Consider the following 53,191-nt stretch of genomic DNA (forward strand, 5'->3'; position numbering starts at 1 on the left):
CCGTAGCGCCGATGGTAGTGTGGGGTCTCCCCATGCGAGAGTAGGACACTGCCAGGCATCAAATAAACGTTATCAGCGTGACGACTGGTAATGCGCAAATCGCAGAGCGCGATATTGCCGGCATCGAAAGATGCAACGTAAAAGAATCGGTGGAGCGGTAGTTCAGTTGGTTAGAATACCTGCCTGTCACGCAGGGGGTCGCGGGTTCGAGCCCCGTCCGTTCCGCCACTTAATTGATAAGCCCTGAGTCTCTGACTCAGGGCTTTTTCATATGCAAAATTCATAAAGCCTCGTCGAATTTGTCGCCCTTCCTGCCGCTTTTTCTCAATATTGTTGCCTGTTGGTCAAAAGTCTTATGCCGAACCTGGCGTTTTTGCTCACTAAAAATATTGCCATACTCTCTCGCATCGTTATTTATCCACTAATGAGAGAGTAAATATTGTGAGCATCCCTGCATTTGGTTTAGGTACTTTCCGCCTTCAGGATCAGGTCGTTATCGACTCTGTGAGCACGGCACTGGAATTGGGCTATCGGGCTATCGATACCGCACAGATCTATGAAAACGAAGCGGCCGTCGGCCAGGCTATCGCCGCTAGCGGTGTGCCGCGTGACGAGTTGTTCATCACAACCAAGATCTGGATCGCGAATCTGGCTAAGGGCGCCTTAATTCCCAGTCTGCGAGACAGCTTGGCCAAGCTGCAGACCCCGTATGTCGATCTGACGCTGATTCACTGGCCATCGCCAAATGATGAGGTGCCTGTCGCAGAGTTTATGGCTGAACTGCTGGAAGCCAAGCGATTGGGGCTGACCCGTCAGATTGGTGTATCTAACTTCACCATCGATCTGATGCAGCAGGCGATTGATGCGGTTGGCGCCGATCAGATTGCGACTAATCAGATCGAACTGTCACCGTTCTTGCAGAATGAAAAAGTGGTGGCGTTCGCACGGCAACATGGTATCGCCATCACCTCTTATATGACGCTGGCGTATGGCAAAGCGTTGCAGGATGAGACGATCAAAAGCATTGCCGCCCGTCACAATACGACGCCGGCACAGGTGGTTCTGGCCTGGGCGTTGAAGCTGGGCTACGCGGTGATCCCTTCTTCGACCAAGCGCGAAAACCTGGAAAGCAACCTGTTAGCGCAGCAACTGACGCTGAGTGACGAAGATATGGCGCAGATTGCGGCGCTTGAAAGCAACGGCCGATTGGTCAGCCCGGAAGGCCTGGCACCCAACTGGGACTAATCTTCAGATATGAAGACCTCAGGCGCCCCAAGAGGGCGCCTTTTTATCGCTTTAGCCGCTCGCTGATAAAATCGATAAAGCTGCGCAGGCGATTACTGACAGCGCTATCGCTGTAGTACACCGCGTTGATCGGCATTTCGAGTGGCAGCGTGTCTCCTACCAGAAGGGGAACCAGGTTCCCGCGTTTGACGTCTTCATCACTCATAAAGTCCGACAGGCAGGCGATGCCGTTGCCGTGCAGGCACAGGTGGCGCTGGGTTTCACCGCTGTTGGTGGTCAGCCCCGGAACGATCTCCAGTTGTCGACCATCGGCACAGGTCAGCGGCCAGCGGTTCAGATTGGGCAGATCGTTAAAGCCGATGCAGCAATGGTGCTCCAGGTCGGCTACCGTCTTTGGCGCGCCATATTGCGCCAGGTAGGCGGGGGAGGCCAGGATGCGTCGATAGCTGGCCATCAGCTTGCGCGCTTTCAGCGTAGAGTCCGTCAGCTCGCCGACGCGGATTGCGATATCCACTTTTCGTTCGATCAAATTGATGAAGTTTTCCGAAGAGACCAGCGACAGGGACATTTCCGGATAGCGTTCACGAAACTCGGCGACCAGCGGCGTCAACAGATGCAAGACGACCGGCGTTGCGGCATCGACGCGCAGCAGCCCCTGCGGGCGTTGACGGCTTTCCATCAACGCATTTTCCGCTGCGGCCATATCGCTCAACACTTTCTGCACCTGCCGAAAGTAGTTTTCGCCTTCTTGGGTCAGACTGATTTGGCGTGTCGTGCGGTTGAGCAGGGTTACCCCCAGCTTGCTCTCCAGCTTTTTTACCGTTCGACTGACCACGGAGTTGGCCTGCTGCAGGCGCTCCGCCGCTCGGCTGAAGCTGCCGCTTTCCACTACGGTGACGAAGGTGATGAGCTCGTCCGAATTCGCTTTCATTTTTGCTCCAAAGGCAAACTCTGTTCTAAATTTTTAGCGATTTCGTCATTTAAACACGTCGGAGCATCGTCGTCACCCACAGGAATCTGATTGCGCATATTCCTGTTTCCCCGTCTGCATTTTGCTGGCCCTTTCGCATTTTTCACCTCTGCTGCATCACCTTTACACTGCTATACCCTCAGAAGATTGAAATCGCCGCAGGCGGCCCCTATAACTGAAAAGGTTATGCCTGTAAAAGCCATGCCGTCTGTGCGGGGCAGGCGTATAATCAATTCACCGTTGGCGAAGTCTTCATCGCCAGTTTCATGCTAATGGGTTATAGGCGAATCGCGTGCCGAAACGAACTTATGCAATGAGGTATGTTGCAGGCCAGCCAGTTGAGCGAATCTTTCCTGGCGCCGTTAATCAGCCGTTGCCGCCAGGGGCGGCGCTGCCGACGACCGGCGCCTTGCGCGTTATGGTGTGGAATATTTTCAAACAGCAGCGAGCCGACTGGCTTTCGGTGCTGAAAAACCATGGCAAAGATGCGCAGCTGGTGCTGTTGCAAGAAGCGCAAACTACGCCGGAGCTGGTGAGCTACGCTACCGCCAACTATCTGGCGGCCGATCAGGTACCGGCCTTTGTGTTGCCGCAGCACCCTTCCGGCGTGATGACGCTGGCGGCCGCTCATCCGGTTTACTGCTGCCCGCTGCGCGAGCGAGAGCCGCTGCTGCGGCTGTCCAAGTCGGCCCTGATCACCGTTTATCCGCTGTACAACGGTGAGCTGTTGATGGTGGTGAACATCCATGCGGTGAACTTTAGTCTGGGAGTCGACGTCTACAGCAAGCAGCTGGGGCCGATCGGCGAGCAGATCGCCAGCCACCGGGGGCCGGTGATCATGGCCGGGGACTTCAACGCCTGGAGCCGCAAACGTATCAATGCCTTGTATGACTTTGCCGGTGAGATGGCGCTGCGCGAAGTGAGCTTCGCCGACGATCACCGCCGTAAGGCTTTTGGCCGCCCGCTGGACTTTGTGTTTTATCGCAATCTTGGGGTCGTAGAGGCGTCGGTACTGGTGACCAGCGCGTCGGATCACAATCCGCTGTTGGTGGAGTTCCACCCGGAAAAAGATTCTCCCGTCTGGTGAATCGCAGGCAATAAAAAAGCACCCCGAAGGGTGCTTTTTTTGTGCCGGAAACTTAGGTGTCCGGCGTCAGCTTGTTGCCGACAAACAGGGTTAACTTCAGACCGGGTTGAAGGCTGTTGCCTTTACCGAGCGTTGAATTCCAACGCATCACGTCGTTAATATCGACGCCGTGACGACGTGCGATACTGGCAAGCGAATCACCTTTACGAACCTGATAGGTAATACTGCTGTTACCGCCAGTATTGCTGGCCACTTGCAGGGTTTGCCCAACTTTTATGGCGCTCTTGGCGCGTAAGTTGTTCCAACTCTGCAAATCGCTGGTCTTAACGTTCAGCCGCTTGGCAATGCCCGATAAGGTGTCGCCGGAGCGCACTTTATATGAACTGCCACCGGTCAAACCGCTGTTCTTCGCCAACTGCGTCGTTGGCTGAGTCACGGCGATCTGGCCATCGGCCAGCGAGTCTTTCAGTTGCTCGGCATGCCCTTTGGGAACCATGATGTAATGGGGCCCGTTGGGTGCCGTAACGCCTTTTTTGTAGCCTGGGTTATACGCTTTCATCTTGGTGACTGAAAGCCCCGCCATCTCAGCCGCCTGAGTCAGCTGGATCTGCTGCCCGACATCGATACGCGCCAGCGCACGGGTTTCATCCGTTTTCGGGAGCTTCACGCCGTACTTCTTGCTGTTCTTGATGATGTCGCTCAGCGCCAGCATTTTCGGGACATAGATTGACGTTTCACGCGGAAGCGACAATGCCCAGAAATTGGTTGGCTTACCTTGGCGTTTGTTTGCCTTCACCGCTTGCATCACGCGGCCTTCACCACTGTTATAGGCGGCTACGGTCAGTAACCAGTCGCCATTAAACATACGGTTCAAGCGCTGCATCATGTTAAGCGCAGCGGTTGTCGAGGCGACGACATCGCGTCGACCGTCATACCACTGATTGTTTTTCAAACCATAATTGCGACCCGTTTGCGGCACGATTTGCCATAGCCCTGCAGCGTTGGCACTTGACGTGGCGTGGGGGTCAAAAGCGCTCTCCACTATGGGTAGCAGTACCAGTTCCATCGGCATATTACGTTTCTTAATCTGCCCGACTATCCAGTACATGTACGGCTCTGCCCGTAATGTTACATCGTGGAGATAGCTCTTACTTTTTAAGTACTTTCTTTTCTGATCACGGATCCGGGAATTTTCCGGAACCTCCATCTTCAGCTCGTCGCTAATGAAGTTCCACAGGTCCTGTTGCGCGGCGGGACTGTTGTTATCCAACCACCGCGCCGAGCTCGCTCGGCCATTTGCTGTGTACTCTCCTGCTTCACCATCTTGACCAGCTGAAGACAAACTCTGTGCATGCTGTTCTGGCGCCGGTGCGTCCTGCCTGGACGACTGGCAACCCACTAGCAAGACTGAGGCGAGAAATATCGCTTTAGCCTTCATGTGTGTGTCAATGTAGTTGCTTAAAAGACGAGCAATAATACTTTGCTTCGCCAAATAACACAACTAAAAGCTTAGAAGTTATCTTTCCGCAGGCGTAATTCGGAAAAAACTGAATGAAGGCTTTCTGGTGGTGAATTAAAGCCTAATTTCTTTTGTAAATCAGCGTCATGGCAACGTAAAAATAGGTTAATTTTGCGCTCTAATTGCAATGTGGTTGGCACGCTGGCTTGGCCTTTTGCCCTTAACGCTTCAACATGTTGTTGATATGTTTCAATCTCTCGATCTTCTGGCAAAATAGCCCGCGCAAACTTAAGATTTGAAAGAGTATATTCATGCGCGCAGCAAATTAAGGTGTTATCGGGAAGTTGCGCGAGTTGTTGAAATGAGTCGTACATTTGTTTGGCGCTGCCTTCAAACAGCCTGCCGCAGCCGGCGGAGAAAATTGTGTCGCCGCAGAACAGATAAGGGGCACTATAGAATGCCACATGGCCCAACGTATGGCCGGGGACGGCGATAGTCTTGTATTGGCGGCCATCGATGGCAAAGGTGTCGCCGTCGCGGACGATGTGGTTGGCGCCTTTGTCCGCGGTTTCTTGCGGCCCATAGACAGCCAGGCCGGGATATTGCGCCACGATCTGCGCCACGCCGCCGACGTGATCGTGATGATGGTGGGTCAGCAGGATCGCCGCCGGCGTCAGCTGCAGGCGCTGCAGCGCTTCGAGCACCGGCTGCGCCTCACCCGGATCGACGATAATGCAGCGCCCCTGCCGGTCATCCAATAACCAAATGTAATTGTCCTGGAAGGCGGGAATGCTGATAAGATTCATGGTGTACCTCTCGTTGGCAACGGCTTGAAAGAAGATAATAAATCATGAAACCAGCCCATACTCTACAAAAGCTCACCGGCCCGCAGTCCTGGGCGGAGCTGCCGTGGGGGGAATACTATCGTGAAGCCCTCGAGCGGCAGTTGCAACCCTGGTGGCCAAAGCTGTTCGGTTTCCATCTGCTGAAGATGGGCATGCTCAGCGCCGAGCTGGCCACGGACAAATGCGCAATTTCCCATCAGGTCAACGTAGGGTTGGAGGGGGAAGGGCTGCAGGTGATCGCCGATGCTTATCAACTGCCGTTTGCCGCCAAGTCGGTGGATGCCTGCCTGTTGGCGCATACGTTGTCCTACGCGGACGATCCGCACCGCATGCTGCGTGAAGTAGACAGGGTGTTGATCGACGATGGCTGGTTGGTTATCAGCAGCTTCAATCCGTTCAGCCTGCTGGGATTGGGCAAACTGGTGCCCGGATTGCGTCGCCGCCAGCCCTATGTCAGCCGCATGTTTACCCAGATGCGGCTGCTGGATTGGCTCAGCCTGCTGAATTATGAGGTGTTGTACCAGGCGCGTTTTCACGTGCTGCCATGGCACCGCAAGGGCGGCAAGTTTTTATGCACTCATTTGCCGGCGCTGGGCTGCATGAGCGTGATTGTGGCGCGCAAACGCACCTTGCCGCTGACGCCCACGCCGATGAAACTGGGGGCGAGAAAACCTTCTCTCAGCCGCGCGGTGGGCGCGACCAAGAGCTATCGCAAACTGCCTTAGGCTTCCGGTTGGTAACCGACGTCTTCCTGCGTCGGCTTACCGGCCGCTTCGCGCGCCAGCACGTCACAACGTTCGTTCTCCGGGTGGCCGGCGTGGCCCTTGACCCATTCCCATTTCACCTCGTGGCGCTGAATGGCCAGATCCAACCGCTGCCACAGATCGACATTCTTGACCGGCTTTTTGTCGGCGGTTTTCCAGCCGCGCTTCTTCCAGTTATGGATCCAGCTGGTGATGCCCTGGCGCACATACTGGCTGTCGGTGCTGAGCGTCACGGCGCAGGGCACGGTCAGCGCTTCCAGCGCCACGATCGCCGCCATCATTTCCATGCGGTTATTGGTGGTCAGACGAAAACCCTCGCTGAAGGTTTTTTCCGTCTGCTTATAGCGTAATATCGCGCCGTAGCCACCGGGGCCGGGGTTGCCAAGGCAGGAGCCGTCGGTGAAAATTTCTACCTGTTTGAGCATCTCTGGTAGACTCTTCCTATCAGTTTTATAAAAGCCAAGTCTGACATAAACGAGCGCTGTGAGCACTGCAATATGATCTCTACAACCACCAGACAGATTGTCCTCGATACCGAAACCACCGGTATGAACAAGCTTGGGGTGCACTACGAAGGGCACCGCATCATCGAAATCGGTGCGGTGGAGGTGATTAACCGCCGCCTGACCGGGCGCAATTTCCACGTTTACATCAAGCCGGACAGGCTGGTGGATCCGGAAGCCTACGGCGTACACGGCATCAGCGACGACTTCCTGGCCGACAAGCCGACCTTCGATCAGGTTGCCGAGGAATTCCTCGACTTTATTCGCGGCGGCGAACTGGTGATCCATAACGCGGCGTTCGATATCGGCTTTATGGATCACGAATTCCGCATGCTGCAGCAGGGCATCCCGAAGACAGAGACCTTCTGCACCATCACCGACAGCCTGCTGATGGCGCGCCGCCTGTTCCCGGGCAAGCGCAACAACCTCGATGCCTTGTGCAGCCGTTATGAGATAGACAACAGCAAGCGTACGCTGCACGGCGCATTGCTCGATGCCGAGATCCTGGCGGAAGTCTATCTGGCGATGACCGGCGGTCAGACCTCGATAGCCTTCCAGATGGAGGGGGATACCCAGCAAAACGACGCCGCGCAAGAGATTCAGCGCATTGTCCGCCCGGCGACCGCGATGAAAGTGGTCTACGCCAGCGACGAAGAAGTGAAGGCGCACGAGGCGCGTCTGGATCTGGTGGCGAAGAAGGGCGGCAGCTGCCTGTGGCGCGGAGCGCCGGCCGAATAACGGCGTTTTTGCGTGAAAAAACCTCAGCGGATGAACCTTCGTTGAAAAACTGTGCAAACGGTTCATTTGGTGAGAAAAAGGCGTTGACGGAACCGAAAGGCGTCCGTAATATGCGCCTCGTTCCCCCGCAAGAGGGAATGGCGCGGAGCGGTAGTTCAGTTGGTTAGAATACCTGCCTGTCACGCAGGGGGTCGCGGGTTCGAGCCCCGTCCGTTCCGCCACTATTCAGAAGCCCTGAGTTAGCGATAACTCAGGGCTTCGTCGTTTCTGCTCTCTGAAAAACGGTGCGGCTCAATGAACGGGGCCGGCAGACCGGCCCCTTATCCTCAGAATAACACCGAGTAGTTCAAGCCGAAGGTGCGTCCACGGCCTTTATAGCTGTACAGCTCAGGCGAACCGTAGGTTGGGCTGTACAGTATCGGCGCGCGTTGGCCCCAAACGGTGGTGTACTCCTTGTCCAGCAGGTTTTCCACGCTGAAGCTGATTTTCCCCACCGGCAGGGCATAGCTGCCGAGGAAATCGAGGGTGTTGTAGCCATCGATCTTGCGGCCCTGAGTGGAATTGGCCTTGGTGTAATCACCGTCGTCCGACACGTCGAAGGTCTGCTGCGACTGTAAGCGCAGATTCCAGTCGCCCGGCGCCCAGCCGACATAGGCGGTGACTTTCGATGGGCTGGCGGTATCCACCACCAGCTTCTTCCATTCGCCGTTGACCTTGGTTTCGGAACGGATAACGTTGAAGTTGGTGCCGGCGCTCCAGTCGCTGTCTTCAAAGAAATAATCCACCGCGCCTTCTACCCCGTAGATGCGGCGCTTATCCGCATTGACGTTGATGGTCATGTCGGTTTTGTTGATGGCGATGCTCTTGTCGGACAGCGAGTAGTAGGCGGCGATTTGCGTGCGCAGGTTATCGCCGGTATAGCGCCAGCCCAGCTCGTAAGCATTGACCTTGATGCCTTCCAGCCTGGAATCGCCGACGTTAACGCTTTTCAGCAGTTGGTAGTGGCCGCCGTTCAGCGCGTAGGTGCCGTTGCCGTAATACTTGCCCGGATCCGGGATCTCGAAGCCCTGAGAGAAGTTGAACCAGGTTTGCTGGCGCTCGGTCAGGTGAGCCAACAGGCCGGCGTTGAACAGCGCATTGTTGTAGTCAGTTTTCCCTCCCGGAATGGCGTCGGCGGAGGCGGCGGCGCCGGTAGCGATCGCCTGCTGCTGGTTATAGCCGACGAAGTCGTCGATTTTGTTTTCGGTGTACTGGTAACGCACGCCGCCGCTCAGGGTGAAGATCGGGTTGATGTCGTAACTGGCCTGCAGGAACGACGCCAGATTGCTGGTGGTATAGCTCGGGTAGCGGCCGGTGCTGTAGGCGTTCTCCAGCGTCATGCCGCCGGACTGTTGCGCCTTCGCCAGGTTAAAGAACTGTTGGTTGGCGTTGAAGCTCTCATGCTCGGCGTCGATGCCGTAAGTCAGCGTCAGCGCGTCGACAGGTTTGCTGTTTAACGTCAGTTTGCCGCCGTAGAAGTCGGTTTTTTGCTGCGAGGCGCCAATGCTGCTGACGTAATAGTTCGGCGCTTTGCCCGCCAGCGTCGGGAACGGGTAGAAGGTCAGGGTTTCGTCGCGGTAGTAGACCTGCGCCACCAGATCCTGGCCGAGGAAATCGGTGTTGGAATACTGCAGGTTGATCAGATGGCGTTCGGTGCCGGGGATGCGGTCGGAATCTAAGCTACCGCTGTTGTAGGCCTTGGCGTTGCCGGTCACCGCCGCGAAGTTTTCTCCCAGGAACAGGCCGTGGTCGCCGTCGGACTGGCTTTTGTAGTATTGGGTGGTCAGCTGCAACTGTTGATGATCGTCGATGTTGAGGGTGCCGGTGCCCATCACGTCGAGGCGATCGGAATACTGCAGGCCGGTTTGGGTGTTGTCGATCAGCACCTCGTTGCCTTTGCCGTCATACCAGCCGCCGTAGCGCTGGTAAGAAACGGACAGGCGCCCCGAGGCGTTGTCGTTGCCGCCGCTGACCGCCGCCGCCACGTTCTCATCGTGATCGTTATGGCCGCCAAAGCCGGTTTTACCGCCGAGCTGCAACTCGACCTGCTGTTCCGGTTGCCCCTTTTTGGTGACGATGTTGATCAGGCCGCCGGTGCTGCCGCCGCCGTACAGCGAGGTCGCGCCGGAAATCACCTCAATATGATCGATATTGAACGGATCGATAGAATCCAATTGGCGGCTGTCGCTGCGCGATGAGTTCAGGCGTACGCCGTCGATCATCACCATCATCGAACGGCCGCGCATATTCATGCCATAGTTGGTGCGGCCCTGGCCGCTGACGTCCATGCCGGGGATCAGCTGCGCCAACATGTCCTTGATCTCTTTGCCGCCCTGGACCTGCTGTTCGATCTCCTGGCTTTCGATGACCCAAGTGGTCTGCGCCATTTCCGCCACGTTGCGGTGCGAACGGCTGGCGGAGACCACCAACTGCTCTTCGTTGCTGGTTTTCTGATCTTCTGCCCAAGCCGCCGGCGCAAGCATTGCCAGCAGACAAGGGTTCAATACCCAAAGGTGTTTGCGTTTCATCGTTATTTCCCAGGTGATTTTGTTATTACTCTATTTTTGAGAATGCTTCTTTTATCAATAACGTTTCTTGTTATCAATAAAATCATGATATGATTTTTTGCGATACATTAACGTAATTAATTAGTTTTATTAACATTTTACCCACTGCGCGATCGAGCACCCCACGCCGTCAACACGGCAGCCGATCGGCCATATGCGCAAGCGACAGCGTTGCCGGAGAATCGAGAACATGTCCGCCAGCTACAGAATTTTTGATATCACCCTGAAAAGCAAAACGCTGATTTCACCTTCGCTGGTGCGCTGCGTGTTTGAAGGTGCGGATATTCATCGGATGAAGCTTGAAGCGCCGGATCAGCGCATCAAACTGTTGTTCCCGGCGGCGGACGGCCAGAGCCCGCAGTTGGCCAACGGCCCGGACTGGTACGGCGATTACATGGCGATCCCCAAAGAACAACGGCCGGTGATGCGCACCTATACGCTGCGTGCGCTGCGCCGTGAGCAGAATCAGATGGACGTCGAATTCGTGCTGCATGGTGTGAACGGCCCGGCTTCCGCCTGGGCGACCCACGCCGAGCCGGGTGACGCCATTCAGGCGGTCGCGCCCAACGGCGAGTTCGGCGGCGACAGCGGCGGCTACGAATGGGCGCCGCCGGCGCAGTTGCAGCAGGCGCTGTTGATCGCCGATGAGACGGCGGTGCCGGCGGCGATGGGCATTCTGGAGCAGCTGGCGCAGCAGGCCAATCCGCCGCGGGTGCAGGCGTTCTTCGAAGTGCCGGTGGCGGGGGATTGCCTGGATTTGGCCCGTTTCCCGTTCGCCGAGGTTTACTGGCTGCCGCGCGACGTGGGCCGCCAGTTGGCGCACGGTACGCTGCTGGTGGAGGCGGTGCGCCAGCGGGTCGATATCCCCGCGTCGGCGTGTGCGCAGGCGCAGTCCCTGGCGGAAAGCAGCCTGAGCGATGAGGTGCTTTGGGAGCGGGCGGCCGGCGGTAACGCTTTTTATGCCTGGGTGGCGGCCGAGTCTTCCACGGTGAAAACGCTGCGGCGTTATCTGATCGGCGAACGCGATCTGGATCGCGCTACCGTCAACTTCATGGCCTATTGGTGCTGAACGCGCGGCCCTTTTCCGGCATTAACGCTGGAGCAGGGCATGCCGCTGCTATTCCCCCTCAACGAATAATCGCTTGCCAGCGGGTAGTTCGACCGTGTTATGTTCCGCTGAAACGAAGGTTACAGCGAGAACGATAATGCAACGGTTCGACGAACGCCTGCGCCGCGACTACCCACAGCTGACGCCGCAGGAGCAGCGGGTGGCCGACTTCATCTTCGATCACTATGACGATTTGATCGGCTACAACAGCGCCGAGCTGGCGCGTCTGAGCGGCGTTTCCAAAGCCACGGTCAGCCGCTTGTTCAAACGGCTGGGTTACCCCAACTACCGCGCCATGCGCGATGAGCTGCGCACCCTGCGCCAAAGCGGCATGCCGCTGACCGACAGCCGCGATGCGGTGCAGGGCGATACGCTATTGGCGCGGCACTGTAAGCAGGAAATGGCCAACCTCACCCGCTGGGTAAAGCAGATCGATGCGGTGCAGTTCAGCGCGGCGATCGCCGCACTGGCGCAGGCGCGAAGCGTGATGCTGCTGGGGCTGCGCAACAGCTATCCGGTGGCGATGCACCTGCGCCAGCAGCTGATGCAGGTGCGGGAGCAGGTGCTGCTGGCGCCGCAGCCGGGGCAAACGCTGGCGGAAGATCTGGCGGGGCTGACGCCGCAGGACATGGCGGTGGTGGTGGCGTTCCGTCGCCGGCCGCGCCAGATAAAGGCGCTGCTGGCGCTGTTGCAAAGCCGCGGGGTGCCGACGCTGCTGATCTGCGAACCGCAGGCGCAGGCGTTGTTCCCACTGGCCAACTGGCACTTGACCGTGCCGCTCGACAGCGTGTCGGCGTTCGACAGCTATGCCGCCGCCATGAGCCTGGCCAGCCTGCTCAGCAATGCGTTGCTGCATGAGCGGCTGGCGCAGGGGCGGCAGCGTATTCATCACGTCGCCGAACTGTTCCAGGCGCTGGACGAACTGGAGCTGCGTTAAGCGCGGCAGGTCATTTCCCTTCCTGCACCTTCCACCGTTTAAGGCGGATCGGTCACCTCATTGTGTTACTTTGGTTTCATTAATTGATCATAAGAATCTTTTGTTTCAACTGAATCCCTATCGGGAGTAGGCTGTTGGGCAGCAAACAAACGTCATGTCGACGCTGACGGCATAACTCAATAACTTACTAAGCTGACAGGGAATGAACATGTTGGATATCTCGCAATTCGATCAGATTAACCCGCCGGCACGCCTGCTGATGGGGCCGGGGCCGATCAACGCCGATCCGCGCGTGCTGCGCGCCATGTCGAGCCAGCTGATCGGCCAGTACGATCCGGCGATGACCGGTTACATGAATCAGGTCATGGCGCTGTACCGCGCGCTGTTCCGCACCGAAAACCGCTGGACGATGCTGGTGGACGGCACCTCGCGCGCCGGTATCGAAGCGCTGCTGGTTTCCGCTATTCGGCCGGGCGATAAAGTGCTGGTGCCGGTCTTCGGCCGTTTCGGGCATCTGCTGTGCGAGATTGCCCGCCGCTGCCGCGCCGAGGTGCACACGATTGAGGCGCCGTGGGGCGAGGTGTTCAGCACCGATCGCATCGAAGACGCGATTAAGCGAGTGCGCCCGCGCCTGCTGCTGACGGTGCAGGGCGACACTTCCACCACCATGCTGCAGCCGCTGCATGAGCTGGGCGATATCTGCCGCCGCCACGGCGTGTTGTTCTACACCGATGCGACGGCTTCCTTCGGCGGTAACCCGCTGGAGACTGATGCCTGGGGGCTGGATGCGGTCTCCGCCGGGCTACAGAAGTGCCTGGGCGGCCCCTCCGGCAGTTCGCCGGTCACCCTCAGCCCGCAGTTTGAAGAGGCAGTGCGCCGCCGTAAATGCGTGGAGGCGGGGATCCGCACCGCCGAGCATGCCGACGGCGACGACGAGATGATTTACTCCAACTATTTCGACATCGGCATGATCATGGATTATTGGGGACCGGAACGCCTGAATCACCATACCGAAGCCACCAGCATGCTGTTCGCAGCGCGCGAATGTGCGCGGGTGATCCTTGAAGAAGGGCTGGATCAGGCCATCGCCCGCCACCGGCTGCATGGCGCGGCGATGCTGGCGGGCATCCGGGGCATGGGGCTGGCGGTGTTCGGCGATCTCGAACACCGCATGAATAACGTGCTCGGCGTGATGATCCCGCCGCAGGTGCACGGCGAACAGGTGCGGCAGATGATGCTGAACGACTTTGCCATCGAAATCGGCACCTCGTTCGGCCCGCTGCAGGGCAAGATCTGGCGCATCGGCACCATGGGCTACAACGCGCGCAAGGATTGCGTGCTGCAAACGCTGGCGGCACTGGAGGCGGTGTTGAACCGGTTGGGCTTCGCCACGCAACAGGGGGAGGCCCTCCAGGCGGCCTGGGACCTGTACGACGCAGGACGGCTTGAATGACGCCGCTGGAGGCGCAGCAGGCTGCCGCACGGGTGATGGCGCGCTGTGACGAGCTGGCGGCGATCAGCGCAGAGCCCGATCGGCTGACGCGTCTTTATCTCTCCGCCGAACATCGGCGCGCCAACGCTCTGGTGGGTGAATGGATGCGCGAGAGCGGCATGCGGGTGTGGCAGGACAGCGTCGGCAATATCTGCGGCCGTTATGAAGGGCACACGCCCGGTGCCCCCGCGCTGCTGCTCGGTTCGCATCTGGACACGGTGCGCAACGCCGGGCGTTATGACGGCATGCTCGGCGTGCTCACGGCGCTGGAGACGGTGGCGCACTATCACCGCCAGGGGCGCCGTTTGCCGCTGGCGCTGGAGGTGATCGGTTTTGCCGACGAAGAGGGCGCGCGCTTTGGCGTCACGCTGCTCGGCAGCCGCGGGCTGACCGGCCAATGGCCGCAGGAGTGGCTGGCGCAGACGGATGCCGACGGGGTGAGCATCGCGCAGGCCATGCGCGACTTTGGGCTGGATCCGGCGGCGATCGCACAGGCGCGTCGCGCGCCAAACGAAATTCGCGCCTATCTCGAATTGCATATCGAACAGGGGCCGTGCCTGGAGGCAGCCGACCTGGCGCTGGGCGTGGTGACGGCGATCAATGGCGCGCGCCGGCTTACCTGCACTTTCAGCGGTGAAGCGGGCCACGCCGGCACGGTGCCTATGGTGCAGCGCAAAGACGCGTTGGCGGCCGCGGCGGAATGGATAACGGCGGTCGAAACTCTGACCCGCGCCGCCGATCCGCATTTGGTGGCCACCGTGGGGTGTATTGAATGCCTGCCGGGCGCGGTCAACGTGATCCCCGGCGAAGTGCGATTGACGCTCGACGTGCGCGGCCCGCAGGATGCACAACTGGCGGCGCTGTTGACGGCGTTGCTGGCGCAGGCGCAGGCGATCTGCGCGCGCCGCGGCGTGCGCTTCGCCAGCGAGGAGTTTTACCACATTGACGCCACCGCCTGCGATAGCGATCTGCGGCAATGCTGGCAGGCGGCCGTCGAGCAGGTACAGGAGCGGAGCCTGGCGCTGCCGAGCGGCGCCGGGCACGACGCCATCGCCGTGGCGGCGCACTGGCCGGTCGGCATGCTGTTCGTGCGTTGCGCCGGCGGCGTCAGCCATCATCCGGCCGAAGCGGTGCGGCAGGCGGACGTGGCGCTGGCGATCCAGGCCTATTGCCTGGCGATCGCCGGCTGGGAGAAGGGGGAGTCAGTCTAAACGCAGAAAGCTGTCGGCGTCGCGCCAGGCCGGGAAGGCGCTGCGGTAACTCTGCAGGGTTTCCAGCGACAGCTCGGCGTCCAGCCGCGTGGCCGCGCCTGGCTCCGCATCCGCCAGGATCTCGCCCTGAGGGCTGATGATCAGGCTGTCGCCGCTGTAGTTCAGGCCGTTGGGATCGTCGCCCACCCGGTTGCAACCCGCTACATACACCTGGTTTTCTATCGCCCGCGCCGCCAGCAGCGTTTGCCAATGGTGACTGCGTGGCGCCGGCCAGTTGGCGACGTACAACGCCAGATCGTAATCCTGCTGATAGCGCGCCCAAACCGGGAAACGCAGGTCGTAGCAGATCTGCGGCAGGATGCGCCAGCCGCGCCATTCGAAGATTTCACGCCGGTTGCCGGCTTGGTAGTGCAGGTGTTCGCCGGCCATGCGGAACAGGTGGCGTTTGTCATAGGCGTGTACCTGGCCACCCGGCTCCACCAGCAGGAAACGGTTGACCGCGCCCTCGTCGGTTTTCAGCGCCACGCTGCCGCCGATTAACGCGTGGCTTTTCACCGCCCAACCGTGCAGCCAGTCGATCACCTGCTGTTCGGGCAGGGCGCTCTCGCCGGCATCCATGGCGAAGCCGGTGGTGAACATCTCCGGCAAGACGATGAGATCGCGGCCGACGATCGGCGCCAGCAACGCGTCGAAGGCGGCCAGATTGGCGAGGCCGTCGCGCCAGACCAAAGGTTGCTGCAACAGGGTAATTTTTAAAGTCGACATAACCGCTCCGCAGCTGCATCCAGCGTGGCGTCCTGTTTAGCGAAGCACAGCCGGATCAATTTATGGGGGAAAGGATCGGCACAGAAGACCGACAGCGGAATGGCCGCCACGCCCACGTGCTCGGTTAACCAATGGCAGAACGCCACATCGTCCAGATCGGAGATGGCGCCGTAGTCCGCCAGCAAGAAGTATGTACCCGCGCAGGGTAAAATTTCCAGTCGGCTGCTCGCCAGCGCCTGCACAAAGCGGTCGCGTTTGGCGCGATAGAACGCCGGCAGCTGTCGCCAGTGCTCCGGCTCGGCGCGCAGACTATCCGCCAGCGCCAGCTGGGCCGGGGTATTGACCGAAAAGGTCAGGTATTGATGCACTTTGCGCACCTCGGCGCTCAGCGCGGCGGGTGCCACGCAATAGCCCACTTTCCAACCGGTCATGTGGAAGGTTTTACCGAAAGAGGACACCGCGATTGCGCGCTGGCGCAGCTGCGGGTGGGCCAGCACGCTGGCGTGGCCGCCTTTGGCGAAGCAGATGTGTTCGTAAACCTCGTCGCTGAGCACGTAGACTTCGCGTTCGGCGATAGCGTGCCACAGCTGCTGCATGTCTTCCGCCTGCCAAGCGGTGGCGGACGGGTTGTGCGGCGTGTTGACGATCACCAGGCGGGTGCGCGGCGACAGCGCGGCGGCGAACGCTGGCCAATCCACGGCAAACGCAGGCGGCTGCAGGGCGATGCGTTTGAGTATGCCGCCGGCCAACGTCACCGCCGGCGCATAGCTGTCGTAGCTGGGATCGAAACAGACCACCTCGTCGCCGGGGCGCACCAGCGCGCTGATGGCGGCGAACAGCGCTTCGGTGGCGCCGGCGGTGACAGTCACTTCGCTGCCGGCGTCCGGCTGCCAGCCATACAGCTCGGCGGTTTTGTCGGCGATGGCTTCGCGCAGCGGCGCCACGCCGGTCATCGGCGCATATTGGTTGGCGCCCTGGGCGACGTGCCAGGCCAAGCGTTCTTTCAGGTAGTCCGGGCCGTCGAAATCGGGGAAGCCCTGCGACAGGTTGATCGCCTGGTGCTGCTGCGCCAGCGCGCTCATCTGGGTAAAGATGGTGGTGCCCAGCGAGGGTAGTTTGCTTTCGGGAATCAATGCGGAAGTGCTCATAGCGGGTGAATACTCCTGGCGCTTATATTGCCGTCAATATAACACGATGCTAGTATTTGGCAATCAAGACGCTTAGATGGCTAAATGCGAAAAAGTGCTTAGCCCGCCACGCGGCAGGCCAAGCCTCATCTGCCGGCCGCCTTACCGAACGGGAAACGATAATAATGACGGAGAATCCGCAACTTACCGCATTGCTGGCGGCCTGCCACTGGATTGGCAACAAAGGCTGGTGCCCGGCGACCGGCGGCAACATGTCGCTGCGCCTGGACGAACGTCAGTGCCTGGTCACCGAGTCCGGCAAAGACAAGGGCAGCCTGAGCGCCGCCGATTTTCTGCGGGTGGATATTGCCGACAATCATGTGCCGAGCGGCCGCACGCCGTCGGCGGAGACCGGGCTGCATACGCTGCTCTATCGCCTGTCTGCGCATATCGGCGCGGTACTGCATACCCATTCCGTCAACGCTACCGTCCTGTCGCGGGTGGAACGCGGTGATGCGCTGGTGCTGCAGGGGTACGAAATGCAGAAGTCGCTGGCCGGCCAGCGCAGCCACCTGGACCGCGTGGCGATCCCCATTTTCGACAACGATCAGGATATCCCTCGGCTGGCGGCGCGCGTGGCGGCCTATGCCGAGGCCACGCCACTGCAATACGGCTTTCTGGTACGCGGCCACGGCCTGTATTGCTGGGGGAGCCAGGTGGCGGAAGCCCGCCGCCATCTCGAAGGGCTGGAATTCCTGTTCCAGTGTGAACTGCAACGCCGCTTACTGGAGGCGAAATGATCCGCGCTATCGTGACCGATATTGAAGGCACCACCAGCGATATTCGCTTTGTGCATCAGGTACTGTTTCCTTACGCCCGCGAACGGCTGGCGGATTTTGTGCGCCGCCATGCCGCTGAGAGCGAAGTCGCCGCACCGCTGGCGGCGCTGCGCGCTGAAATTGGCCAACCGCAGGCCGATCTCGACGTGCTGATCGCCGCGCTGTACCGCTTTATGGATGAAGACCGCAAATCCACCGCACTCAAAGCGCTGCAGGGCATCATCTGGCGCAGTGGCTACCGCGAGGGTGATTTCCGCGGGCATCTGTATCCGGAAGTCGCCGGGCAGTTGGCCGCCTGGCAGCGGCAAGGGGTGAAGCTCTACGTCTATTCCTCCGGTTCGGTGGAGGCGCAGAAGCTGCTGTTCGGCCACAGCGACGCGGGCGATCTGCAGCCGCTGTTCAGCGGCTATTTCGATACGCACGTCGGCGCCAAGCGTGAAACCGCGTCGTACCGCAACATCGCGCAGGCTATCGGCATCGCGCCCGACGAGCTGCTGTTTTTGTCCGACATCCGCCAGGAGCTGGATGCGGCGCAGGCCGCCGGCTGGCATACCTGCCAGCTGATCCGCGATGAGGCGGACGTGCAGAGCCGACATCCGCAGGTTAACCGTTTTGATCGCATCGATTTAGGGGAGTTCGTCTCATGAGTGGATTGACCATTTTCAGCGATACAGCGCCGCAGCAACCGCTGTGGCAGAGCCGTGATGCGCAGGAGATCCAGCGGCAGTTGGCGCAGATCGGCGTGCGCTTTGAGCGCTGGCAGGCGGATCGCGAGCTGGGCGACAATCCGCAGCCGGAGGCGGTGATCGCGGCCTACCAGCATGAGATCGACCGGCTGGTGGCGGAAAAGGGTTACCAGAGCTGGGACGTGATCAGCATGCGGCCGGACCATGAGCAGCGCCAGGCGCTGCGTGAAAAATTCCTGTCCGAACATACGCACGGCGAAGATGAAGTGCGCTTTTTCGTCGAGGGCGCAGGGCTGTTTTGCCTGCATCTGGACGGCAAGATATTCCAGATCCTGTGTGAAAAGAACGATCTGATCTCGGTGCCGGCCAACACCCGGCACTGGTTCGATATGGGCTCGGCCCCGCACTTTACCGCGATCCGGGTGTTCGACAACCCGGAAGGCTGGGTGGCGCATTTCACCGGCGACAAGATCGCCGATGCTTATCCGCGTTTGGACTGAGTGCCGATGGACGGGCGTTAACCCAACGCCCGCTGGAAAATCCCCGCTTCAACCTGCTGCGGCGTAATCACGCCGCTGTCGAATATCCATCCGCTGATGAGCTTCGCCGGCGTGACGTCGAACGCCGGATTGTAGACCGGCGCATCGTTCGGCGCCCACTGGCAGGCGCCGAAGCTACCTGAAACGCCGGTGACTTCGGCCGCCGCGCGCTGCTCGATCGGGATGGCTGCGCCGTCCGGGCAGTGCGGATCGTGGGTGGTGTGCGGGGCGGCCACGTAGAACGGGATGCCGTGATAGTGCGCCAGCACCGCCAGGCTGTAGGTGCCAATCTTGTTGGCGACGTCGCCGTTGGCGGCGATGCGATCCGCGCCGACCCATACCGCATCGACCTGGCCCTGCGCCATCAGGCTGGCGGCCATCGAATCGCAGATCAGGCGATAGGGAATGCCCAGCTCGCCCAATTCCCAGGCGGTCAGACGGCCGCCCTGCAGCAGCGGCCGGGTTTCATCGACCCATACCTGTTGCACTTTGCCCTGCCGGTGGGCGTGCAGCAGCACGCCGATGGCGGTGCCGACGCCGGCGGTGGCCAATCCGCCGGTATTGCAGTGGGTCAGCAGGCGGCTGCCGGGCTTGACCAGCCCAGCGCCGTGATCGGCGATGCGATCGCACAGCCGGCGATCCTCTTCCACCAGCCGCAGCGCTTCGTTCACCATCGCCGGCGCCCAGTCAGGCTCGGCCAGCGCCAGTTTCATGCGATCCAGGTTGTTCATCAGGTTGACCGCCGTCGGGCGAGCGGCGCGCAGCGTGTGCAGCGCCCGCTCCAGCTCGGCGCGCGGCAGACCGCGTTCCGCCAGCAGCGCCAGCAGCAGGCTGGCGGACAGCCCGATCAGCGGCGCGCCGCGCACCCGCAGGCTGTGAATGTGTCCGACCAGTTCCTCCACGCTGTCGCAGGCGCGCCACCGCTTTTCCTGCGGCAGGGCTTGCTGATCGAGGATCCAAAGGCGGTTGTCCTGCAGGGTCAAACTGGTGGTGTTAAGCGCTTGCATCGGCGGTTAATTCCTTGTTGCGTGGTTATTGCATCTGAAACGCTATTCTGCCAACATGACTTCCAGATGTATAGACGTCCAAATGCTTTTACGTCTAAATAAATAGAATCGCTGGGGTCAGTGAGAGAGAACAGAGGGGTTGGGGAATGTCGCTTTATCGTACGTTTACGGCTGCCGATGCCGTTGAATATGCCCGCCAATACGGGCAGGTGGCCGATCCGCAGGCGCTGGTGAGCGCCGACGAGATCGGTGACGGCAACCTGAACCTGGTGTTCAAGATCCGCGATCGCGAAGGCGTGAGCCGGGTGATCGTCAAACAGGCGCTGCCCTACGTGCGCTGCGTGGGCGAATCCTGGCCGCTGACGCTGGATCGGGCGCGCATCGAAGCGGAAACGCTGCGGGTTCACGGCGGTTTCTGCCCGCGGCATACGGTAAAAGTCTTGCATCACGATCCCGAATTGGCGGTGATGGTGCAGGAAGATCTCTCCGATCATCGCATCTGGCGCAGTGAGCTGGTACAGGGCAACTATCACCCGCTGGCGGCCGGGCAGTTGGCGGAATACCTGGCGCAGACGCTGTTCCACACCTCCGATTTTTATCAGTCGGCGCAGCAGAAGAAGGCGGAGGTCAGACGTTTCACTAACCCCGAACTGTGCCAGATCACCGAAGACCTGTTCTTTACCGATCCCTATATCGACCATGAGCGCAATCAGTTCGAGGTGGCGCTGTTGCCGCAGGTGCAGGCGCTGCGCGAGGATGCGCCGCTGAAGTTGGCGGTCGCCGGCCTGAAACATCGCTTCCTCAGCAAGGCGGAGGCGCTGTTGCACGGCGATATTCACAGCGGTTCGATCTTCGTGGCGGAAGGCCGGTTGAAAGCGATCGACGCCGAATTCGGCTTCTACGGCCCGATCGGTTTCGATATCGGTACTGCGTTAGGCAACCTGCTGCTCAACTATTGCGGGCTGCCGGGGCTATTCGGGCCGCGCGACGCCGCCGCCGGGCGCGAGCAGCGCCTGCAGGATGTGCGCGAGCTGTGGCTGATCTTCGCCGATCGCTTTTTGGCGTTGTGCCATCAGCAAAGCCGGGATGCGGCGCTGGCGACGCCGGGTTACGCCGAGCTGTTCCTGCAACAGGTCTGGACCGATGCGGTCGGGTACTGCGGCACCGAACTGATTCGGCGCACCATCGGCCTGGCGCACGTCGCCGATCTGGACAGCATCGCCGACGCCGATATGCGCCTCGACTGTCAGCGCCATGCGCTGGGATTGGGGCGCACGCTGATCGTCAATGCGCCGCAGATCGAGCATATTGACGCGCTGTTGGCGCGCATTCGTCAGCAGGGCTGAAAAGGCGGGTGCTCGTGGATCTTGCCTGACACCATCAGCCAACGGGCGGGGCGAACCCCGCCGTTGGGTTGCCTTACCGTTCGGATTCGTAAGCCAAAGTGGCCGCAACCTCCGAGTCTCCCAGCCTGATGCGCAGTTCGCACAGCGAACCGCGGGTTAGCCAGATGAACGCGATCAGCGTCATACAGACGATCACCAGCTTAAGTACGACCCGTTTTTGCTGCATTTTTGACCTCCCTATCCTTGCCTTGCGGCGGGTAAGAGGCTAACCTGATGTTGTTGGGCATCAGAGTGGCCTCGGGTTGATAATATCGACTCGGGGCCTTTCTCTTTCTCTCCTTTGCCAAGGCTCCGGACAGAAAGATCCAGAGCACCCGCTGCGCAGTCTACTCGAACTTCCTTCCCGTGAAATCCGCCGCTGCGCCAACCTGCGGCGCGGTGCGCAGTTTGTCATGAAAGCAAAAGAAAAAGGGGCGATGATGATCGCCCCTTGGATGCGTGAAGTTCGAATTGGCGCTAAGCCGCTTCGGTCTGCTGTTGGCGCTTAGACTGCGCCGCCGGCTTTTCCGGCTTGGCGGCCGCCAGCGCATCCGGCGCAAAGTCGTCCACGTTGATGGAGCGCAGGCGGCTCTCTTCGGCTTTCACCAGAATTCTCGCTTCATCGGCGCTGATCTTGCCTTCTTCCAGCGCGCGCTCCGCCAAACGATCCAGGCGGGTGAACGGCAGATTTTTGCCGGCCGCCTTGCACAGACGCTCGTGAATCGGCTCGGCGGCCATCACGTCGGCCAGCGCCGCTTCCAGCAGGCCGATTGGGTTATGCTCGCTCGGCGTCAGGTACTGACCGCGCCCCAGACGGCTGCGGGTGGCGGAAGGCACCTGCAGGATCTTGGCCAACTGGTGATCCAGACGGTCGGACGGTGCGGTATGCACGCGGCCAAACGGGAAGACCACGAAGCGCAGCGCGCCGGCGATAAAGCGGTTCGGGAAGTTGCGCAGCAGGTCATCCAGCGCCTGTTCGGCTTTATGCAGGCTGTCTTGCACGCCCCAATGCACCAGCGGCAGATCTTCTTTCTGACGGCCTTCGTCGTCAAAGCGTTTCAGCACGGCGGAAGCCAAATACATCTGGCTGAGGATGTCCCCCAGGCGAGCGGAGATGCGCTCGCGGCGCTTCAGGCTGCCGCCCAGCACGCCCATGGAAACGTCCGACAGCAACGCCAGGTTGGCGCTCAGGCGGTTCAACTGCTGATAGTAACGACGGGTCGCGTCCTTGGTCGGCGTGGCGCTGGTGCGGCCGTTGGTCAGGCCCAGCCAGAAGCTGCGTACCTTGTTGCTGCCGACGTGGCCCAGATGGCCGAACAGCGATTTATCGAAGGCGTTCAGATCGTTGTTCTGCGCCGCCGCCATTTCATCCAGCACATAAGGATGGCAGCGGATCGCGCCCTGGCCGAAGATCATCATGGTGCGGGTCAGGATGTTCGCGCCTTCCACCGTAATGGCGATCGGTGCGCCCTGATAGGCGCGAGCCAGGAAGTTGGATTCGCCCAGCATGATGCCTTTACCGCCGGCGATATCCATGGCGTCAACGATCGACTGCTGGCCGCGGTGCGTACAGTGGTATTTGACGATGGCCGACAGCACGGCCGGCTTCTCGCCCTGCACCAGCGCATAGGTGATCAGCGAAGCGGCGGCGTCCATCACATAGGTGTTGCCGGCGATGCGCGCCAATGGCTCTTCGATACCTTCCATCTTGCCGATGGAGATCTTGAACTGACGGCGAATGTGCGCGTAAGCGCCGGTCGCCAGGGCGATGGATTTCAGGCTGCCGGTAGAGTTGGACGGCAGGGTGATGCCGCGACCTACCGACAGACACTCAACCAGCATCCGCCAGCCCTGGCCGGCCATTTTCGGGCCGCCGATAATGTAATCGATCGGGACGAACACGTCGGTGCCGCGGGTCGGGCCGTTCTGGAACGGCACGTTCAGCGGGAAGTGGCGGTTGCCGATTTCCACGCCCGGCGTGCTGGTCGGGATTAGCGCGCAGGTGATGCCCGGGGATTCGTTGTCGCTCAGCAGGCGGTTCGGGTCATGCAGTTTGAACGCCAGGCCCAGTACGGTGGCGACCGGCGCCAGCGTGATGTAGCGCTTGTTCCAGGTCAGGCGCATGCCCAGCACCTGCTTGCCTTGCCATTCGCCCATGCACACGGTGCCCACGTCCGGAATGGCGCCGGCATCGGAACCCGCTTCCGGGCTGGTCAGCGCGAAGCAAGGGATCTCGTCGCCGCGCGCCAGGCCCGGCAGATAGTGGTTTTTCTGTTCTTCGGTACCGTAGTGCTGCAGCAGTTCGCCCGGGCCGAGGGAGTTCGGCACGCCGACGGTGATCGCCAGGATGCCGGAAACGCCGGCCAGTTTTTGCAGCACCATCGCCTGAGCATAAGGAGAGAATTCCAGACCGCCGTACTCTTTCTTGATGATCATCGCGAAGAAACGGTGTTCTTTCAGGTATGCCCAGAGTTCAGGCGGCAGATCGGCCAGTTCGTGGGTGATCTGGAAGTCGTTGGCCATGCGGCAGGCTTCTTCCACCGGGCCGTCGATAAACGCCTGCTCTTCTTCCGTCAGGCGCGGTTTCGGGTAGCTGTGCAGCTTGTTCCAGTCCGGCGCGCCGCGGAACAGATCGCCTTCCCACCAGGTGGTACCGGCGTCGATCGCTTCCTTCTCGGTGGTGGACATCGGCGGCATCACCTTGCGGAAGGCGCGCAGCGCCGGCGCGGAGAGCAGGGAACGGCGCACAGAGGAAAGGTTCAGCGGCAGCAGCACGATAGCCAGCGGCAGCAACAGCCAGAAGCTCCACAGGCCGATAGCGCCCATGGCGGCGGTGTACGCCACCAGGATCAGGCTGCTGAGGGTAAGGTTCACTCGGTGGTAGAACACCACGCCGAGGAGAGCCAGGAAAACGACGATACTAAGAACCATCATAAGAAGCTCCGAAGTAGTAAGAGGTCTGACCTGTTGTGTGTATGTAATAGGTTTTAGTACAAGGCAGAATTTTTATCAATGCGTTTACAGTTTAATTACAACTCAGGTCACAAACTGACAGCACCAATCATCAAAAACCTCTCCGCTTCCTTAACCGGCGCGCTGTTTGGCTGAGAATGCTTCTCGCTGTTTCCGCGATCCGGTACACTGCGGAGCGGAAGATTTGACGATAACAAGAGGTTCCTCATGTACCACGACCTTATTCGCAGTGAACTGAACGAAGCGGCTGATACCCTGGCGAAATTTATCAATGACGACGCCAACATCGACGCCATCCAACGCGCCGCGGTGCTGCTGGCGGATTCATTCAAAGCCGGCGGTAAAGTGATTTCCTGCGGCAACGGCGGTTCCCATTGCGACGCGATGCACTTCGCCGAAGAGCTGACCGGCCGCTACCGTGAAAACCGCCCGGGCTACCCGGCGATTGCCATCTCGGACGTGAGCCACCTGTCCTGCGTCAGCAACGACTTCGGCTATGAGTACGTGTTCTCTCGCTATGTGGAAGCGGTAGGCCGCGAAGGCGACGTGCTGCTGGGCATTTCCACCTCCGGCAATTCCGGCAACATCATCAAGGCCATCGACGCGGCGCGCGCCAAGGGGATGAAAGTGATCACCCTGACCGGCAAGGACGGCGGCAAGATGGCGGGTTCCGCCGATGTGGAAATTCGCGTGCCGCACTTCGGCTACGCCGACCGCATTCAGGAAATCCACATTAAAGCGATTCACATCTTGATTCAGCTGATCGAAAAAGAGATGGTTAAGGCTTGATAGCCTGCGGGGAGCTGCGGCTCCCCATGAATAAGACGGCGGGCGCCGCGTGCTGCGCCCGCACAGCCTGTGTCAGTGTGGTTAAGGAGTGCTGGCGATGTGTGAACTGCTCGGGATGAGCGCAAACGTACCGACCGATATCTGCTTCAGCTTTACCGGCCTGGTACAGCGCGGCGGCCGCACCGGGCCGCATAAGGATGGCTGGGGCATTACCTTCTATGAAGGGAACGGCTGCCGCACATTCAAGGATCCGCAGCCGAGCTTCAACTCGCCGATCGCCCGCCTGGTGCAGGACTATCCGATCAAGTCCTGCGCGGTGGTGTCCCATATTCGCCAGGCCAATCGCGGCGAGGTGGCGCTGGAAAACACCCACCCGTTCACCCGCGAACTGTGGGGCCGCAACTGGACCTACGCGCACAACGGCCAATTGAAAGGCTATCGTCAGCTGGATACCGGCACGTTTCGCCCGGTCGGCCAGACCGACAGCGAATACGCGTTCTGCTGGCTGCTGCATCAGCTGGCGCTGAAATACCCGCGCACCCCGAGCCAATGGCCGGCGGTTTTCCGCTATATCGGCCTGTTGGCGAGCCAGCTGCGCAAGAAGGGGGTGTTCAACATGCTGTTGTCGGACGGGCGCTTCGTGATGGCCTATTGTTCCACCAACCTGTATTGGATCACGCGCCGCGCGCCGTTCGGCAAGGCGACGCTGCTCGATCAGGACGTGGAAATCGATTTTCAGCAGCAGACCACACCGAACGATGTGGTCACGGTGATCGCCACCCAACCGCTGACCGCCAACGAAACCTGGCACAAGATTGAGCCAGGCGAGTTCGCGTTATTTCACTTCGGTGAGCGGCTTGTTCTGAGCGAAGGGGTTGGTGTTGGGCGTCGGGCTGGCTGACGCGTACTGCGTCATCATGCCGCCGCTGCTCATCAATGGTTGACCCAAGACGTACTGGCCATTGACCACGCCCATTGTCGGCGGCTGGTGGTTCTTCGCGAAGTAATCGTAGCCCGGCTTCAGCTGGCGCCAGAAGGCGATATAGCTGGATGACGCATGGCGCTTGAGGTTTTGCTCGGTCATGCGGAACGGGTAGATGCTGATGTCGACGCGGCTTTGGCCATAGGCGAAGGCGGCTTCGACATAGCGATAGATCTCATCCATATAGGTGTTGGTCATCGCGTAACAGCCGATCGATTTACATTCACCGTGGATCATCAGATAAGCACCGGAATAGCCCTGCGATTTATCGTAATCATTAGGGAAACCGATATTGATCGCCCGATAATACTTGCTGTCGGGTTTCAGATGGCGCGCGTCAACGCTATAAAAGCCTTCCGGACTTTTAAAGTCGCCTTCACGACGTTTAGGACCCAGCCCACCGGAGAAATTACAGATCGGGAACGTGTTGACCAGGCGGAATTCATTGCCCATTTTGGCATACAATTCCAGCTTGCGTTCCTCTTTGAAGATCTGAATATAGACCGGCGAACCCAATAATTGCTGTTTAACTACCGGCGCTTCGGGTACCTGCTCGCTGGCGCTGCAGGCCGTGATCATCGGCATAGAAACAAGCATCGCAAACAACAGCGCGATTTTGCTCATTATTATTCCTGCTTATATTTATTTGCCGGCGCAATGACGTTGGTCGGCATGCCACTGATATTGTTTTTACTGCTGCAAAACACCGCCAGATTACCAGCGCGTTTATTTTTAGCAATACGTGATATGTATAAAAAAACGACAAAGCTCGATAAAAGTGAAATGACCGGCAGATTTTAACGATAAGTAGTGAAAAACAGGCGAAATTTAATTGCGTTTGCTTGACCCAAGTCACGACGGAACACAGAACAATGTTGCGAACAATGTTAATATTCCCCCTTCAATTTAACGCGCTGTGGCGATTGAAGCGGCAGGAGTTATGGCATATAACCCGGCTATTTTGATGGTTATTTGGCTACAGGCCGTTAACATATCGACCGTCGCGCTAACAACGGAAAGGGGGAATCAAGGGAATGCGCGTTACCCCAGTTTTTCACTGCGAGAAAGTTCATGTTGGGCGTGCCGCCATGCGCACTGCCCGGCAATCCTGGCATCGTCAGCACCCGCCTCTGGGGCCGGGCAGACGTGTAAACCAAACTACATCGTATAAATCCTATGATTAAGATCAGAAAAGGGTTAGATCTGCCGATAGCCGGAGCCCCGGTTCAGGCGATCCAAGACGGCCCGAACATTCAGCATGTTGCCCTGCTTGGGGAAGAGTATGTCGGAATGCGTCCCTCCATGCTGGTGCAGGAAGGCGATACCGTTAAGAAAGGCCAGGCGTTGTTCGAAGATAAGAAAAACCCCGGGGTTTTCTTCACGGCTCCCGCCAGCGGCCGCATCGCCGCGATTAACCGCGGCGAGCGGCGCGTATTGCAATCGGTGGTGATTGCGCTGGAAAACGGCGGCGATGACCAGCTCGAGTTTGCGCATTACCCGCTGGGTGAACTGGCCCAGTTGCCGCGCGAACAGGTCGAGAGCGAACTGATCGCCAGCGGCCTGTGGACCGCGCTGCGCACCCGTCCGTTCAGCAAAACGCCGAGCCCCGGCAGCGAACCGCGCGCCATTTTCGTCACCGCGATGGATACCCGGCCGTTGGCCGCCGATCCGCAGGTGATCATCGCCGAGCAGCAGGCGGCGTTCAACGCCGGGCTGGTGGTGTTGGCGCGCCTGACGGCAGGCAAGGTGCACGTATGCCACGCCGCCGGCGCCTCCGTTGGCCAGCAGAGCGGCCCGCAGATCGCCTACAGCGAATTCACCGGCCCGCATCCCGCCGGGCTGGTGGGCACCCACATTCACTTCCTCGAACCGGTCAGCCTGAAGAAAACCGTTTGGCACATCGGCTATCAGGACGTCATCGCCATCGGCACGCTGTTCACCACCGGTCAGCTCGATACCCGCCGGGTCGTGGCGCTGGCCGGGCCGCAGGTGGCGCAGCCGGCGCTGCTGCGCACCCGCCTGGGGGCCAGCCTCGATGAGCTGACCGCCGGCCGCCTGAAAAACGGCGAGAATCGGGTGATCTCAGGTTCGGTGCTGAACGGCATGCACGCCACCGGGCCGAACGCCTGGCTCGGCCGCTTCCACTCGCAGGTGTCGGTGCTGGAAGAAGGGCGCGACAAAGAGCTGTTCGGTTGGATCGTGCCTTCGCCGAACAAGTTCTCCATTACCCGCACCACGCTGGGCCACTTCCTGAAGAACAAACTGTTCGCCTTCTCGACCACCACTAATGGCGGCGAACGCGCCATGGTGCCGATCGGCAACTACGAGCGGGTGATGCCGCTGGATATTTTGCCGACGCTGCTGCTGCGCGATCTGCTGGCGGGCGACAGCGACAGCGCGCAGGCGCTGGGCTGTCTGGAGCTGGACGAGGAAGATCTGGCGCTGTGCACCTTCGTTTGCCCCGGCAAGTATGAGTACGCGCCGGTGCTGCGCGAGGTGCTGACCAAGATTGAGCAGGAAGGATAACCGATGGGCCTGAAGAATTATTTTGAGAAGATAGAGCATCACTTCACGCCGGGCGGCAAACTGGAAAAGTGGTACCCGCTGTATGAAGCGACTACCACGGTGTTTTACACCCCCGGCACGGTGACGCGCGGCGCTTCGCACGTGCGCGACGCCATCGATTTGAAACGCATGATGATCCTGGTGTGGCTGGCGGTGTTCCCGGCGATGTTCTGGGGCATGTACAACGTCGGCCAACAGGCGATCCCGGCGCTGCACCATCTGTACAGCGGCGACGAGCTGCAACAGGTGCTGGCGGGCGACTGGCATTATCGCCTGGCGCAGTGGCTCGGCGCCTCTCTGGCCGCTGACGCCGGCTGGGTCAGCAAGATGGTGCTGGGCGCCTGTTACTTCCTGCCGATCTACGCCGTGGTGTTTGTCGTCGGCGGCTTCTGGGAAGTGCTGTTCGCCATTATCCGCAAGCATGAGGTCAACGAAGGCTTCTTCGTCACCTCTATCCTGTTCGCGCTGATCGTGCCGCCGACCCTGCCGCTGTGGCAGGCCGCGCTGGGTATCACCTTCGGCGTGGTGGTGGCCAAAGAGATCTTCGGCGGCACCGGGCGCAACTTCCTCAACCCGGCGTTGGCCGGCCGCGCCTTCCTGTTCTTCGCCTACCCGGCGCAGATCTCCGGCGATCTGGTGTGGACCTCTGCGGACGGTTTCTCCGGCGCGACGCCGCTGGCGCAGTGGAGCGCAGGCGGGGCGCACAGCCTGAGCAACGTGGCTACCGGCCAGTCCATCAGCTGGATGGACGCCTTCCTCGGCAACATCCCTGGCTCCGTCGGTGAAGTCTCCACGCTGATGATCCTGATCGGCGGAGCGATTATCCTGTTCGGCCGCGTGGCTTCCTGGCGCATCGTCGCCGGCGTGATGCTCGGCATGGTGGCTTCCGCCCTGTTGTTCAACGCCATCGGTTCCGAAACCAACCCGATGTTCGCCATGCCGTGGTACTGGCATCTGGTGCTGGGCGGTTTCGCCTTTGGCATGATCTTTATGGCGACCGACCCGGTTTCCGCCTCCTTCACCAACAAGGGGAAATGGTGGTACGGCATTCTGATCGGCGTGATGTGCGTGCTGATCCGGGTGGTCAACCCCGCCTATCCGGAAGGCATGATGCTGGCGATCCTGTTCGCCAACCTGTTCGCACCGCTGTTCGATTATCTGGTGGTGCAGGCCAACATCAAGCGGAGAAAAGCCCGTGGCGAATGAAGCGAAAAACGACGGCATCGGTAAAACGCTGCTGGTAGTGCTGCTGCTGTGTCTGGTGTGTTCAGTGGTGGTGGCGGGCTCCGCCGTCGGCCTGAAGTCCAAACAGCAGGAGCAAAAGCTGCTCGACAAGCAGCGCAATATTCTCGACGTAGCCGGCCTGTTGCAGCCGAAAATGGAGAGCGAGCAGGTCAAGCGCCTGTACAGCGAGCGCATCGAACCGCGCCTGGTGGATCTGAACAGCGGCGAGTTTGTCGCCGGCAAGGCGGCGGCGTTCGATCTGGGCGCCGCGCTGCGCGACGACGCCAAAAGCGTGGCGCTGGCGGCGGGCGACGATCCGGCCGGCATCAAGCGCCGCAGCAACCAGGCGGAAATCTACCTGGTGCGCGACGAAAGCGGCCAGGTGAACAAGATTGTGCTGCCGGTATACGGCACCGGTCTGTGGTCGATGATGTACGCCTTCGTGGCGTTGGATAACGACGGCAACACGGTCAAGGGCATCACCTACTACGACCAGGGGGAAACCCCGGGGCTGGGCGGCGAGGTCGAGAACCCGTCCTGGCGCCAGCAGTGGGTCGGCAAACAGCTGTTCGACGACAACGGCCAGCCGGCGATCCGCGTGGTGAAAGGCGGCGCGCGTCAGGGGGATGTGCATGGGGTGGACGGCCTGTCCGGCGCCACGCTGACCTCCAACGGCGTGCAGCATACGTTTGATTTCTGGTTGGGCGAGCACGGCTTCGGCCCGTTCCTGAAAAAAGTTCGTGAAGGAGCGCTGAAAAATGGCTGATTCCAAAGAGATAAAGCGGGTCCTGCTGGGGCCGCTGTTCGACAATAACCCGATCGCCCTGCAGGTGCTGGGCGTCTGTTCTGCGTTGGCGGTGACCACCAAGCTGGAGACGGCGGTAGTGATGACCATTGCGGTGACGCTGGTCACGGCGTTCTCCAGCTTCTTCATCTCGCTGATCCGTCACCATATTCCCAACAGCGTGCGCATCATCGTGCAGATGGCGATCATCGCCTCGCTGGTGATCGTGGTCGATCAGCTGCTGCGCGCCTACGCGTTCGAGATCTCCAAGCAGCTGTCGGTGTTCGTTGGACTCATTATCACCAACTGTATCGTGATGGGGCGCGCCGAGGCTTACGCCATGAAGTCGCCGCCGATCGAGAGCTTTATGGACGGCATCGGCAACGGGCTGGGCTACGGGGTGATCCTGGTGCTGGTCGGTTTCCTGCGCGAGCTGATTGGCTCCGGCAAGCTGTTCGGCGTCCCGGTGCTGGAAACGGTGCAGAACGGCGGCTGGTTCCAGCCGAACGGCCTGTTCCTGCTGGCGCCGAGCGCGTTCTTCATCATCGGCCTGCTGATCTGGGTGCTGCGCACCCTGAAGCCGGCGCAGATCGAAAAGGAGTAAAGGCCGATGGAACACTATATCAGCCTGTTTGTGCGCGCGGTGTTCGTCGAGAACATGGCGCTGGCGTTCTTCCTCGGGATGTGTACCTTCCTGGCGGTCTCGAAGAAGGTCTCGACCGCCTTTGGCCTGGGCATCGCGGTGACCATCGTGCTCGGCATTTCGGTGCCGGTGAACAACCTGGTCTACAACCTGATCCTGCGCGACGGCGCGCTGGTGGAAGGCGTCGATCTGAGCTTCCTCAACTTCATCACCTTCATCGGCGTGATCGCGGCGCTGGTGCAGATTTTGGAGATGATCCTCGATCGCTTCTTCCCGTCGCTGTATAACGCGCTCGGCATCTTCCTGCCGCTCATCACCGTGAACTGCGCCATCTTCGGCGGCGTGTCCTTCATGGTGCAGCGCGACTATAACTTCGCCGAATCGGTGGTGTACGGCTTCGGCTCCGGCACCGGCTGGATGCTGGCGATCGTCGCCATGGCGGGGATCCGCGAGAAACTCAAGTATGCCAACGTGCCGGCGGGGCTGCGCGGCCTGGGCATTACCTTTATCACCACCGGACTGATGGCGCTGGGCTTCATGTCCTTCTCCGGTGTTCAGTTGTAAAGGCGGGAAGAATTTATGGAAATTATTTTAGGCGTAGCAATGTTCACCACCATCGTGATGGTGCTGGTGTTGCTGATCCTGTTCGCCAAATCGAAGCTGGTGAACACCGGCGACATCGCGGTGGAGATCAACGGCGATCTGGATAAGAGCTTCCATGCGCCGGCGGGCGACAAGCTGCTCAACGTGCTCTCCAGCCAGGGGATCTTCGTCTCCTCGGCCTGCGGCGGCGGTGGTTCCTGCGGCCAGTGCCGGGTGGTGATCAAAGAGGGCGGCGGCGATATCCTGCCGACCGAGCTCTCGCACATCAACAAGCGCGAAGCGAAAGAGGGTTGCCGCCTGGCGTGCCAGGTGAACGTGAAGCAGAACCTGAAGATCGAGCTGCCGGAAGAGATCTTCGGCGTGAAGAAATGGGAGTGCGAGGTTATCTCCAACGATAACAAAGCCACCTTTATCAAAGAGCTGAAGCTGAAGATCCCGGATGGCGAAGACGTGCCGTTCCGCGCGGGCGGCTTCATCCAGATCGAAGCGCCGGCGCACGACATCAGCTACACCGACTTCGACGTGCCGCAGGAGTATCGCGGCGACTGGGACAAGTTCAATCTGTTCCGCTACCGCTCGACGGTGAACGACACCACGGTGCGTGCCTACTCGATGGCCAACTACCCGGAAGAGAAGGGCATCATCATGCTCAACGTGCGTATCGCCACGCCGCCGCCGAACAACCCGGACGTGCCGCCGGGCATCATGTCTTCCTATATCTGGTCGCTGAAGGCGGGTGACAAGGTGACCATCTCCGGGCCGTTCGGTGAATTCTTCGCCAAGGAGACCGACGCCGAAATGATCTTCATCGGCGGCGGCGCGGGCATGGCGCCGATGCGTTCGCACATCTTCGATCAGCTCAAACGCCTGAACTCGAAGCGCAAGATCACTTTCTGGTACGGCGCGCGTTCGCTGCGCGAGATGTTCTATGAAGACGACTTCAACCAGCTGCAGGCGGAGAACGACAACTTCACCTGGCACGTGGCGCTGTCGGATCCGCAGCCGGAAGATAACTGGACCGGCTACACCGGCTTTATCCATAATGTTCTGCTGGAGAACTATCTGAGGAATCACCCGGCGCCGGAGGACTGCGAGTTTTACATGTGCGGGCCGCCGATGATGAACGCCGCGGTGATCAAGATGCTCAAAGATCTGGGCGTCGAAGACGAGAACATCATGCTGGATGACTTTGGTGGCTAAATGCGCGCATTGGCGATGAAGAACTGGCTGACGGGCGTGGCGCTGAGCGCCACCCTGCTGCTGACCGGCTGCGGGCCGGAACAGGTGGATCTGACGGGTAAAACCATGGGCACCTCGTATTCGATCCGTTACGTGGCCGGCGACGATACGCCGTCGGCGCGCGAGATGCAGGCGGAGATCGACAAACGGCTGGAACAGGTGAACGACCAGATGTCCACCTACCGGCCGGACTCCGAGCTGAGCCGCTTCAACGCCAGCCGCGATATTGACCGGCCGTTCCCGGTTTCGCCGGCGACCGCCAAGGTGGTGCGTGAAGCGCTGCGCATCAACCGCGTGACCGATGGCGCGCTGGACGTGACCGTCGGGCCGCTGGTCAACCTGTGGGGCTTTGGCCCGGAAGGGCGGCCGGATAAAGTGCCGAGCGAGGCGGAGCTGGCGCATCGCCGCGCCTGGACCGGCGCCGAAAAACTGTCGGTGCAGGGCAGCGCCCTGGTGAAAAGCATCCCCGAGCTGTATGTCGACCTGTCGTCGATCGCCAAAGGGTACGGCGTGGACGTGGTGGCGGAGTATCTGCAATCGCAACACGTGAAAGACTACATGGTGGATATCGGCGGCGAAGTCCGCACCCGCGGGCGCAATGGCGAGCAAAAGCCGTGGCGCATCGCCATCGAGCGCCCGACCGCCGGTACGCAGCAGCAGGCGCAGCTGGTGATCCAGCCGGGGGAGATGTCGATCGCCACCTCGGGTGACTATCGCAACTACTTCGAGCAGGACGGGGTGCGCTATTCGCATACCATCGATCCGATCACCGGCCGGCCGATCAACCACCGTTTGGTGTCGATCACCGTGCTGAGCCCGGCCTGCATGACCGCTGACGGCCTGTCCACCGGCCTGAACGTGATGGGGCCGGAGCGCGGCATGGCGTTGGCCAATCTGCTCGGCATTCCGGTGTTTATGATCGTGAAAACCGCCGACGGGTTTGAGGAGCGCTATTCCGACGCGTTCAAACCCTACCTGAAAAAGCGTTCGTGAGGTTGCTATGTTGACGGTATTCGCCGCCACCTTCGTGTTGTTCCTGCTGATCGTCGGCGGGATGTCGTTGGGTTACGTGTTCAAACGCAAAAGCCTGCAGGGCAGCTGCGGCGGCATCACCGCATTGGGGATGGAGAAAGTCTGCGACTGCCCGGAGCCTTGCGATGCGCGCAAAAAGCGCGAAGCCAAAGCGGCGCAGCGGCGCGAGCAGCTGGACAAGCACCGCATTCTGTAGCTGTAGCGAAAACCCGGCCTTGGCCGGGTTTTTTATTTGGGGGAGGTATTTGATTTTGAATAGGCCAGGTTGCCGAGTATACCACCCACGAAACAGCACAACACTAGGCCAATCGCCAGCAACTCGAAGTTAGCCGACATCTGATCCTCGCCCTCAACGTGGCCAATAATCCAGTCTGAGAGAAAGGGAAAAGCCAGGAGCATAAGGCCGATACCTATTATCGCACCGGCAATAATTGCTGCTATCCGTTTCATATCACCTGCCAGAACCAGACTTCTTTTGATTTAAAGAAATCGCTAAAACGCCCATCCCAAGAAAGCCCCCATTGAATACGAAAATAGCTCGATAGTGTGGTTAAACGAGAACCGTTCCACAGATCTATATGATCTCCCGAGCGATTGCGAAAGTTTTCATTCCCTCGCTGCCAGTAATCTTTAAAAAAGATAATGCCGGTTTTGCCTTTCAGCACCCGTTCAAACTGGTTGGGTGTGACTTTTACCATGCGTCCTAGCCCCGGTATCGGTGTTCGTGCTAAGGCATTTGCCAGTTCTTCAGCACGCAAAATATGGCCCTCACTTTTCTTGTGTAGCCAACAAAAGTTCACGCCTGACAACTTACTGACATCATACCCACAATGAACCAAAGCTGCACCGATGCGTATAGCACACTGATCATCAAAGGCTTTATCACCATGGACAGTGCGGCATGGATACTCATCCCCATTGATTTGAGGATGCTTTTCCCAAAGTTTGTTAAAAGTTATCGACATATAATTCCTTTTAAATCATTCCATTATTCTCTAGCCCTCTGATGCCATAGCATATGTTGATACCCGTAGAGCTATTTAGATGACTGGAGGTGCTATTTAGAAAAGTCTAAGAAAGACAGATCGTTGGCGTGTTTCCAAAGATGGCCAGATCCTAGAGTATTGTCGTCACTAATGGTGATGTTTTGTTCGAAAAATAGACGTTGATCGCATTATGAGAAGAGGATATTTATGCACCGAATATTATGTGGCTATACGTTTTATTTTTAATATATTTAATTGATAATAAATAAAATATTAATATTGATTGATCGTGAAATCCCGGAGAAATTCCCTTCATTGGGGAGCGTGAGTATCCTTATTTCCTCAGATTTTCTCCGGTGTTCTATTGTTACTTCGCCTTGCGGAAGCTTTTTGCCTCGGCCGGTGAGTTGACCATCACGCCGTCGGCGCCCAGCGCCAGCGCCTGCTGATAATCCTGCGGCGAGTTGACGCCGAACAGGATGATGTGCGCCGGGCCCTGCGAGCGGAAACAGTCCATCGACTCTTTATCCCAGGTGAGAAATGCCTTCGAACGTCCTTCGCCGAGGGTATATTTCTCCACCACTTCCACCTCGCGCTTCAGCTCCAGCCCGTACCAGCGCGGCTGGCGGTTGTCCGGTTTGACATCGCACTGGTGCGCCATGGTGACGTTGGCCAGCAGCGTGCGGGTCTCGTCGCGGCTTTCGAAGCGTGGGATGGCCGGCGGCAGCGCCTGCAGGTATTTGGCGTCGGTAGAGTAGACGCGGATGCGGTTCAGGCTGTCGGTGCTTTCCAGCGTCGCCAGCAGTGCCTGGCCAAACTGCGCCGGATCGGCGTCCGGGGATTTGATGTCCAGATAGAAAGTCACGCGCGGGAAGGCCTTCAACACCTCATCCAGCCGCGGAATGCCGATGCCCTGGCCGCGGAACGGGTGCGCATCCCCCTTGGCGAAAGCCCAGCCGGCGTCGATCTCGGCCAGCTGCGCGGCGGTATAGGCAGAGACCGGGCCCTGTCGGTTGGTCAACGTTTTCAGATCCGAAGGGCGATACAGCACGATGACGCCGTCTTTGGATTCTTGCAGGGTGATCCAGATGGCGTCGGCGCCGTTTTTCAACGCGGTTTCGATGGCGATGCGGGTGTTTTCCGGCGCATCGGCGGTGCCGCCGCGGTGGGCGACGATCGCCGGCGCGTGACCGGCGGCGGCGCTGGCTGCCAGCGCGCTCAGCGACAGCGCGGAAGCCAGCAGCAAATGAGAAAATCTGATCATGTAGGGTACCTTTTCGTTGTCGTTGTGGTGAGCCGCACGGGATGGCGGAAATCATACTATTGAAAAATTAAGCTTTTTTAACAACGCGGAAATATCTGGCGGAAACGGCGCTTTCGTCGAACCCTGCGGTCTTGAGCTTTCGGTATCTGACTGTATACTTATACAGTGTTACTGGAGGGTGCGATGCGTAAAATCATTCATGTCGATATGGACTGTTTCTTCGCGGCGGTGGAAATGCGCGACGATCCCAGCCTGCGCGATATCCCGCTGGCGATTGGCGGCAGCGCCGATCGGCGCGGGGTGATCAGCACCGCCAACTACCCGGCGCGGCGCTACGGCGTGCACAGCGCCATGTCCACGGCGATGGCGCTCAAGCTGTGCCCGCACCTCACCCTGCTGCCGGGGCGCATAGCGGCCTACAAAGAGGCCTCGCTGCACATCCGTGAAATCTTCGCCCGCTATACCCCGCTGATCGAACCGCTGTCGCTCGACGAGGCCTACCTCGACGTGACCGACAGCCCGCAATGCAACGGTTCGGCGACGCTGATCGCCCAGGAGATCCGCCAGGCGATCGCCGACGAGCTGAACCTCACCGCGTCGGCCGGCGTCGCGCCTATCAAGTTTCTCGCCAAAATCGCCTCCGAGATGAACAAGCCGAACGGGCAGTACGTGATCACGCCGGCGCAGGTGCCGGCGTTTTTGCAGCAGCTGCCGCTCAGCAAGATCCCCGGCGTCGGCAAGGTGACCGCCAAGCGCCTGGAAGAGGTGGGGCTTATCACCTGCGCCGACGTGCAGCAATACGATTTGGCGCAGCTGCTCAAGCGCTTCGGCAAGTTCGGCCGGGTGCTGTGGGAGCGGTGTCAGGGCATCGATCGGCGCGAAATCTCTCCTGAGCGGCTGCGCAAATCGGTGGGGGTTGAGCGCACCCTGGCGGAAGACATTCACGACTGGGAAGATTGCGAAACGCTGATTATCGACAAACTCTATCCCGAGCTGGAGATGCGGCTGCGCAAGGTGAAGCCGGATCTGCACATCGCCCGGCAGGGCGTGAAGCTGAAGTTTCAGGATTTTCAGCAAACCACCCAGGAGCACGTGTTCCCGGTGCTGAACCGGCAGGATTTGCTGGAGGTGGCGCGGCAGGCGTGGCGCGAGCGGCGCGAAGGGCGCGGCGTGCGGCTGGTGGGGCTGCATGTGACGCTGCTCGATCCGCAGCTGGAGCGGCAGCTGGCGCTGCCTTGGGAATAAAAAAGCCGGCAAGTCGCCGGCTTTTTGCGTTAAGCGCGCGGCTTATGCGCGCTCAGGGATCGCTTTCAGCAGCGAGGTCAGCAGCTTCCAGTACAGACCGACGCTTTCGATATGCACCTGCTCATCCGGCGAGTGCGGACCGGTGATGGTTGGCCCGATCGATACCATGTCCATGTTTGGATACGGTTTTTTGAACAGACCGCATTCCAGGCCGGCGTGGATCACCATGATGTTCGGCGTCTTGTCGAACAGCTCCTGATACAGCTCGCGCACCAGGTGCATCACCGGCGAGTCGGCGTCCGGCTGCCAGCCCGGGTAGCCGCCCTTCGGCGCCACCTTGGCGCCGGCCAGCTGGCCCAGCGCGGTCAGCATCTCGACCACGTAGTCTTTGCCGCTGTCGATAAGGGAGCGGATCAGGCAGATGATTTCCGCTTCGTTTTCGCTGGTGGTGACCACGCCGACGTTCAGCGAGGTTTCCACCACGCCTTTTACCGCGTCGCTCATGCGGATCACGCCGTTCGGCGTACCGTTCAGCAGCGCCAGGAAGCGCTGCTGGCTGTCGGCGCTCAGCGCCTGCGAAGCGCTGGTGGTCGGCTCCAGCAGCACGGTGATGTTCTTCTCTTTGGCGGAGAGTTCGTTCTGCAGCACGGCCAGGAACTCCTGGCTCAGCGCTTTCAGCGCGTCGGCCTTGTCCGCCGGCACCGCAACCACCGCAGAGGCTTCACGCGGGATGGCGTTGCGCAGGGTGCCGCCGTTCAGATCCAGCACGCGCAGGTTCAGCGCCGCCGCATGGGCGAACAGGAAGCGCGCCAGCAGCTTGTTGGCGTTGCCCAGACCGACGTGGATCTCGGCGCCGGAGTGGCCGCCTTTCAGGCCCTTGAGGGTCAGCTTCAGGGTTTGATAACCGGCCGGCACCGCTTCGCGCTGCAGCGGCAGGGTAGTGATGAAGTCGATACCACCGGCGCAACCCATGTAGATTTCGCCTTCTTCTTCGGAATCGGTATTGATCAGGATGTCCGCCTGCAGCCAGTTCGGCTGCAGCCCGAAGGCGCCGTCCATGCCGGCCTCTTCGGTCATGGTCAGCAGCACTTCCAGCGGGCCGTGCTCAACGCTGTCGTCGGCCAGCACCGCCAGGGCGGAGGCCATGCCGATGCCGTTGTCGGCGCCCAGCGTGGTGCCGCGCGCTTTCACCCACTCGCCGGCGATATAAGGCTGGATCGGATCCTTGGCGAAATCGTGCACGGTGTCGTTATTCTTTTGCGGCACCATGTCCAGGTGCGCCTGCAGCGCGACCGGCTTGCGATTTTCCATGCCTTTGGTGGCCGGCTTGCGCAGCAGGATATTGCCGACCCGATCGCGCTCGGCGTGCAGGTTCTTTTCTTTGGCCCAGGTGAGGATGTGCTGCGCCAGCGCTTCTTCATGATAAGAAGGGTGCGGGATAGAACAGATCTTGGCGAAAATATCCCACAGCGGCTGTGGCGAAAGCTGAGACAATTCAGACACTATAAGTCTCCTGTGACGGCAGGCTCCGACAGGACGGGCGTGCCGCGCGGTTAAGGTGAGCGGGTATCTGTGCGTCGTGGCACGATCACCAGAGAATATCACTTTATTTCCGGCGGTGCGCGCACCGTATTGTGCGGTTTAAGCGCTTGATCACACGGCTTCGCTGCGAGAACGTTCGCTTTTTCAGCATCAATCACCGAAAAGCCGCGCGGCGGAAATCGCGAGGTTTTCCTCGGTACAACTGGAATTCAACGCGGCCAGTCTCTATAATCTCGCGCAACCTTTTTTCCCCTGAACTATAAAGTAAGCCGCTTCACCAGCCGGCTGGGACACGATTCTATGAGCGAAAAATACGTTGTTACCTGGGATATGCTGCAAATGCACGCACGCAAGCTGGCGCACCGCCTGCTGCCTGCCGACAAATGGACGGGCATCATTGCCGTAAGCCGCGGCGGCCTGGTGCCGGCGGCTCTGCTGGCGCGCGAACTGGGCATCCGTCATGTGGATACCGTCTGCATTTCCAGCTACGACCATGACAACCAACGCGAAATGAAAGTGCTCAAGCGCGCCGAAGGCGACGGTGAAGGCTTCATCGTGGTGGATGATTTGGTGGATACCGGCGGCACCGCGAAAGCGATCCGCGATATGTACCCGAAAGCGCATTTCGTCACCATCTTCGCCAAACCGGCGGGCCGTCCGCTGGTGGACGACTACGTGGTCGACATCCCGCAGGACACCTGGATCGAACAGCCGTGGGATATGGGCGTCAGCTTCGTTCCACCGATCGGCGGCCGCTAAGCCCAGCCAGTTCCAAGCAAACGCCCGGTTATGCCGGGCGTTTGCGTTATTTTGGTTTATCCCGCCAGAGTTAGGTACACTACCTCCAGTTAAGTAGGCCTTTTGCGGCCTATCGCCAGATTTACGGAGGCTGTTGTTACCATGGCACAGGCCAACCTTTCTGAAATTCTTTTCAAGCCCAAATTCAAACACCCTGAAACCTCGACGCTGGTGCTGCGCGCGCGCAACAAAGTGAGCGCCGCCATGCATTCCGCATTGGAAGGCGACACCACCGGCAGCTGGTACCGCATGCTGAATCCGCTGCTGTGGGCCTGGCGTGGCGTCAGCCCGATCGAAATCCACGAAGTGCTGGCGCGCATCGCCGCCTCCGACGCCGAACGCAGCAATCCGCAGCGGCTGGATACCGTGGTGGGCTACCGCAACGGCAACTGGATCTACGAGTGGATCCATCAGGGCATGCAGTGGCAGCAGCGGGCGACGGAGCAGCAGGATCCGCTGCTCGGCGGCCAATACTGGCTGAAGGCCGCGAGCCTGTACAGCATCGCCGGTTACCCGCACCTGAAGGGCGACGAGCTGGCCGAACAGGCGGAGATGCTCGCCAACCGCGCGTACGAAGAGGCGGCGCTGCTGCTGCCGTATCAGTTGAAAGAGCTGGAGTTCCGCATCGAGGGCGGCGGTAGCGTCACCGGCTTCCTGCACATGCCGGAGAAGGGCGAAGCGCCGTTCCCGACGGTGCTGATGTGCGGCAGCCTCGATACGCTGCAGACCGACTATCATCGCCTGTTCCGCGACTACCTGGCGCCGCACGGCATCGCCATGCTGACGCTCGACATGCCGTCGATCGGCTCCTCCTGCAAATGGAAGCTGACGCAGGATTCCAGCTACCTGCACCAGCAGGTGCTGATCCAGCTGGCCTCGGTGCCGTGGGTGGATCATCAGCGGGTGAGCGCCTTCGGCTTCCGCTTCGGCGCCAACGTGGCGGTGCGGCTGGCCTACCTGGAGCCGCAGCGGCTGCGCGGCGTAGCCTGCCTGGGGCCGGTGGTGCATCGCCTGCTGTGCGACAGCAGCACCCAACTGAACGTACCGGACATGTATATGGACGTGCTGGCCAGCCGCATGGGCATGGCCAACGCCTCGGACAACGTGCTGAAGGTGGAGCTGAACAGCTACTCGCTGAAAATGCAGGGGCTGCTGGGGCGCCGTTGCCCGACGCCGATGATCTCCGGCTACTGGGAGCGCGATACGCTCAGCCCGAAAGAGGAGTCGCAGCTGATCGTCACCTCCTCGGTGAGCGGCAAGCTGGTCGCCATCCCGCGCACCCCGGTTTACGACAGTTTCCACCGGGCGCTGCTGCAAATGTCCGGCTGGCTGAAGGACAAAATGCGTTAATTAGTTGCTAAATTTTAACAGTTTGTTAAAAAGAGTGGTCTACATTGAGGAGGTTAGAGAATGACGTTACCGAGTGGTCACCCTAAAAGCCGACTAATGAAACGTTTTGCCAGCTTGGGGCCGTACCTGCGTGAAGGGCAATGTGAAAACGACCGTTTTTTCTTTGATTGTTTGGCCGTCTGCGTCAATGTAAAGCCCGCTCCGGAGAAGCGCGAGTTCTGGGGCTGGTGGATGGAGCTGCAGGCGGAAGAGGCGCGCTTCACCTATTCGTACCAATTCGGCCTGTTCGACAAAGAAGGCGACTGGACGGCGCAAAACATTAAGGATGATGAAGTGAACGCCAAGCTGGAAGACACCCTGCGTGACTTCCATCGCCGCCTGGGCGAGCTGCTGGCGACCATGGAACTGGGGCTGGAACCCGCCGACGATTTCAAAGAAAAACTGATCAAACTCTCCGCCTGACCCCGTTTGACCACGTATTGTGCTGATTTCGCGTTGTGCCTGTTGGCATAACGCGTCTCTCCTGTTACAAAGACCTTTGCACTCTTCTTCTCATCATTACACACGGCAGAAATACTATGAACGGCAGCCAGACATTGGTTGTGAAATTGGGCACCAGCGTGTTGACCGGCGGATCGCTGCGTCTGAACCGCGCCCACATCGTCGAGTTGGTGCGCCAGTGCGCGCAGCAACACGCCGCGGGCCACCGCATCGTCATCGTCACCTCCGGCGCCATCGCCGCCGGGCGCGAACACCTGGGCTACCCCGAGCTGCCCGCCACTATCGCTTCCAAGCAGCTGCTGGCGGCGGTGGGGCAGAGCCGCCTGATCCAGCTGTGGGAACAGCTGTTTTCCATTTACGGCATCCACGTCGGGCAGATGCTGCTGACGCGCGCCGATCTGGAAGACCGCGAGCGCTTCCTCAACGCGCGCGACACCATGACGGCGCTGCTGGACAACCGCATCGTGCCGGTAATCAATGAGAACGACGCCGTCGCCACCGCCGAAATCAAGGTGGGCGACAACGATAACCTGTCGGCGCTGGCGGCCATTCTGGCCGGGGCCGACAAACTGCTGCTGCTGACCGATCAGCAGGGCCTCTACACCGCCGATCCGCGCAACAACCCGCAGGCCGAACTGATCCGTGAAGTGCACGGCATCGATGACGCGCTGCGCGCCATCGCCGGCGACAGCGTCTCCGGCCTGGGCACAGGCGGCATGGGCACCAAGCTGCAGGCGGCCGACGTGGCCTGCCGCGCCGGCATCGACGTGGTGATCGCCGCGGGCAGCAAACTGGGCGTGGTGGCGGACGTGATCGAAGGCAAACCGGTGGGCACCCGTTTCCACGCGCTGGAAACCCCGCTGGAAAACCGCAAACGCTGGATCTTCGGCGCGCCGCCGGCCGGCGAGATCACCGTCGACGACGGCGCGGTGGAAGCGATGATGGCACGCGGCAGTTCGCTGCTGCCGAAGGGCATTCGCGACGTGAAGGGCGACTTCTCGCGCGGCGAAGTGATCCGCATCCGCAACCTGGCGGGGCGTGATCTGGCGCACGGCGTCAGCCGCTACAACAGCGACGCGATGCGCATGATCGCCGGGCACCACTCGCAGGAAATCAGCGAAATCCTCGGTTATGAATACGGTCCGGTGGCAGTGCACCGCGACGATATGATTGTCAGTTAAGGAGTGAGCATGCTGGAGCAGATGGGGAAGGCCGCCAAGCAGGCCTCCTGGCAGCTGGCGGTGCTGAGCACGGCGAAGAAGAATCAGGTGCTGTCGGTGATGGCCGACAGGCTGGAGGCCAACAGCGAAGCGATCCTGTTGGCGAACGAACAAGACATGGCGCAGGCGCGCGCCACCGGCATGAGCGAAGCGCTGCTCGATCGCCTGCTGCTGACCCCGGCGCGGCTGGCGGCGATCGCCAACGACGTGCGCCAGGTGTGCCGCCTGAACGATCCGGTCGGCCACGTGCTGGACGGCAACCTGCTGGACAGCGGGCTGAAGCTGGAGCGCCGCCGGGTGCCGCTCGGCGTGATCGGCGTGATTTACGAGGCGCGGCCGAACGTCACCATCGACGTCGCCAGCCTGTGCCTGAAAACCGGCAACGCGGTGATCCTGCGCGGCGGTAAAGAGACGCATAACACCAACCAGGCGACGGTGAAAGTGATCCAGCAGGCGCTGGAACAGTGCGGCCTGCCGGCGGCGGCGGTACAGGCGATCGACAGCCCGGATCGCGCGCTGGTGAACGAGCTGCTGCGCCTGGATCGCTATGTCGACATGCTGATCCCGCGCGGCGGCGCCGGCCTGCACAAGCTGTGCCGCGAGCAATCGACCATCCCGGTTATCACCGGCGGCATCGGCGTGTGCCACACCTACGTGGATGCCGACGTCGATTTCGACAAGGCGCTGACGGTCATTGAAAACGCCAAGATCCAGCGCCCGAGCGCCTGTAACTCGCTAGAAACGCTGCTGGTGAACCGCAGCATCGCCGCCGAGTTCCTGCCGGCGCTGAGCGCCAAAATGGCGGCGGCGGGCGTGACGCTGCACGCGGCGGAAAACGCGCTGCCGCTGCTGCAGGGCAGCCCGGCGACGGTGGTGCCGGTGAACGCGGAGGATTACGACGACGAATGGCTGTCGCTGGATCTGAACGTGTTGCTGGTGGACGATATCGATCAAGCCATCGACCACATCCGCACCCACGGCACCAATCACTCCGACGCGATCCTCACCCGCTCGCTGAGCAGCGCCGAGCACTTCGTGCGCGCGGTGGACTCCTCGGCGGTGTACGTCAACGCCAGCACCCGCTTCACCGACGGCGGCCAGTTCGGCCTGGGCGCGGAAGTGGCGGTAAGCACCCAGAAACTGCACGCCCGCGGCCCGATGGGCCTGGACGCGCTGACCACCTACAAGTGGATTGGCTACGGCGACGATCTGGTGCGCAGCTAAGGCCGGATTGCGGTCATAAAGACGTCAGGGCGTAGCGTGCTGCGCCCTGAGTGTTTTTGGGGGCACGGCAGTATCACTGCTTGCAAAACAACCAAACGCCCCGGCGGCTATTGACTCATTTCGCGCGCAGGTCTACCTTGTTCAACGCACTTCCGGCTTGCCCCGCAGGCCCGGCGCGATGCCGATATAGCTCAGTTGGTAGAGCAGCGCATTCGTAATGCGAAGGTCGTAGGTTCGACTCCTATTATCGGCACCACTAACCCCTCCATATAGTTCCGTATGTCTCCAAAAATCGCTGATTTTACTGAGTGTTAATGTTTTTATTGTCCGTGGTTGTCCGTCTATTTCCGTTGCAATCCGCGCCTTAAATGGGTAAAAATCCGGGTATCCAGATTTGATGACGGGTATCTATGAAGCTCAACGCGCGACAGATCGAAACCGCCAAGCCAGGCGAGAAGGACTACAAGCTTACTGACGGCAACGGGCTATTTTTGCTCGTAAAAAGTAATGGCGCAAAGTACTGGCGTTTCCGCTACACCTTTGCAGGCAAAGAAAAGATGCTGGCGATCGGGGTCTACCCGGCGGTGTCCTTGGCCTCGGCCAGGTTGAAGCGTGACGAAGCCAGGCAGAATGTAGCCGCCGGTATTGACCCGGTGAAGGCGAAGAACTACGGCGCGGCTACTGCGGCCGCTCAGGCGATCACGTTTCGCGAGATCGCAGCTGAATGGCACGAGTTTAGAGCCCCTCGCTGGTCGGCAGGCTACGCAAGTGACATTTTGGAGGCCTTCAAAAAGGACATATTTCCTGCCGTGGGTGATGTGGCCGTCATCGACATTGAGCCGATCACCATGCTGAAGGCGCTGAGGAAAATCGAAGCGCGCGGCGCCACCGAGAAAGCAGCTAAAACCCGGCGGTGGTGCGGCGAGGTTTTCCGGTACGCTGTAGCAACGGGCCGCTGCAAATATAACCCGGTAGGAGAGCTCAACAGTGCTATGGCCGGCCACGAGGGGGAATCTTTCCCATTTCTTTCTGCGGAGCAGCTCCCCGACTTTCTTGATGCTGTTGATGATTACTCCGGCAGCCCGCTGCCAAAATTAGGCGTAAAAATTATGATGCTGGCCGGTTTGCGCACGCACGAATTGCGCCACTCGCAGTGGGCGTGGGTGGATTTCGATAAGGCCTTGTGGGAAATACCCGCTGAATTTATGAAGATGGGTCGGCCGCATTTAGTGCCGCTTTCCAGACAGATAGTCGAATTGCTTAAAGAGTTAAATGCGTTGACGGGGAGATTTAAAAACATGTTCCCAGGCAGGAACGATCCGTCAAAAGTTATGAGCGAAAACACGATAAACCAAATGATTCACGCGCTCGGCTATAAAGATAAGGTAGTAGGGCACGGTTTCCGCCACACGTTTAGCACAATACTGAATGATGAAGGTTTCAACTCGGATTGGGTCGAAATCCAGATCGCGCACGTGGATAAAAATAAAACGCGGGGTACGTATAACCATGCCCTCTATTTGGAGGGGCGTAAAGAAATGATGCAGTGGTACGCGGATTACATAGATGGGCTGCGGTTGATTTAATCAAACTGCTTTTTCCATACCTCCACGTCGCCGCGAACCCAGCGCGAAGAGGCACCCAATTTTTTCGGATGGGGGAATTCCCCGTCTTTTATTTTTTGATAAATATACGACTTTTTAAAACCTGTGGCGCGTTCCACTTCTTTAATGCTGATCAGGTCAGTGTCTAAAGTAATTGGCGTCATGTTAGCCCCCTCTTTTTCATGGCTTCCAGCAGGATGTCCTGCACTTCACGTTTAGAATTGCGCCGTTCCATCACCATTTCGTCGGTGGTATCGACGGCGATGATGTGGTGTATCCATACCGGTCGGCGGTGGCCGGCTTGCGCCTGGCGCGTCGGCCCGATGCGCTCGATAATTTGCTGGTACTGCTCCAGATCCCACCAGTGCGAGAAGAACACCAGAATGTTGCCGCCATCCTGCAGGTTCAGGCCGTGGCCGGCGCTGGCCGGATGCGCGAATAGCACCGGTATCTTGCCGGCGTTCCAGTCGCGGATTGTCTGCGGGTCTGCGTCGAGCTGGCGGCCCTTGGGAAACGCCTTCAGCAGTCTCGCTAGGTCACTCTTGAAGTGATATGCAACCAGTACCGGCATACCACCTGACTCGGATAAAATACTGTCCAGTGCCTGTAACTTGGCGTCGTGCACTTCGGCCCATGTCCCCGCATCATCGGTGTAAATGGCACCGCTGGCGATCTGCAGGCACTTCACTGTTTTGGCCGCGGCGTTCAACGCCTCGACGCCGGCGCCATTCAACTCGAGGAACATCTCCTTTTCCATCGCCAGATACTGGCTGCGAGCTTTTGGTGGCAACGGAACGCGGATCACGTTGTGAATGGGCGCGTCGATATCGAACCAGTCTGCGGCGTCCAGCGAGATCGTTACGTCGTGCAGCGCCGCCTGCATCTGTTCCTGTGCGCAGGGGCGGGCCTCGAGCTTAGACCACTGCTGCCCCGGAAACTGGATGCTGTTGAACCAGCGGGACGTAAAGGCGCTGTATGTCCGGCCTAGGCGTTCGCCCTGGTCAACAAACCATGCCTGCCCCCACAGGTCGATCAGGCCGTTCGGCGCAGGGGTGCCGGTGAGGTTTACCCAGCGGTGCACGTGCTTGTGCGCCACCTTGGCCAGCGCCGCGGCGCGCTTACCACCTTGTCGCAGGCGGAAGGACTTCAGCCGGGTGCTTTCGTCAGCGATCACAGTGCCGAACGGCCAGCGGCCGCCGAGCTGCTCAACCAGCCACACCAGGTTGTCGTAGTTGGTGGTGAACACGCTTGCGTTGCTGTTGAACAGCGCCGCAGCGCGCTCTTTGGCGGTTCCGACGATCGGCTGTATTTCGATATTGCGTAAGTGCCCCCATTTTTCGACCTCGTCCGGCCAGGTGCTGGCGGCCACGCGTAGCGGCGCCAGGACTAAAGCTGGTTGCGTTTCGCTGCCGGCCATAAAGAGATCTTCCAGCCCAGTCAGCGTCGCTACGGTTTTCCCCATGCCCATGCCTGCCCAAACGTTAGAGCGGGGGGTATCGAGCAGATGGTTGATTATGAGGTCCTGGTAAGGGCGGGATGTGAAGGGGCGATATATCATCTTGCCCACTCCGCAATCGCAATTAGCACCAGGCCGAACACGCCGAGCCAAAAGCTGGTACACCCGGCGAGTATCGCCCGCCAAATTGCGCGGCGGGTCCAGGTCAACAGATTCATAAAATGCCCTCCAGATTCTTGCTATCCAGCACCACTACGTCGAAGCCCAGCGCATGGAGCCGGGCGTGTTGGCGCAGTTGTTCAGGGCGAGGTTTCTCGCCCGGTGCTTTACATTCGACGAAGATAATGCGCCCGCCGGGCAGTAGCACCAAGCGGTCAGGAACACCGCGTAGCCCAGGGGACACGAACTTGTAAGCGATACCGCCGGCGGCTTTTACCTGTGCCACCAGGTGCCGCTCGATGGTACTTTCTCGGGTATAGGCCATCGTGGTTAATCGTCCTTCCTGTAGCGATAGGCCTCAAAGCCTGCGGCGTTTAGCGGCAGGTCCGGCGCCCATTCGGGGTTAGTAGCGAGTAAAGCGGATAATGCTTCGGCGTTGTATTCAGGGGTATCGGGCGCTTCGGTAATATCTTCATCGTGTACGGTCAGCACGATGTCGTAACCGGCTGCCTCAATATGGGGCATGCTGTCGGCCAGTACGTCCCGCGACCCGGCCTGTGTTCCGTTCTCGACAAGTTTCCCGCCGTAAGTGCCGAGACGCTGCCATTTGCGGCTGTACTGATTAACGCCCATGTATGTGATCTTGCCGTCTCTGATTGCCGGGGATGGGTAGCAGACCGCCCGCCCGGAAGGGAGAACGATGCGCAGCCAGGCACCATCGCGGCGAACCTTGAGCCGCCGGCAGACGAACGTATTTTTTGGAGAACCAATAGCGCGTCGCACCGTCGCCTCCAGCTCAGCCCAAAATGACACAGTGGCGGGATGCGCTTTGCGCCACAACCGTTTGAGAGAATCGCAGGTGATGAACACACGCTCGCTCAGGCCGTAGGTGCGTTTCGTCTCGACGGACTTGCGCCACCAACTGCGCGCTTCGCGCTGAATATCGAGCGGGATATTCGGCAGCGCAGCATCGGCCAGATCTTCCAGGTCGAGGCCGTAGACCAATGCGAAGGTGACGAACGCTGCCACGCCGCCGCCGTAGCCGAGGCCCAGCTCCATCACCTTACCGATCTGGCGCTGGTGCTTAGTGACGTCGTCGGGGGAGATATTGAACGCTCGCGCGTAGGCCAGCTTGTAAAGGTCGGCGCCGGTACCAGCATCGAAATCCCTGAACGCCTGCAGCTTCCATTCCTCGCCAGCCAGCCAGGCCAAGAAGCGGCCTTCGATGTTCGACAAGTCGCTGACTACCAGCTTTTTACCCGGAGGGGCCTGGATACAGCCACGTATCGCGGAACTGGTTAACGGCATCACGTCGTACAGCAGATCAGCACACCCCGCTTTAATCGCCTCAATACCGGTGGCGATTTCGTCCTGCTTAAGCGACGGGCGAGGGAGGTTTTGCGGTTGGAACAGGCGGCCCGCCCAGCGGCCAGTACGTGACGCACCGCAGAACTGCAGCGTGCCGCGCAGCCGGCCGTCACTGCTGACGCCCTTCATCAGCGCTTTGTACTTGCTGGTGCTGGTTGTGCACGCCTGCAGGCGGATGGCCAGCAGTTCTTTAACCTCTGAGGGTAAATCCGGGTCCGCGATACGCCGTTCCAGTGTGCTTTTCTGCATGTCCGGTAGCTCTACGCCGTAGGACTCCACGATGTGCTTTATCAGGGCGTCGCGCTGCGTGGCGGCTTGCACTTCTCCATCGGTCATTACCTGGGTGCGTTTTGCCAACCGCTTTTGCTCGATTTCTACGGCGGTGATCGCCGCCTCGGCCAGCTCAACATCCACACATACCCCGCGGTCGTTAATACGCTGGTCGCGATGCCACAGCGCGAGCTCTGCACCCTGGTAATTCCATTTTGGCAGGCGCTTATGCACTTCGCGCATCGCCTCGATATCGTTCCCCGCGTAGGCCACGAACCGGCGCCATTCTTCCGGGTGCGTTTTGCGGGTAGCACGCCGCAGTTTGTTGTTCTTTGGGCGCGGTTTGCAGAACAACTGGATCAGCGCTTTGCCTTCCTTGTCCTTCGCCTTGTCCTGAGGGATATCCAACACTTCACAGAGTGCGCCCAGCGCGCCGGGGAGCCCATGCGCCAGCGCCTGCACCATCGTGTCGCGCCAGCGCTCAACGGGCGGCAGGATATTCGGGAGAGCGTGTCGCATAACGGTGCGGTCGAAGTGGGAGTTTTGCGCCCATACCTCGTAATCCGGATCGGCCAGCGCGGCGAGAAATCGTTCGGGGAGGGCGTCGCCGGCGGTGAGGTCTACAACCTGCACCGGCTCGTCGTCTATTGCCCAGGCGATCAGCATAACCTCGGCGCATTCCGCGTACACGTGGGTACCGTTGCGTATCGGCACCTCACAAAATGTTTCCTTATCAAGCCAGAGTTTTCGCATAAAGAATGCCTCGTTGTAGTGCTTTGGGCAGCGGGTGGTCGCCCGCTCTCCAAAACACCCGGCGCGCGGCCGGGTGGGGGAGTGAAGGGTTAAATCAATTCGGCGTCTGCGCCGTCGGTGATCTGTTCGAAGTCGTCGACGCTTGCCACGCCACCGCCGGCGAAGGCATCGCCATCACGGAAGAACTGGACACCGCCCAGGGAAGCGCTGATGCCTTTGCCCTTGTTCTCATAGGTGTAAATGGTGATGGTGGCGTTGACGTAGCAGCCGGAGTACGGCTTACCGTCGGCGGCGGTCAACGGTGACAGGTCACGGTCGAGCACCAGCGGGCGGGCTTTGTTGCTGGCGCGAATGTACATGTTGCCGTCATAGCCGTCGTAATCGGGTTTCTCTGCGCCGTCGCGGTAGCCGAAGCGCTGCGGGTTACCGCGGATCGACGTGAGGATAGAATCCGCTTTCGCGCCCCATTTATCCTTCGCGACCTTGAGGATTGCCGCCTCGATCTCTTTGTTTACGGGATGGTCTTTCGGGATCAGGAAAGTGGCGCTGAACTTGAAATCACCTTCGCCGTCGAATTGTTTCGCTTCGAACAGGTCGGGGAAGGCCAGACGGACATTCTGCAATTTAACTTTCATTGTGGGTTTCCTTAAATGAGGGATTCTGCATCCGCTTCGGCAGCGTCTACGTTTTCAAAATCGTTTCCGGGGTTGATAATCAGCGCCGGGCGAGGGTCTGTCGCTGGCGCTACCATTGGTTTGCCATCTGCGCGGGTAATAAGCTTTTCCAGCTTTGCCCATTGGCGGGGGTTGGATTTTTTCAGCAGCTTTTCAGCCGGTGCAGGGCCGATCAGTGTGTAGGTGTACCGCTGTTCCTTTTTCAGCCGGAAGGATTCCATCATGGCTTCTGCTTCTTCCTTGCTGCTCCACGCCCGGTTGCCTTGCTTACCGGCGACCAGCTTGTAGCCCGGAACGTCAGTGCCGGCGTTTAGTTCGGCGTGCACTCGGGCACGAACGGCACTGCACCAGCCCTCGATGAAATCGAGCTGACCGTAAACCTCGGCCAGGTGAGCGCTGTCGCAGACCGCGATCCGTTCCTGTGCACCCGATATTTGCGGCGCTATTTCGCGGGTCAGGTCGACAAAGTCGTCGGCGATGGTGTTTAGAGTGAACTGCTCCAGTGCTCGACAGGTCGCTTTGGCTTTGCAGAAACGGCATTGTTTTTCGCCGGGGGAGTACACATCGATCGGCAGGGTTTCGACGCCGTCGCAACTGGCAATCGCTGCTGTTGTTACTGCCGCGGCGGCCAGTTCCTGCGCCCGCTCTCCGAATGCCTGCAGAGTATCAACGCTGAGCGCCCATTCTGAAACGTGGTTGAGCCGCGGTTGGTGGATGAACAAACGCACGCTGTCGAAGTCCTGCAAAATGCTGAACTGATCCAGCGCACCCAGCGCGTAAAGCTGCAATTGCTCGTTTTCTTCGGCGTCGACCTTTACCCCTCGGCCAAACTTCAAATCATGGATCTGCAGCTCGTTACCGGCGAAGATAACGGCGTCGGCGGTACCGAACGAACCGGGAATGCCGACCACATCGGAGAAGTCGACTCGCTGCTCTACCAGCAGCGTGTTGCCCTCCGCCAGAGTCCAAACGGTATCGACGTACGTCTGTACGTTTTCAGCCATTTCCTCCGTCACCTGCGGCCCGGCGTCAGCACTTTCACCGCTGGCCAACGGGTACGTGCCGATGTAGTCAGTCGCGTTCTGGCCGCCTTGCAGCTCAATTCCTACCAGTGTCGGGTCGATGCGGTTGCGCAGGACGATCTCCGCTAGCGCGTGCGCGGCGGTTCCCTCGAGCGCAAAGGGGGAACCGCTATCCTCGATACCCGCTTCAAGCGCCAGGCTGCCCGTACAGCGCATCCATCGATGCGCTGATGATGGAGAGAGTTTTGCGTGTTGGTCTGGCATGATTAACCCTCCAGCGCTTTCTCGGCTGCTGCAATGACGGCCGGGAGTTTGTCCGGTTCGACTTCGCTCAGCTTTTTCGCGCCATGGTCAGTCAGAATTTGCACGGCCTCGCTGCGATAGCCGCCTTTGGCCAACGACAAGATCAGTTGCTCAGCCTTGGCGAACAGCGCTTTCGGATCTTCTGCGGTATCGACAGTTTCTTTTTTGCCTTTGGCCGATTCTTTCGGCTTGGCAGGCTTCACGTCGGCGCGTTTCTCTTTCGGGGTGTCCAGCAGCAGGTCGGCATAGGCGCGGCGCTCGGTGATGCCCGGCAGCGCGTCCCAATGCTCAACCATCTGCAGTGCGAGGTCGAACACGCCGGCGCCGTGCAGTTTGTTCGCTCGGTCAACGCCTTTCAGCGCCATGGTCAGCGCGTCGATCTGCTCGTCGCGTTCCTTGCCTTCGGTGGTTTCCACAAAGTGGGTGGCGTATTCCACCATTTCAGATGTGAGCTCCGCCGCCGGTTTAGCGCCATAGATAACGGCCAGCGCCACAGCGACCGGCAGCGGCTGATCTTCCAGGGAGACCGGCTTGACCTGTGTTTTTTCGGCTTCTAACTTCAACTGCTGGAACTGCGCTTTGCCGATTTCGACATAACCATCGGAGAGCATGCTGTCGCGTGCCGACTCGGTGCCGACCTGATTTAACGCGCCGTCGGCGGTGCGGCGCAGATAGAACGGCCCCGCGCCGTCTTTCTTATCGACAGGCGTTTCGGCTTTGGGCTGGTGCGGGGTGTCAGCTGTGAAGGTTTTGCCGCTGGAGAAGGCGCTTACCAGCTGCGCCAGCAGGGTGTTTTGCTGTTCGGCCAGCTCGTTCTGCCGAGTGAGCAGCTTGTTGTTTAATTCGAGATTTGATTCCAGGCTCATTGATTACTCCTCAATTTCTTCAAACTGGCCGTTTTCGTTCAGGGTGTACCAGGTGTTTGGCTTGATGCCGTTTTCGCCCACCTTGCTGGCGCGGATGTGGATCAGCTCGCCTTCATCGTTGCGATAGCAGAGAACAAGCGCGCTGTTTTCGGATGCGCGGGCTTTTCCTTCGATGCCGAAAGCCGCGGCGACGGAATGAGATCCGCTTACCTCGGCCGCCGAGTAGTCGCCGGTGTTGATGGCCGCCGAGTAGTCGCCGGTGTTGCTGGCCGCCGAGCGGTAGCCGGTGTTGATGGCCGCCGAGTAGTCGCCGGTGTTGCTGGCCGCCGAGCGGTAGCCGGTGTTGATGGCCGCCGAGTAGTCGCCGGTGTTGCTGGCCGCCGAGTAGTCGCCGGTGTTGCTGGCCGCCGAGTAGTCGCCGGTGTTGCTGGCCGCCGAG

General features: G+C 59.9%; 51 protein-coding genes, 3 tRNA genes and 1 pseudogene. 32 read left to right on the plus strand and 23 right to left on the minus strand.

The genetic code is table 11. The annotated features are described in order from the left end of the window. Window positions 1-151 precede the first annotated feature (151 nt). Window positions 152-228, plus strand: a tRNA-Asp gene (locus ACJ8PI_RS23900). 213 nt (window positions 229-441) lie between these two features. Next, window positions 442-1,245, plus strand: a complete 804-nt coding sequence (gene dkgB, locus ACJ8PI_RS23905; protein ID WP_164134474.1) for a 2,5-didehydrogluconate reductase DkgB — start codon at window positions 442-444, stop codon at window positions 1,243-1,245. A 43-nt stretch (window positions 1,246-1,288) separates the two neighbouring features. Here the strand turns inward: dkgB and yafC are convergent, their stop codons facing one another. Continuing rightward, window positions 1,289-2,176 (minus strand): DNA-binding transcriptional regulator YafC, encoded by an 888-nt coding sequence (yafC, locus tag ACJ8PI_RS23910; RefSeq protein WP_033637190.1) that lies wholly within the window; start codon window positions 2,174-2,176, stop codon window positions 1,289-1,291. 331 nt (window positions 2,177-2,507) lie between these two features. Between yafC and ACJ8PI_RS23915 the strand changes: the two genes are divergently transcribed. After that, complete coding sequence (locus tag ACJ8PI_RS23915; protein WP_028127832.1) at window positions 2,508-3,302, plus strand: endonuclease/exonuclease/phosphatase family protein; 795 nt, start codon at window positions 2,508-2,510, stop codon at window positions 3,300-3,302. A gap of 52 nt (window positions 3,303-3,354) precedes the next feature. Here ACJ8PI_RS23915 and mltD read toward each other — a convergent pair whose 3' ends face one another. Both mltD and gloB read right to left on the minus strand, forming a co-directional pair. Beyond that, window positions 3,355-4,740, minus strand: a complete 1,386-nt coding sequence (mltD, locus tag ACJ8PI_RS23920; protein WP_033653353.1) for a murein transglycosylase D — start codon at window positions 4,738-4,740, stop codon at window positions 3,355-3,357. A gap of 71 nt (window positions 4,741-4,811) precedes the next feature. After that, window positions 4,812-5,567, minus strand: a complete 756-nt coding sequence (gene gloB, locus ACJ8PI_RS23925; RefSeq protein ID WP_033637191.1) for a hydroxyacylglutathione hydrolase — start codon at window positions 5,565-5,567, stop codon at window positions 4,812-4,814. Window positions 5,568-5,611: 44 nt separating this feature from the next. Here gloB and ACJ8PI_RS23930 point away from each other — a divergent pair, with 44 nt between their 5' ends. After that, the gene (locus ACJ8PI_RS23930; protein WP_033637192.1) at window positions 5,612-6,331 is read left to right on the plus strand and encodes a class I SAM-dependent methyltransferase; all 720 of its coding nucleotides are present in this window, start codon (window positions 5,612-5,614) and stop codon (window positions 6,329-6,331) included. On the opposite strand, the gene rnhA is transcribed toward ACJ8PI_RS23930, so the two are convergent. Continuing rightward, the gene (gene rnhA / locus ACJ8PI_RS23935; RefSeq protein WP_033649910.1) at window positions 6,328-6,795 is read right to left on the minus strand and encodes a ribonuclease HI; all 468 of its coding nucleotides are present in this window, start codon (window positions 6,793-6,795) and stop codon (window positions 6,328-6,330) included. The genes ACJ8PI_RS23930 and rnhA overlap by 4 nt on opposite strands. A 72-nt stretch (window positions 6,796-6,867) precedes the next feature. Here rnhA and dnaQ point away from each other — a divergent pair, with 72 nt between their 5' ends. Beyond that, on the plus strand, window positions 6,868-7,611 hold the full coding sequence (dnaQ, locus tag ACJ8PI_RS23940; protein WP_004930195.1) for a DNA polymerase III subunit epsilon: 744 nt from the start codon (window positions 6,868-6,870) through the stop codon (window positions 7,609-7,611). A 144-nt stretch (window positions 7,612-7,755) separates the two neighbouring features. Next, window positions 7,756-7,832: transfer RNA gene (locus ACJ8PI_RS23945), tRNA-Asp, on the plus strand. 105 nt (window positions 7,833-7,937) lie between these two features. On the opposite strand, the gene ACJ8PI_RS23950 is transcribed toward ACJ8PI_RS23945, so the two are convergent. Continuing rightward, window positions 7,938-10,178 carry a TonB-dependent siderophore receptor gene (locus tag ACJ8PI_RS23950; protein WP_164134473.1) on the minus strand — a complete coding sequence of 747 codons (2,241 nt, stop codon included), beginning with the start codon at window positions 10,176-10,178 and terminating at the stop codon, window positions 7,938-7,940. A 229-nt stretch (window positions 10,179-10,407) separates the two neighbouring features. Between ACJ8PI_RS23950 and ACJ8PI_RS23955 the strand changes: the two genes are divergently transcribed. The 4 genes from ACJ8PI_RS23955 (at window position 10,408) to hpxK (ending at window position 14,965) form a co-directional block, all read left to right on the plus strand. Then, window positions 10,408-11,286, plus strand: a complete 879-nt coding sequence (locus ACJ8PI_RS23955) for a siderophore-interacting protein (RefSeq protein ID WP_086581022.1) — start codon at window positions 10,408-10,410, stop codon at window positions 11,284-11,286. 136 nt (window positions 11,287-11,422) lie between these two features. Beyond that, window positions 11,423-12,262: a MurR/RpiR family transcriptional regulator gene (locus tag ACJ8PI_RS23960; RefSeq protein ID WP_033653349.1), complete on the plus strand. Its 840-nt coding sequence runs from the start codon at window positions 11,423-11,425 to the stop codon at window positions 12,260-12,262. A 208-nt stretch (window positions 12,263-12,470) separates the two neighbouring features. Beyond that, a complete protein-coding gene (locus ACJ8PI_RS23965; protein ID WP_103798953.1) occupies window positions 12,471-13,715 on the plus strand; it encodes a pyridoxal-phosphate-dependent aminotransferase family protein in 1,245 nt (414 codons plus the stop codon). After that, on the plus strand, window positions 13,712-14,965 hold the full coding sequence (gene hpxK, locus ACJ8PI_RS23970) for an allantoate amidohydrolase (RefSeq protein WP_164134472.1): 1,254 nt from the start codon (window positions 13,712-13,714) through the stop codon (window positions 14,963-14,965). Before ACJ8PI_RS23965 ends, hpxK begins: the two co-directional genes overlap by 4 nt. On the opposite strand, the gene ACJ8PI_RS23975 is transcribed toward hpxK, so the two are convergent. Both ACJ8PI_RS23975 and ACJ8PI_RS23980 read right to left on the minus strand, forming a co-directional pair. Then, window positions 14,957-15,730, minus strand: coding sequence for an amidohydrolase (locus tag ACJ8PI_RS23975; protein ID WP_033649915.1), 774 nt, complete (start codon window positions 15,728-15,730; stop codon window positions 14,957-14,959). The genes hpxK and ACJ8PI_RS23975 overlap by 9 nt on opposite strands. After that, window positions 15,718-16,878 carry a pyridoxal phosphate-dependent aminotransferase gene (locus tag ACJ8PI_RS23980; protein WP_033649917.1) on the minus strand — a complete coding sequence of 387 codons (1,161 nt, stop codon included), beginning with the start codon at window positions 16,876-16,878 and terminating at the stop codon, window positions 15,718-15,720. Before ACJ8PI_RS23980 ends, ACJ8PI_RS23975 begins: the two co-directional genes overlap by 13 nt. A 164-nt stretch (window positions 16,879-17,042) precedes the next feature. Here ACJ8PI_RS23980 and ACJ8PI_RS23985 point away from each other — a divergent pair, with 164 nt between their 5' ends. The 3 genes from ACJ8PI_RS23985 to ACJ8PI_RS23995 are packed head-to-tail and all read left to right on the plus strand — an operon-like array spanning window position 17,043 to window position 18,882. Continuing rightward, window positions 17,043-17,657 (plus strand): methylthioribulose 1-phosphate dehydratase, encoded by a 615-nt coding sequence (locus ACJ8PI_RS23985; RefSeq protein WP_033649918.1) that lies wholly within the window; start codon window positions 17,043-17,045, stop codon window positions 17,655-17,657. Continuing rightward, window positions 17,654-18,343, plus strand: a complete 690-nt coding sequence (mtnC, locus tag ACJ8PI_RS23990; protein ID WP_033653343.1) for an acireductone synthase — start codon at window positions 17,654-17,656, stop codon at window positions 18,341-18,343. The genes ACJ8PI_RS23985 and mtnC overlap by 4 nt, the downstream gene beginning before the upstream one ends. Further along, window positions 18,340-18,882: a 1,2-dihydroxy-3-keto-5-methylthiopentene dioxygenase gene (locus ACJ8PI_RS23995; protein WP_015376726.1), complete on the plus strand. Its 543-nt coding sequence runs from the start codon at window positions 18,340-18,342 to the stop codon at window positions 18,880-18,882. The genes mtnC and ACJ8PI_RS23995 overlap by 4 nt, the downstream gene beginning before the upstream one ends. Window positions 18,883-18,899: 17 nt before the next feature. On the opposite strand, the gene mtnA is transcribed toward ACJ8PI_RS23995, so the two are convergent. Then, a complete protein-coding gene (mtnA, locus tag ACJ8PI_RS24000) occupies window positions 18,900-19,928 on the minus strand; it encodes an S-methyl-5-thioribose-1-phosphate isomerase (RefSeq protein WP_047569194.1) in 1,029 nt (342 codons plus the stop codon). Between the two features lie 146 nt (window positions 19,929-20,074). Here mtnA and mtnK point away from each other — a divergent pair, with 146 nt between their 5' ends. After that, the gene (gene mtnK / locus ACJ8PI_RS24005) at window positions 20,075-21,274 is read left to right on the plus strand and encodes an S-methyl-5-thioribose kinase (RefSeq protein WP_048321294.1); all 1,200 of its coding nucleotides are present in this window, start codon (window positions 20,075-20,077) and stop codon (window positions 21,272-21,274) included. A 73-nt stretch (window positions 21,275-21,347) separates the two neighbouring features. Here mtnK and ACJ8PI_RS24010 read toward each other — a convergent pair whose 3' ends face one another. Both ACJ8PI_RS24010 and fadE read right to left on the minus strand, forming a co-directional pair. After that, window positions 21,348-21,500 carry a Hok/Gef family protein gene (locus ACJ8PI_RS24010; protein WP_004930217.1) on the minus strand — a complete coding sequence of 51 codons (153 nt, stop codon included), beginning with the start codon at window positions 21,498-21,500 and terminating at the stop codon, window positions 21,348-21,350. Between the two features lie 290 nt (window positions 21,501-21,790). After that, window positions 21,791-24,247 carry an acyl-CoA dehydrogenase FadE gene (fadE, locus tag ACJ8PI_RS24015; protein ID WP_164134471.1) on the minus strand — a complete coding sequence of 819 codons (2,457 nt, stop codon included), beginning with the start codon at window positions 24,245-24,247 and terminating at the stop codon, window positions 21,791-21,793. 246 nt (window positions 24,248-24,493) lie between these two features. Between fadE and lpcA the strand changes: the two genes are divergently transcribed. Both lpcA and ACJ8PI_RS24025 read left to right on the plus strand, forming a co-directional pair. Continuing rightward, a complete protein-coding gene (lpcA, locus tag ACJ8PI_RS24020; protein ID WP_004930220.1) occupies window positions 24,494-25,075 on the plus strand; it encodes a D-sedoheptulose 7-phosphate isomerase in 582 nt (193 codons plus the stop codon). Between the two features lie 97 nt (window positions 25,076-25,172). After that, a complete protein-coding gene (locus tag ACJ8PI_RS24025) occupies window positions 25,173-25,976 on the plus strand; it encodes a class II glutamine amidotransferase (RefSeq protein WP_004930222.1) in 804 nt (267 codons plus the stop codon). On the opposite strand, the gene dpaA is transcribed toward ACJ8PI_RS24025, so the two are convergent. Beyond that, on the minus strand, window positions 25,911-26,681 hold the full coding sequence (dpaA, locus tag ACJ8PI_RS24030; RefSeq protein WP_142075078.1) for a peptidoglycan meso-diaminopimelic acid protein amidase: 771 nt from the start codon (window positions 26,679-26,681) through the stop codon (window positions 25,911-25,913). The two genes, ACJ8PI_RS24025 and dpaA, sit on opposite strands and share 66 nt — an antisense overlap. A 552-nt stretch (window positions 26,682-27,233) precedes the next feature. Between dpaA and ACJ8PI_RS24035 the strand changes: the two genes are divergently transcribed. From ACJ8PI_RS24035 to nqrM, 8 genes are read left to right on the plus strand one after another with little or no spacing between them, the layout of a single operon-like run. Further along, complete coding sequence (locus ACJ8PI_RS24035; RefSeq protein WP_033653339.1) at window positions 27,234-28,583, plus strand: Na(+)-translocating NADH-quinone reductase subunit A; 1,350 nt, start codon at window positions 27,234-27,236, stop codon at window positions 28,581-28,583. Window positions 28,584-28,586: 3 nt separating this feature from the next. Then, window positions 28,587-29,828, plus strand: coding sequence for an NADH:ubiquinone reductase (Na(+)-transporting) subunit B (locus ACJ8PI_RS24040; protein WP_060429506.1), 1,242 nt, complete (start codon window positions 28,587-28,589; stop codon window positions 29,826-29,828). Beyond that, window positions 29,818-30,612, plus strand: a complete 795-nt coding sequence (locus ACJ8PI_RS24045; protein ID WP_015376731.1) for a Na(+)-translocating NADH-quinone reductase subunit C — start codon at window positions 29,818-29,820, stop codon at window positions 30,610-30,612. The genes ACJ8PI_RS24040 and ACJ8PI_RS24045 overlap by 11 nt, the downstream gene beginning before the upstream one ends. Then, a complete protein-coding gene (locus ACJ8PI_RS24050) occupies window positions 30,605-31,234 on the plus strand; it encodes an NADH:ubiquinone reductase (Na(+)-transporting) subunit D (protein WP_033653338.1) in 630 nt (209 codons plus the stop codon). The genes ACJ8PI_RS24045 and ACJ8PI_RS24050 overlap by 8 nt, the downstream gene beginning before the upstream one ends. A gap of 6 nt (window positions 31,235-31,240) precedes the next feature. After that, window positions 31,241-31,837 carry an NADH:ubiquinone reductase (Na(+)-transporting) subunit E gene (gene nqrE / locus ACJ8PI_RS24055; RefSeq protein WP_004930235.1) on the plus strand — a complete coding sequence of 199 codons (597 nt, stop codon included), beginning with the start codon at window positions 31,241-31,243 and terminating at the stop codon, window positions 31,835-31,837. A gap of 15 nt (window positions 31,838-31,852) precedes the next feature. After that, window positions 31,853-33,076: an NADH:ubiquinone reductase (Na(+)-transporting) subunit F gene (gene nqrF / locus ACJ8PI_RS24060; RefSeq protein ID WP_164134470.1), complete on the plus strand. Its 1,224-nt coding sequence runs from the start codon at window positions 31,853-31,855 to the stop codon at window positions 33,074-33,076. Further along, on the plus strand, window positions 33,077-34,108 hold the full coding sequence (locus tag ACJ8PI_RS24065) for an FAD:protein FMN transferase (RefSeq protein ID WP_047569185.1): 1,032 nt from the start codon (window positions 33,077-33,079) through the stop codon (window positions 34,106-34,108). Window positions 34,109-34,115: 7 nt separating this feature from the next. Then, complete coding sequence (nqrM, locus tag ACJ8PI_RS24070; protein ID WP_004930244.1) at window positions 34,116-34,343, plus strand: (Na+)-NQR maturation NqrM; 228 nt, start codon at window positions 34,116-34,118, stop codon at window positions 34,341-34,343. 32 nt (window positions 34,344-34,375) lie between these two features. On the opposite strand, the gene ACJ8PI_RS24075 is transcribed toward nqrM, so the two are convergent. The 3 genes from ACJ8PI_RS24075 to ACJ8PI_RS24085 all read right to left on the minus strand — a co-directional run bounded on the left by ACJ8PI_RS24075 (window position 34,376) and on the right by ACJ8PI_RS24085 (window position 36,397). Further along, window positions 34,376-34,597, minus strand: coding sequence for a hypothetical protein (locus ACJ8PI_RS24075; RefSeq protein ID WP_049196489.1), 222 nt, complete (start codon window positions 34,595-34,597; stop codon window positions 34,376-34,378). Beyond that, on the minus strand, window positions 34,594-35,112 hold the full coding sequence (locus ACJ8PI_RS24080) for a type VI secretion system amidase effector protein Tae4 (RefSeq protein ID WP_072265219.1): 519 nt from the start codon (window positions 35,110-35,112) through the stop codon (window positions 34,594-34,596). Before ACJ8PI_RS24080 ends, ACJ8PI_RS24075 begins: the two co-directional genes overlap by 4 nt. Before the next feature lie 388 nt (window positions 35,113-35,500). After that, window positions 35,501-36,397 carry a glycerophosphodiester phosphodiesterase family protein gene (locus ACJ8PI_RS24085; RefSeq protein ID WP_033653335.1) on the minus strand — a complete coding sequence of 299 codons (897 nt, stop codon included), beginning with the start codon at window positions 36,395-36,397 and terminating at the stop codon, window positions 35,501-35,503. Between the two features lie 183 nt (window positions 36,398-36,580). On the opposite strand from ACJ8PI_RS24085, the gene dinB reads away from it, so the two are divergent. After that, entirely contained in the window at window positions 36,581-37,642 is a 1,062-nt protein-coding gene (dinB, locus tag ACJ8PI_RS24090) for a DNA polymerase IV (protein WP_033653334.1), read from the plus strand. Window positions 37,643-37,684: 42 nt separating this feature from the next. Here dinB and pepD read toward each other — a convergent pair whose 3' ends face one another. Next, the gene (pepD, locus tag ACJ8PI_RS24095; protein ID WP_033649935.1) at window positions 37,685-39,145 is read right to left on the minus strand and encodes a beta-Ala-His dipeptidase; all 1,461 of its coding nucleotides are present in this window, start codon (window positions 39,143-39,145) and stop codon (window positions 37,685-37,687) included. A gap of 339 nt (window positions 39,146-39,484) precedes the next feature. Here pepD and gpt point away from each other — a divergent pair, with 339 nt between their 5' ends. The 7 genes from gpt to ACJ8PI_RS24130 all read left to right on the plus strand — a co-directional run bounded on the left by gpt (window position 39,485) and on the right by ACJ8PI_RS24130 (window position 45,863). Further along, the gene (gpt, locus tag ACJ8PI_RS24100) at window positions 39,485-39,943 is read left to right on the plus strand and encodes a xanthine phosphoribosyltransferase (RefSeq protein WP_033637215.1); all 459 of its coding nucleotides are present in this window, start codon (window positions 39,485-39,487) and stop codon (window positions 39,941-39,943) included. Between the two features lie 141 nt (window positions 39,944-40,084). After that, entirely contained in the window at window positions 40,085-41,332 is a 1,248-nt protein-coding gene (gene frsA, locus ACJ8PI_RS24105; RefSeq protein ID WP_041033496.1) for an esterase FrsA, read from the plus strand. A 60-nt stretch (window positions 41,333-41,392) separates the two neighbouring features. After that, a complete protein-coding gene (gene crl, locus ACJ8PI_RS24110; RefSeq protein ID WP_004930258.1) occupies window positions 41,393-41,794 on the plus strand; it encodes a sigma factor-binding protein Crl in 402 nt (133 codons plus the stop codon). 116 nt (window positions 41,795-41,910) lie between these two features. Next, entirely contained in the window at window positions 41,911-43,014 is a 1,104-nt protein-coding gene (proB, locus tag ACJ8PI_RS24115; RefSeq protein ID WP_033653331.1) for a glutamate 5-kinase, read from the plus strand. 9 nt (window positions 43,015-43,023) lie between these two features. Further along, complete coding sequence (gene proA / locus ACJ8PI_RS24120) at window positions 43,024-44,277, plus strand: glutamate-5-semialdehyde dehydrogenase (protein WP_033649937.1); 1,254 nt, start codon at window positions 43,024-43,026, stop codon at window positions 44,275-44,277. A 180-nt stretch (window positions 44,278-44,457) separates the two neighbouring features. Further along, window positions 44,458-44,533 (plus strand) — tRNA-Thr (locus tag ACJ8PI_RS24125). 154 nt (window positions 44,534-44,687) lie between these two features. Continuing rightward, complete coding sequence (locus ACJ8PI_RS24130) at window positions 44,688-45,863, plus strand: tyrosine-type recombinase/integrase (protein ID WP_442528244.1); 1,176 nt, start codon at window positions 44,688-44,690, stop codon at window positions 45,861-45,863. On the opposite strand, the gene ACJ8PI_RS24135 is transcribed toward ACJ8PI_RS24130, so the two are convergent. From ACJ8PI_RS24135 to ACJ8PI_RS24170, 8 genes and pseudogenes are all read right to left on the minus strand, one after another. After that, a complete protein-coding gene (locus tag ACJ8PI_RS24135; protein WP_442528245.1) occupies window positions 45,860-46,045 on the minus strand; it encodes a helix-turn-helix transcriptional regulator in 186 nt (61 codons plus the stop codon). The genes ACJ8PI_RS24130 and ACJ8PI_RS24135 overlap by 4 nt on opposite strands. After that, window positions 46,042-47,439 (minus strand): SNF2-related protein, encoded by a 1,398-nt coding sequence (locus tag ACJ8PI_RS24140; protein ID WP_442528247.1) that lies wholly within the window; start codon window positions 47,437-47,439, stop codon window positions 46,042-46,044. The genes ACJ8PI_RS24135 and ACJ8PI_RS24140 overlap by 4 nt, the downstream gene beginning before the upstream one ends. Before the next feature lie 112 nt (window positions 47,440-47,551). Next, complete coding sequence (locus ACJ8PI_RS24145; protein ID WP_442528249.1) at window positions 47,552-47,821, minus strand: VRR-NUC domain-containing protein; 270 nt, start codon at window positions 47,819-47,821, stop codon at window positions 47,552-47,554. A gap of 5 nt (window positions 47,822-47,826) precedes the next feature. Further along, window positions 47,827-49,887: a DNA polymerase gene (locus ACJ8PI_RS24150; protein WP_442528250.1), complete on the minus strand. Its 2,061-nt coding sequence runs from the start codon at window positions 49,885-49,887 to the stop codon at window positions 47,827-47,829. Window positions 49,888-49,976: 89 nt separating this feature from the next. Further along, on the minus strand, window positions 49,977-50,522 hold the full coding sequence (locus tag ACJ8PI_RS24155; RefSeq protein WP_442528251.1) for a DUF2815 family protein: 546 nt from the start codon (window positions 50,520-50,522) through the stop codon (window positions 49,977-49,979). Between the two features lie 11 nt (window positions 50,523-50,533). Continuing rightward, complete coding sequence (locus ACJ8PI_RS24160; RefSeq protein ID WP_442528252.1) at window positions 50,534-51,847, minus strand: DUF2800 domain-containing protein; 1,314 nt, start codon at window positions 51,845-51,847, stop codon at window positions 50,534-50,536. Window positions 51,848-51,849: 2 nt separating this feature from the next. Further along, a complete protein-coding gene (locus ACJ8PI_RS24165; protein WP_442528253.1) occupies window positions 51,850-52,752 on the minus strand; it encodes a hypothetical protein in 903 nt (300 codons plus the stop codon). Between the two features lie 3 nt (window positions 52,753-52,755). After that, a pseudogene (locus tag ACJ8PI_RS24170) lies at window positions 52,756-53,191 on the minus strand (DUF7666 domain-containing protein); the annotation flags it as partial.

The organism is Serratia sp. CY82433, assembly GCF_052166535.1.
Classification (GTDB): Bacteria; Pseudomonadota; Gammaproteobacteria; order Enterobacterales; family Enterobacteriaceae; genus Serratia; species Serratia sarumanii.

Bases quoted from the DNA above. Each gene is read 5' to 3' on its own strand.
- yafC (WP_033637190.1), bottom strand. From the start codon at position 2,176: ATGAAAGCGAATTCGGACGAGCTCATCACCTTCGTCACCGTAGTGGAA.
- mltD (WP_033653353.1), bottom strand. From the start codon at position 4,740: ATGAAGGCTAAAGCGATATTTCTCGCCTCAGTCTTGCTAGTGGGTTGC.
- gloB (WP_033637191.1), bottom strand. From the start codon at position 5,567: ATGAATCTTATCAGCATTCCCGCCTTCCAGGACAATTACATTTGGTTA.
- ACJ8PI_RS23930 (WP_033637192.1), top strand. From the start codon at position 5,612: ATGAAACCAGCCCATACTCTACAAAAGCTCACCGGCCCGCAGTCCTGG.
- rnhA (WP_033649910.1), bottom strand. From the start codon at position 6,795: ATGCTCAAACAGGTAGAAATTTTCACCGACGGCTCCTGCCTTGGCAAC.
- dnaQ (WP_004930195.1), top strand. From the start codon at position 6,868: ATGATCTCTACAACCACCAGACAGATTGTCCTCGATACCGAAACCACC.
- ACJ8PI_RS23950 (WP_164134473.1), bottom strand. From the start codon at position 10,178: ATGAAACGCAAACACCTTTGGGTATTGAACCCTTGTCTGCTGGCAATG.
- ACJ8PI_RS23955 (WP_086581022.1), top strand. From the start codon at position 10,408: ATGTCCGCCAGCTACAGAATTTTTGATATCACCCTGAAAAGCAAAACG.
- ACJ8PI_RS23960 (WP_033653349.1), top strand. From the start codon at position 11,423: ATGCAACGGTTCGACGAACGCCTGCGCCGCGACTACCCACAGCTGACG.
- ACJ8PI_RS23965 (WP_103798953.1), top strand. From the start codon at position 12,471: ATGTTGGATATCTCGCAATTCGATCAGATTAACCCGCCGGCACGCCTG.
- hpxK (WP_164134472.1), top strand. From the start codon at position 13,712: ATGACGCCGCTGGAGGCGCAGCAGGCTGCCGCACGGGTGATGGCGCGC.
- ACJ8PI_RS23975 (WP_033649915.1), bottom strand. From the start codon at position 15,730: ATGTCGACTTTAAAAATTACCCTGTTGCAGCAACCTTTGGTCTGGCGC.
- ACJ8PI_RS23980 (WP_033649917.1), bottom strand. From the start codon at position 16,878: ATGAGCACTTCCGCATTGATTCCCGAAAGCAAACTACCCTCGCTGGGC.
- ACJ8PI_RS23985 (WP_033649918.1), top strand. From the start codon at position 17,043: ATGACGGAGAATCCGCAACTTACCGCATTGCTGGCGGCCTGCCACTGG.
- mtnC (WP_033653343.1), top strand. From the start codon at position 17,654: ATGATCCGCGCTATCGTGACCGATATTGAAGGCACCACCAGCGATATT.
- ACJ8PI_RS23995 (WP_015376726.1), top strand. From the start codon at position 18,340: ATGAGTGGATTGACCATTTTCAGCGATACAGCGCCGCAGCAACCGCTG.
- mtnA (WP_047569194.1), bottom strand. From the start codon at position 19,928: ATGCAAGCGCTTAACACCACCAGTTTGACCCTGCAGGACAACCGCCTT.
- mtnK (WP_048321294.1), top strand. From the start codon at position 20,075: ATGTCGCTTTATCGTACGTTTACGGCTGCCGATGCCGTTGAATATGCC.
- ACJ8PI_RS24010 (WP_004930217.1), bottom strand. From the start codon at position 21,500: ATGCAGCAAAAACGGGTCGTACTTAAGCTGGTGATCGTCTGTATGACG.
- fadE (WP_164134471.1), bottom strand. From the start codon at position 24,247: ATGATGGTTCTTAGTATCGTCGTTTTCCTGGCTCTCCTCGGCGTGGTG.
- lpcA (WP_004930220.1), top strand. From the start codon at position 24,494: ATGTACCACGACCTTATTCGCAGTGAACTGAACGAAGCGGCTGATACC.
- ACJ8PI_RS24025 (WP_004930222.1), top strand. From the start codon at position 25,173: ATGTGTGAACTGCTCGGGATGAGCGCAAACGTACCGACCGATATCTGC.
- dpaA (WP_142075078.1), bottom strand. From the start codon at position 26,681: ATGAGCAAAATCGCGCTGTTGTTTGCGATGCTTGTTTCTATGCCGATG.
- ACJ8PI_RS24035 (WP_033653339.1), top strand. From the start codon at position 27,234: ATGATTAAGATCAGAAAAGGGTTAGATCTGCCGATAGCCGGAGCCCCG.
- ACJ8PI_RS24040 (WP_060429506.1), top strand. From the start codon at position 28,587: ATGGGCCTGAAGAATTATTTTGAGAAGATAGAGCATCACTTCACGCCG.
- ACJ8PI_RS24050 (WP_033653338.1), top strand. From the start codon at position 30,605: ATGGCTGATTCCAAAGAGATAAAGCGGGTCCTGCTGGGGCCGCTGTTC.
- nqrE (WP_004930235.1), top strand. From the start codon at position 31,241: ATGGAACACTATATCAGCCTGTTTGTGCGCGCGGTGTTCGTCGAGAAC.
- nqrF (WP_164134470.1), top strand. From the start codon at position 31,853: ATGGAAATTATTTTAGGCGTAGCAATGTTCACCACCATCGTGATGGTG.
- ACJ8PI_RS24065 (WP_047569185.1), top strand. From the start codon at position 33,077: ATGCGCGCATTGGCGATGAAGAACTGGCTGACGGGCGTGGCGCTGAGC.
- nqrM (WP_004930244.1), top strand. From the start codon at position 34,116: ATGTTGACGGTATTCGCCGCCACCTTCGTGTTGTTCCTGCTGATCGTC.
- ACJ8PI_RS24075 (WP_049196489.1), bottom strand. From the start codon at position 34,597: ATGAAACGGATAGCAGCAATTATTGCCGGTGCGATAATAGGTATCGGC.
- ACJ8PI_RS24080 (WP_072265219.1), bottom strand. From the start codon at position 35,112: ATGTCGATAACTTTTAACAAACTTTGGGAAAAGCATCCTCAAATCAAT.
- ACJ8PI_RS24085 (WP_033653335.1), bottom strand. From the start codon at position 36,397: ATGATCAGATTTTCTCATTTGCTGCTGGCTTCCGCGCTGTCGCTGAGC.
- dinB (WP_033653334.1), top strand. From the start codon at position 36,581: ATGCGTAAAATCATTCATGTCGATATGGACTGTTTCTTCGCGGCGGTG.
- gpt (WP_033637215.1), top strand. From the start codon at position 39,485: ATGAGCGAAAAATACGTTGTTACCTGGGATATGCTGCAAATGCACGCA.
- frsA (WP_041033496.1), top strand. From the start codon at position 40,085: ATGGCACAGGCCAACCTTTCTGAAATTCTTTTCAAGCCCAAATTCAAA.
- crl (WP_004930258.1), top strand. From the start codon at position 41,393: ATGACGTTACCGAGTGGTCACCCTAAAAGCCGACTAATGAAACGTTTT.
- proB (WP_033653331.1), top strand. From the start codon at position 41,911: ATGAACGGCAGCCAGACATTGGTTGTGAAATTGGGCACCAGCGTGTTG.
- proA (WP_033649937.1), top strand. From the start codon at position 43,024: ATGCTGGAGCAGATGGGGAAGGCCGCCAAGCAGGCCTCCTGGCAGCTG.
- ACJ8PI_RS24130 (WP_442528244.1), top strand. From the start codon at position 44,688: ATGAAGCTCAACGCGCGACAGATCGAAACCGCCAAGCCAGGCGAGAAG.
- ACJ8PI_RS24135 (WP_442528245.1), bottom strand. From the start codon at position 46,045: ATGACGCCAATTACTTTAGACACTGACCTGATCAGCATTAAAGAAGTG.
- ACJ8PI_RS24140 (WP_442528247.1), bottom strand. From the start codon at position 47,439: ATGATATATCGCCCCTTCACATCCCGCCCTTACCAGGACCTCATAATC.
- ACJ8PI_RS24145 (WP_442528249.1), bottom strand. From the start codon at position 47,821: ATGGCCTATACCCGAGAAAGTACCATCGAGCGGCACCTGGTGGCACAG.
- ACJ8PI_RS24150 (WP_442528250.1), bottom strand. From the start codon at position 49,887: ATGCGAAAACTCTGGCTTGATAAGGAAACATTTTGTGAGGTGCCGATA.
- ACJ8PI_RS24155 (WP_442528251.1), bottom strand. From the start codon at position 50,522: ATGAAAGTTAAATTGCAGAATGTCCGTCTGGCCTTCCCCGACCTGTTC.
- ACJ8PI_RS24160 (WP_442528252.1), bottom strand. From the start codon at position 51,847: ATGCCAGACCAACACGCAAAACTCTCTCCATCATCAGCGCATCGATGG.
- ACJ8PI_RS24165 (WP_442528253.1), bottom strand. From the start codon at position 52,752: ATGAGCCTGGAATCAAATCTCGAATTAAACAACAAGCTGCTCACTCGG.